The 54261-nt window shown below is 61.4% G+C and carries 38 protein-coding genes; 2 read left to right on the top strand and 36 right to left on the bottom strand.

What is annotated here, in order from left to right:
* The 8 genes from SFHG_RS10775 to loaP all read right to left on the bottom strand — a co-directional run.
* Positions 1 to 460: hypothetical protein (locus SFHG_RS10775; protein ID WP_162096561.1), on the bottom strand; the 460-nt coding region annotated here is incomplete at its 3' end.
* Entirely contained in the window at positions 450 to 1742 is a 1293-nt protein-coding gene (locus SFHG_RS06490) for a hypothetical protein (protein WP_042435455.1), read from the bottom strand. The genes SFHG_RS10775 and SFHG_RS06490, both read right to left, overlap by 11 nt.
* Positions 1739 to 3259 (bottom strand): sugar nucleotide-binding protein, encoded by a 1521-nt coding sequence (locus SFHG_RS06485; RefSeq protein WP_042435452.1) that lies wholly within the window; start codon positions 3257 to 3259, stop codon positions 1739 to 1741. The genes SFHG_RS06490 and SFHG_RS06485 overlap by 4 nt, the downstream gene beginning before the upstream one ends.
* A gap of 10 nt (positions 3260 to 3269) precedes the next feature.
* The gene (rfbB, locus tag SFHG_RS06480) at positions 3270 to 4289 is read right to left on the bottom strand and encodes a dTDP-glucose 4,6-dehydratase (RefSeq protein WP_042435450.1); all 1020 of its coding nucleotides are present in this window, start codon (positions 4287 to 4289) and stop codon (positions 3270 to 3272) included.
* A 3-nt stretch (positions 4290 to 4292) separates the two neighbouring features.
* Positions 4293 to 5189, bottom strand: a complete 897-nt coding sequence (rfbA, locus tag SFHG_RS06475; protein WP_042435447.1) for a glucose-1-phosphate thymidylyltransferase RfbA — start codon at positions 5187 to 5189, stop codon at positions 4293 to 4295.
* Between the two features lie 6 nt (positions 5190 to 5195).
* Entirely contained in the window at positions 5196 to 6353 is a 1158-nt protein-coding gene (cps2T, locus tag SFHG_RS06470; protein ID WP_238318314.1) for a beta 1-4 rhamnosyltransferase Cps2T, read from the bottom strand.
* 13 nt (positions 6354 to 6366) lie between these two features.
* Complete coding sequence (locus tag SFHG_RS06465; RefSeq protein ID WP_238318313.1) at positions 6367 to 7140, bottom strand: sugar transferase; 774 nt, start codon at positions 7138 to 7140, stop codon at positions 6367 to 6369.
* Positions 7141 to 7312: 172 nt separating this feature from the next.
* On the bottom strand, positions 7313 to 7849 hold the full coding sequence (loaP, locus tag SFHG_RS06460; protein ID WP_042435441.1) for an antiterminator LoaP: 537 nt from the start codon (positions 7847 to 7849) through the stop codon (positions 7313 to 7315).
* Between the two features lie 672 nt (positions 7850 to 8521).
* Between loaP and SFHG_RS06455 the strand changes: the two genes are divergently transcribed.
* Entirely contained in the window at positions 8522 to 11347 is a 2826-nt protein-coding gene (locus tag SFHG_RS06455; protein ID WP_052297831.1) for an ATP-binding protein, read from the top strand.
* Positions 11348 to 11413: 66 nt separating this feature from the next.
* On the opposite strand, the gene SFHG_RS06450 is transcribed toward SFHG_RS06455, so the two are convergent.
* Positions 11414 to 12661: a Fic family protein gene (locus SFHG_RS06450; RefSeq protein ID WP_042435435.1), complete on the bottom strand. Its 1248-nt coding sequence runs from the start codon at positions 12659 to 12661 to the stop codon at positions 11414 to 11416.
* 295 nt (positions 12662 to 12956) lie between these two features.
* On the opposite strand from SFHG_RS06450, the gene SFHG_RS06445 reads away from it, so the two are divergent.
* A complete protein-coding gene (locus SFHG_RS06445) occupies positions 12957 to 14285 on the top strand; it encodes an ATP-binding protein (protein WP_238318312.1) in 1329 nt (442 codons plus the stop codon).
* Between the two features lie 377 nt (positions 14286 to 14662).
* Here SFHG_RS06445 and SFHG_RS06440 read toward each other — a convergent pair whose 3' ends face one another.
* The 27 genes from SFHG_RS06440 to glf all read right to left on the bottom strand — a co-directional run bounded on the left by SFHG_RS06440 (position 14663) and on the right by glf (position 54050).
* Positions 14663 to 17920 (bottom strand): AAA family ATPase, encoded by a 3258-nt coding sequence (locus SFHG_RS06440; protein WP_042435430.1) that lies wholly within the window; start codon positions 17918 to 17920, stop codon positions 14663 to 14665.
* A complete protein-coding gene (locus SFHG_RS06435; protein WP_042435427.1) occupies positions 17917 to 19272 on the bottom strand; it encodes an exonuclease SbcCD subunit D in 1356 nt (451 codons plus the stop codon). The genes SFHG_RS06440 and SFHG_RS06435 overlap by 4 nt, the downstream gene beginning before the upstream one ends.
* Before the next feature lie 289 nt (positions 19273 to 19561).
* Positions 19562 to 19843, bottom strand: coding sequence for a hypothetical protein (locus tag SFHG_RS06430; RefSeq protein ID WP_042435424.1), 282 nt, complete (start codon positions 19841 to 19843; stop codon positions 19562 to 19564).
* On the bottom strand, positions 19827 to 20108 hold the full coding sequence (locus SFHG_RS06425; RefSeq protein ID WP_042435421.1) for a hypothetical protein: 282 nt from the start codon (positions 20106 to 20108) through the stop codon (positions 19827 to 19829). The genes SFHG_RS06430 and SFHG_RS06425 overlap by 17 nt, the downstream gene beginning before the upstream one ends.
* Before the next feature lie 343 nt (positions 20109 to 20451).
* On the bottom strand, positions 20452 to 22695 hold the full coding sequence (locus SFHG_RS06420; RefSeq protein ID WP_042435418.1) for a DNA gyrase subunit A: 2244 nt from the start codon (positions 22693 to 22695) through the stop codon (positions 20452 to 20454).
* Positions 22696 to 22778: 83 nt separating this feature from the next.
* Positions 22779 to 24776: a DNA gyrase/topoisomerase IV subunit B gene (locus tag SFHG_RS06415; protein ID WP_042435416.1), complete on the bottom strand. Its 1998-nt coding sequence runs from the start codon at positions 24774 to 24776 to the stop codon at positions 22779 to 22781.
* A 172-nt stretch (positions 24777 to 24948) separates the two neighbouring features.
* Positions 24949 to 26685: a helix-turn-helix transcriptional regulator gene (locus tag SFHG_RS10960; protein WP_052297830.1), complete on the bottom strand. Its 1737-nt coding sequence runs from the start codon at positions 26683 to 26685 to the stop codon at positions 24949 to 24951.
* Positions 26686 to 26952: 267 nt separating this feature from the next.
* Positions 26953 to 28440, bottom strand: a complete 1488-nt coding sequence (locus SFHG_RS06395) for an FAD-dependent oxidoreductase (protein WP_042435404.1) — start codon at positions 28438 to 28440, stop codon at positions 26953 to 26955.
* 10 nt (positions 28441 to 28450) lie between these two features.
* Positions 28451 to 29023 (bottom strand): cytochrome c3 family protein, encoded by a 573-nt coding sequence (locus tag SFHG_RS06390; RefSeq protein ID WP_052297829.1) that lies wholly within the window; start codon positions 29021 to 29023, stop codon positions 28451 to 28453.
* Positions 29024 to 29383: 360 nt separating this feature from the next.
* On the bottom strand, positions 29384 to 29977 hold the full coding sequence (locus SFHG_RS06385; RefSeq protein ID WP_042435398.1) for an ABC transporter ATP-binding protein: 594 nt from the start codon (positions 29975 to 29977) through the stop codon (positions 29384 to 29386).
* Positions 29971 to 31101 (bottom strand): ATP-binding cassette domain-containing protein, encoded by a 1131-nt coding sequence (locus SFHG_RS11190; RefSeq protein WP_262362178.1) that lies wholly within the window; start codon positions 31099 to 31101, stop codon positions 29971 to 29973. Before SFHG_RS11190 ends, SFHG_RS06385 begins: the two co-directional genes overlap by 7 nt.
* Before the next feature lie 12 nt (positions 31102 to 31113).
* Positions 31114 to 31965, bottom strand: a complete 852-nt coding sequence (locus SFHG_RS06375; protein WP_042435396.1) for an ABC transporter permease — start codon at positions 31963 to 31965, stop codon at positions 31114 to 31116.
* Positions 31965 to 32948, bottom strand: a complete 984-nt coding sequence (locus SFHG_RS06370) for an ABC transporter permease (RefSeq protein WP_042435394.1) — start codon at positions 32946 to 32948, stop codon at positions 31965 to 31967. Before SFHG_RS06370 ends, SFHG_RS06375 begins: the two co-directional genes overlap by 1 nt.
* A gap of 245 nt (positions 32949 to 33193) precedes the next feature.
* Positions 33194 to 34828 carry an ABC transporter substrate-binding protein gene (locus SFHG_RS06365; protein WP_042435393.1) on the bottom strand — a complete coding sequence of 545 codons (1635 nt, stop codon included), beginning with the start codon at positions 34826 to 34828 and terminating at the stop codon, positions 33194 to 33196.
* Between the two features lie 343 nt (positions 34829 to 35171).
* Complete coding sequence (ligA, locus tag SFHG_RS06360; protein WP_238318291.1) at positions 35172 to 37445, bottom strand: NAD-dependent DNA ligase LigA; 2274 nt, start codon at positions 37443 to 37445, stop codon at positions 35172 to 35174.
* 303 nt (positions 37446 to 37748) lie between these two features.
* Complete coding sequence (locus SFHG_RS06355; RefSeq protein ID WP_042435391.1) at positions 37749 to 38273, bottom strand: HdeD family acid-resistance protein; 525 nt, start codon at positions 38271 to 38273, stop codon at positions 37749 to 37751.
* Positions 38274 to 38610: 337 nt separating this feature from the next.
* On the bottom strand, positions 38611 to 39543 hold the full coding sequence (gene cysK, locus SFHG_RS06350; protein ID WP_272941451.1) for a cysteine synthase A: 933 nt from the start codon (positions 39541 to 39543) through the stop codon (positions 38611 to 38613).
* Positions 39544 to 39741: 198 nt separating this feature from the next.
* Positions 39742 to 40179: an RrF2 family transcriptional regulator gene (locus SFHG_RS06345; RefSeq protein ID WP_042435389.1), complete on the bottom strand. Its 438-nt coding sequence runs from the start codon at positions 40177 to 40179 to the stop codon at positions 39742 to 39744.
* A gap of 115 nt (positions 40180 to 40294) precedes the next feature.
* Positions 40295 to 42703: a YgiQ family radical SAM protein gene (locus SFHG_RS06340; protein ID WP_081468977.1), complete on the bottom strand. Its 2409-nt coding sequence runs from the start codon at positions 42701 to 42703 to the stop codon at positions 40295 to 40297.
* A gap of 158 nt (positions 42704 to 42861) precedes the next feature.
* Entirely contained in the window at positions 42862 to 43722 is an 861-nt protein-coding gene (locus SFHG_RS06335) for a DUF4013 domain-containing protein (RefSeq protein ID WP_042435386.1), read from the bottom strand.
* A gap of 190 nt (positions 43723 to 43912) precedes the next feature.
* Positions 43913 to 44287, bottom strand: coding sequence for a 50S ribosomal protein L7/L12 (gene rplL, locus SFHG_RS06330; RefSeq protein ID WP_042435383.1), 375 nt, complete (start codon positions 44285 to 44287; stop codon positions 43913 to 43915).
* A gap of 94 nt (positions 44288 to 44381) precedes the next feature.
* Positions 44382 to 44900, bottom strand: coding sequence for a 50S ribosomal protein L10 (gene rplJ, locus SFHG_RS06325; RefSeq protein ID WP_042435380.1), 519 nt, complete (start codon positions 44898 to 44900; stop codon positions 44382 to 44384).
* Between the two features lie 187 nt (positions 44901 to 45087).
* Positions 45088 to 47091, bottom strand: a complete 2004-nt coding sequence (locus SFHG_RS06320) for a hypothetical protein (protein ID WP_042435377.1) — start codon at positions 47089 to 47091, stop codon at positions 45088 to 45090.
* Positions 47092 to 47277: 186 nt separating this feature from the next.
* Complete coding sequence (gene acnA, locus SFHG_RS06315) at positions 47278 to 49953, bottom strand: aconitate hydratase AcnA (protein ID WP_042435374.1); 2676 nt, start codon at positions 49951 to 49953, stop codon at positions 47278 to 47280.
* A gap of 433 nt (positions 49954 to 50386) precedes the next feature.
* Positions 50387 to 51484 carry an isocitrate/isopropylmalate dehydrogenase family protein gene (locus tag SFHG_RS06310; protein WP_042435372.1) on the bottom strand — a complete coding sequence of 366 codons (1098 nt, stop codon included), beginning with the start codon at positions 51482 to 51484 and terminating at the stop codon, positions 50387 to 50389.
* 87 nt (positions 51485 to 51571) lie between these two features.
* Positions 51572 to 52180: a hypothetical protein gene (locus tag SFHG_RS06305; RefSeq protein ID WP_042435368.1), complete on the bottom strand. Its 609-nt coding sequence runs from the start codon at positions 52178 to 52180 to the stop codon at positions 51572 to 51574.
* A gap of 733 nt (positions 52181 to 52913) precedes the next feature.
* A complete protein-coding gene (gene glf / locus SFHG_RS06300; protein WP_042435365.1) occupies positions 52914 to 54050 on the bottom strand; it encodes a UDP-galactopyranose mutase in 1137 nt (378 codons plus the stop codon).
* Between the last annotated feature and the right edge of the window lie 211 nt (positions 54051 to 54261).

The following is a 54261-nucleotide window of genomic DNA, read 5'->3' as shown; positions in this document are numbered from 1 at the left end:
AGGGCTGTTGATAGCCAAGACGTGTTATATAGTCATGCATTCGGTGAATTAGCAGCGTTGCCAAGCTTTCGTTAACGGGAGCATCCTTGCCAACAAATTTAGCTATGCGAGGTATTGCGCAAACAATTAGATTTACTGCTTGCGCAATACACCAAACAGCGCCCAACTTGATATGCTTCTTTGGCGAACACCTATGCATACATACAAACAATGCATCATCAGCATCAACGATTTCCGCTGTATCTCGCAGATTGCAAACCATGCTTATGTTATTAATCTCATCAACATAGATTGCAGAACCGCAGGTATTGTACTTGCCAATTGAATTGACATAAAGAATCAGCATTTTCAGGAGCAAATCAATGCCGCAACGTCGCATCCATGAAGATTGGCCTTTGGTGATGACGTTTCTCCGATCTTCAATACAGGCGGTGATAACGTACTTCATGTTATTGTTCATCGCCATCTCCATTTATACAGGCCAAAACTGACCCCAACGTCACGGATGAAATTGCCTCAAATAGAACGTGGCCGCCAACACAGCTAAAGACAATCATCCCTAATAAAGCAATAAACTGAAAGCGGTTCTCTTTTCTTACTCGCCAAGAATCAAGTAATTTCACAAGCAAAAAGGTGTACACCAAAACCGTAACAATAGCCCCGTAAGAGAAAAAGAGATCAGCCCAATCGAATTCGACCGGTCTAACACTTGCAATCATTAAATAGCCACTCAAGCTAGCCAAATCATGGTGAAAGCAGTAATAGCCGCCACCAAAGATTAAACTCAACGGATTGCCCTGAGAAGCAAATAAATCAATCGCTTCGGCAAGCATCCAAGTACGTCCACTCGTTAGGTAGTCAATGAGACTCCGATTCTCAAACAAATAGGTTTGCCGAGAAGATACCTTGTACAGCATTTCACTAAGAGCAGAGACGTGACTGAAGACAAAGGCAAGACCAAATAGTATAAGTATTCCTATGACAGCATTTCTTAATCTTGTCTCGGGAGGAATCATCAAATAATAAAACAGAATCGTAAATGCAAATAGATAGCCTGCTTTTGTTCCAAGCATTAAAAGCGATATAAGGTTTAATCCCATGGGAATCACCCAATGGGTTTTCTTCTGAAATAAAAAAGCTTCTGCTGAATAAGCAAATAAAACAATCATTGATACGTTAACGCTATTCAATGAGGAAAACACACTTTTGTAACCCGATCCATCCCAATAGCTGGACCCCCCTAGTCCCAATGCAACAGATCCCAAATAGATAATCGGCGCATATATAGCGGCGATAGCTATCGCCTTCTTAATTTGATCCACCGTCAACGCATTACAGCGGATTAAGCTCTTAGCGGTGAAATAAACTGTGAAGAACATGAGGAACTTTATGCCTATACCCAAATCATAAAACAGAGATGATGCGGTCATGCCTTCTTCTGAAAGCATTTGGGATAGCACAGACTGAATTGCAACGAGCGTCAAAGCGACAAACAACAGACAGAAGCCTTTGCGGTCAAGCCGAAGTTCAACATACAGCATGAAGGCAAAGAAGATTATTCGCGCAAATTGAGAGAGTGAGCTAACACCGAAAAGCCCTGCCACGAAATCAAGTGCGATATTCCCGCAAATGAAAAACAGAAGCAAGTTGGCAAATAGCTTATTAGCTTTTATAGAGCTAGAATCATAAGACGTGGTCGCATCCCCCTTATAATTCCTTGTATTCGCAAATGCCACGCTCATGCGTTCACTTTTCCTTTTGTCAATGATGCACATAGATTAGCGATCAATTTAACGTAATCAGCCAGCCCCTCTTCCCAATCGCACGTCGCGAATCCTGCCACCTCAATCTTCGTAACGTCCAGTGCCGAATACACAGGCCTAGGAGAAACAGGCCCCTTTGCACTGGCGTAATACTCAGCGGTGGCGACGGGCTTCACAGCGTCGGCGTTGCCGTTGCGCAGCTCGAACACCTTCGAAGCGATGTCGGCCCAGGACGCCACGCGGCCGGAGCCGGTCAGGTTGTACGTGCCGGGCTCGCACGGGCTGCTCGGCTCCTTGTCGCCGTCGCGGTAGCCCAGCAGCCAGAAGATGCCCTCCGCCATGTCGCGGGTGAAGGTCAGGCGGCCGAACTGGTCGTTGACCACCGTCACCCGGTTGAGCGCGTCATCGGGGTCGGCGCAGCGGTCCGAGAGCGCCGCCATGGTGCGCACGAAGTTCTTGCCCTCGCCGATGACCCAGCTGGAGCGCACGATGTAGTGCCTGGGGCAGTTGGCCACGGCTATGTCGCCGGCCGCCTTGGTCTGGCCGTAGACGCCCAGCGGGCTGAAGGGCTCGTCCTCGCCGTGCTCCTCGACGGTGCCGTCGAACACGTAGTCGCTGGAGACGTGCACGAGCGCGATGCCGTGCTCGGCGCACGTCTTGGCCAGCAGCGCCGGGCCCTGGGCGTTGGCGGCCCAGGCGGCCTTCCTGCCCTCGGGGGTCTCGGCGGCGTCGACGGCGGTGTAGGCGCCGCAGTTGATGACCGTGCCGTAGAGCGTCCAGTCGATCTTGGAGTAGTCGGCGGGGTCCGAGAAGTCGAACTCGTCGCGGTCGCCGAAGTCGAAGGAACCGGCGACCCCCCGCTCCTCGGCGAGCTTGCGCACCGCGCGGCCGAGCTGGCCGTTGGCGCCGGTGACGAGCGTGCGGCGCGGCGCCATGGGGATCGCGTCCTTCAGCATCGGGTGGTGCTTGTCGGCCTCGGAGAGCTCGCACTCGTCGAGAGGGATGGGCCACTCGATGCCGAGCTCGGGGTCGGCGAGGTTGACGAAGGTGTAGGTCTTCTTGAGCTCCGCCGACCAGTGGGCGTTCACGAGATAGGTGTAGGCAGTGCCGTCCTCGAGCGCCTGGAAGGAGTTGCCAACGCCGCGGGGCACGTAGATGGCCTTGGAGGGGTCGATGACGCACGTGTAGACCTCGCCGAAGCTCTCGCCCGGGCGCAGGTCAACCCATGCGCCGAAGACGCTGCCCGTGGCCACCGAGATGTACTTGTCCCAGGGCTCGGCGTGGATGCCGCGGGTCACGCCGCGCTCCGCGTTGAAGGAGATGTTGTTCTGCACGGGCCCCAAATCGGGCAGGCCCAGCCCTGTCTGCTTGGCGCGCTGCCAGTTCTCCTTGAACCAGCCGCGGGAGTCGCCGTGGACGGGAAGGTCGAACACCAGCATCCCGGGGATGTTGGTGCGCTCGGCCCTGAGCTCCTTCTCGAATTCGATCTCGGACATGCCTGCCCCCTTACTGGCCCTGCGCCTTGTAGCGCGCCTCCGTGGCAGCCTTGGCCGGGCGCCACCAGGACTCGTTTTCGCGGTACCACTCGATGGTTGTCTTCAGGCCCTCGGCGAAGTCGTTGTGCGCCGGGCGCCAGCCGAGCTCGGTCTGCAGCTTCGTGGAGTCGATGGCGTAGCGGCGGTCGTGGCCGGGGCGGTCGCGCACCCAGTCGAAGCCGTCGGGGTCCTTGCCCATCATCTCCAGGATCATGCGCAGGACCGTGATGTTGTTGCGCTCGCCGTCGGCGCCGATGAGGTAGGTCTCGCCCATGCGGCCCTTGGTGAGGATGGTCCACACGGCGCTCGAGTGGTCCTCGGTGTGGATCCAGTCGCGCACGTTCTCGCCCTTGCCGTAGAGCTTGGGGCGCACGCCGTCGATGATGTTGGTGATCTGGCGCGGGATGAACTTCTCCACGTGCTGGTAGGGGCCGTAGTTGTTCGAGCAGTTCGAGATAGTGGTGCGAAGCCCGTAGGTGCGGGTCCAGGCGCGCACCAGCATGTCGGAGGCCGCCTTGGTGGAGCTGTAGGGGCTCGAAGGCTTGTAGGGCGTGGACTCGGTGAAGCGCGCCGGGTCGTCGAGGGCCAGGTCGCCGTAGACCTCGTCGGTGGAGACGTGGTGGTAGCGGATCCCGTGCTCGCGCACCGCCTCGAGCAGCCGGAACGTGCCCTCGACGTTGGTGCGCAGGAAGGGCTCGGGGTCGGCGATGGAGTTGTCGTTGTGGGACTCGGCGGCGTAGTGGACGATGGCATCGTGGCCGGGGACGATGCGCTCCAGCAGCTCCGCATCGCAGATGTCGCCGACCACGAGCTCAACGCGGTCGGCGGGCAGGCCCGCGATGTTCTCGCGGTTGCCAGCGTAGGTCAGCTTGTCCAGCACGGTCACGTGCACATCGGGGTGCTCCCGCACCACATGGTGCACGAAGTTGCTGCCGATGAAGCCGCAGCCGCCCGTGACGATGATGTTCTTGGGCTTGAAAGTCTCAGCCATAGCCTAGTCCTCCTTAGAAGAAACAAGGCCCGAGGCCACCGCCTTGAGATGCTGGCCATAGACGCTTTTGCCGTAGCGCTCTGCGGCGGCAGCCAAAGTATCCTTGTCGATCCAGCCGTTCTCGTAAGCGATTTCTTCCGGGACCGACACAGGCAAATCCTGCGCGCGCTCAACCGAGCGCACGAACTCACCAGCCTCGTAGAGGCTCTCCATTGTGCCAGTATCGAGCCACGCGTAACCGCGACCCAAGGTGACGACACTAAGAGTACCGTCTTCTAGATACATCTGATTCAAAGTCGTAATCTCCAGCTCGCCGCGAGCGGAGGGCTTCACTTGCTTTGCCATCTCACACACACGAGAGTCATAAAAATAGAGCCCCGTCACAGCATAGGAGCTCTTCGGGTGCTCGGGCTTCTCTTCGATGGACACAGCATTAAAGTCATTATCAAACTCAACCACGCCAAAACGCTCCGGGTCGTCCACGTGGTAACCGAATACGGTTGCGCCGCCCTCAGCCTCTGCTTTTTCGACCGCGCGGCGCAGGTGGCGACTAAGACCGTTCCCATAAAAGATATTATCGCCCAGTACCAGCGCACAAGGGTCGCCTGCAATAAACTCTTCACCGATGACAAATGCTTGCGCAAGGCCATCAGGAAAAGGCTGTACGGCATAAGACAGCTTCACGCCGAATTGACTACCGTCACCCAGAAGGCGCTCAAAGTTCGGCAAGTCGGTTGGGGTGGAAATAATTAAGATTTCGCGAATACCTGCCAGCATCAGAGTGCTCAGCGGATAGTAAATCATCGGCTTATCGTAAACGGGCAGCAATTGCTTACTCGTAACGGATGTTAGCGGATATAGACGCGTTCCGCTGCCACCCGCAAGGATAATTCCCTTCATATTCGCCTATTTCTTTCCGAGGAACAGGTCCTCATATGTGTCGGTTATATATCGCCATGAATAGCGATTGCGAATAACACTCGCGGAAGCTTCGTCCAAGACATCGATTTCGTTCTCACCCATAACATCAGCATGCTCAATAAGTGAAGCGAGATCGCCACTCTCTTTTGTCCAGTACAGCGAGGAGCTCTCTGCAACCTCGCGATTAAAGCCCACATCCAAAAGCAGATTCAGACGAGTGGATGCCAGCGCTTCTAGAAGGCTCGGATTGGTACCACCCACTTCGTGGCCATGAAAATATCCGTATGCCTGCTCTCGAATCTTTTTTAATAACTCCTGGTCGTAGACCGTCCCAACAAACTTGATACGCGGGTCGCCCTTGAAGTGCGTCTTCTGTTCAAGATCGGCTAAGAACGCCTCGTCAACGCCGGTAACGAGCGCAAAATCTCGCTTGGAGCCGGATGCCATAAACTCGCGAATCATGGTCTCGTAGTTATTCTCGGGAACGAAGCGTCCCACCACTAGGTAGTAGTCGAAGGGTTTGAGACCCTTCTCAGTAAGCCAGCCCGTAAACTTCGGATCGTTGTCGGCGAGCGATGAGCGCTTGACGTCGGCACCATAGGCGATGAATGTCGTCTTAGGAATCAGGTCGGCGTACTCTTTACGGATGTACTTCTCGATGTTCTTAGAATCGCACACCATGAGGTCTGCGCGCTTAACCATCCCGCGCTCGGAGACCTTCCAATACTTGCGCACCGGTGCGCTCCACTTGGCACGCTTCCACTCGTGGCCATCGGGGTTCACGAAGACCTCGCCACCTAAGGCATGAATCTTCTTGACGTACTTACCGAAGAACGGGCCGATGCGGCACGCCAACACATAGACAATAGGGTGTTCGACATGATTCTTCTCGATATAGGCGATGCACCACTTCAGCGCATCAATATCATAGAAAATCGCCCTCGCCGCGCCCACAGGCCTGCGCAGCACATTGAAGCAATGCGCTCCATTATGTTCAAACTCACCTACTTCATCGAGAGAATCTACGGCGCACGCAACGTGGTACTTGATATCGGGAGAAACCTGGTTTTCAGTGAGTTTCTCCACGAACGTCTCGTACCCACCATAATTAGCGGGTATTCCTTTCGATCCAACGATAAACACGTGCTGCACGCAATCAGCTCCCTTGCGCCGTCAAAACGACGCCAACGGTTTGAACAATCAACTTAATGTCGCTCCAGGCGGAGCATTTCTTAATGTAGAGCAAATCCAAATCGACCCACTCGTCGAAGGTGATCGAATCGCGGTTGCGACGGGTTTGCCAGTAGCAGGTCATGCCGGGCTTCACCAGCAGCCTTTGGCGCTGGTAGTCGTTGTAGGTTGCTACCTCGTTCGGCAGCGCGGGGCGCGGGCCCACGACGCTCATGTCCGAAAGGAGCACGTTGATGAACTGCGGCAGCTCGTCCAGGCTCAGCTTGCGCAGCCACTTGCCTACGCGGGTGATGCGCGGATCCTCAGCAATCTTGAACACCGGTCCGGTCTTCTCGTTGAGCTCTTTGAGGTCTGCCAGCTTCTCCTCGGCGTCCACGCACATGCTGCGGAACTTCAGCATCTCGAACTCGCGGCCGTTTTTGCCCACGCGAGTTTGCTTAAAGAACACGGGGCCCTTGGGGTCGTCGACCTTCACCAAGATGGCGATGATAACGAACAGCCAGCTCAGCAGCACCAGAACCGCCGCACTGAACGCGAAGTCGAAAACTCGCTTCACAAAGCGGTAGGCGATTCGGTCATCGGTCCCCGTTATGGGTTCGTCCCCAAGTTCCGCCTTCAATTTCTCGGCGCGCTCAAGACTTTCGCGACGACGTTCCTGCATGTCGAAATCGTAGATAGTGCCGCTACGCACGGTCTTGTGGCAGGTCGAGGTTTTGCTGGCCGGCGAGGTTTCCGGCATGGCCACGATGTTGCATTGTTCCCTGCGTCCCCCCGTCGATTCCTTAACAGCTGTAGCTTCCCCGGTCATTACGAATGCGCCATCCCGTCTACGGGCGCCTCCAACGGCGCCATTGCGCCCGCCTTCAGCATTTGCATCGTCGTTCCGAATTCCCTTTTCACGCTGCTGTCGTTCACTTTTCCCTATCCAAAAGCTTGCCTTGGGCTTTGCTGACCATTTGCAGGCCTGCTTGGGCTCGCACGGTGCGACCGCCCATCGGCATTTCCAGATACGCTAGGCGCTTGCGATGGCTCACCTTGCGCACCCAGTCTTCCCTGCCCTTTAGCGGGCCCTCCACGATCACCAGCTTGCCGTCTTCCATGTAGCCCACGGACTCCCCGACGGTTCGCTGGTCTTTTTGGGTGACCTTTTGCACCCACGCTCGTTCATCTTCGGTCAGGGGGATGAATGCGTTGTCGTTTCCCAAGATCTTGGTGAGGCTTCTCACGCGGCGCAGCTTGTCGGCCAGCTCATCTACCTGCGACGTCACGCAGATCAGGTAGCCGGGGAACAAGCGCTCCTTCGACGGAATCCAGGTGCCATCGGGTCGCCTTTTGCCGGTCAGGTACTGCGGGACGAAGCATTCGTCCAGCACGTCTTCGGCTGCCTGCTTAATGTCGTCGCATGCCGTCTTCTCGCGGCCGGTTTCAACTTGCACGACGTACCACATGGCCCGCCCCTTTCCGCTTGGCTTCCTGAATTTTGGGATGGCTGCGCCAGCCCGCCATGGTGCGGCAGGTGGCTGTTGGAAAACGCATTCATTCCCCTGGCGCCAACGAACACCGAACGCGATGCTGTTCAGGGCACCCTGGTATGGTGCAGGCCGCCGCGCCCAGGGCGTGCCGGCCTACGAAAAACGCGCTGATGGGGCTTCGCCGCAGTGTCGGTGGCACGACATTTTCAGCGATGCGGTGGCCCCGACACGATGCGGAAAACGTGCCATCGGCTTGTTTTCCATCTCGCAATAATACACGAGAATAATTGCTGCGTTGTAAAAATGCTGTTATGCCCCCTACATCTTCGTATGCAATGTCCCGAGAGCACATGTTTCTGCAATAAGCGCGGTTTTATGTGGGTCTTTGTGAAAGCTGTTTCATATCGGGCGAAGGGATGCTCCCGAGCGCGACCCGCGGGCGGCGTTTCCGCTTACCCCCGCCGACGTTTACCGCGTTTCGCCTGATGGCGCGAGCGCGCATTCCCCCGCAGCCCGCATGAGGCGGCCCCCACACCTGCCTTGCCATTTCCGCAGCCTTTGCTGGGGCCGCTCTCCCCGCGTTCCCCGGTTCATCTGCTAGAATCGCTTCTGCATTGCTTCTGCGCTTGTCATTTGGGGGAGACCGCCTTGAAATACTCGTACACGCTCCGCGCCGTTGGCCGACGCGCCGCCGCGCTTGCGTTGAGCGCGGTACTGGCCGCCACCTGCATCTCGCTGGCGCCGCTTTGCCCGGCTTCCGCCCAGGAGGAGTCCCCTGGCACCGCTTCGCAATCCGACACCCCCGAGATCAAGACCGTGCGCGTGGGCTGGCTGCTCAACAATCAGGGCTTCCAAAACGGCATGCCCGGCGAGTATATGTCCGGCTGGGGCTACGAGTACCTGCAAACGCTATCCTACTACACGCCCGGCTGGAAATACGAGTACGTCCCCGGCACCTTCCCCGAGCTTATACAGAAGCTCAAGGACGGCGAGATCGACCTGATGCCCAACATCTCCTACACGCCCGAGCGCGCCGAGAAGCTGCTGTACTCGTCGAATCCTCAGGGCGTGGAGCACTATTACATCTTCGCGAAACCCACCAACGATGCGCTGGGGGCGGGCAACCCGGCCGCACTCGACGGCATGACCATCGGCGTCAACCCCGACGTCATGCAAACCGAGGTGGGCAAGCAGTGGATCGAGAGCCAGGGCATCAGCTGCGAATACCGCTATTACAGCAGCGGCAATGCGCTGTTCGACGCGCTTTCCTCGGGCGAAGTGGACGCCATCATCATGAACGACACCATCTCGTCGGCCGACGCCATGCCCGTGTTCTCCGTGGGCGAGAGCAACTACTTCTTCGCCGTGCCCAAATCGCGCCAGGACCTTATGGACGACATCAACACGTCCATGGCCATGCTCAGAAGCACCAACCCGCGCTACAACGACGAGGTCAAAACCCGCTATTCCGCGCGCAACAGCAGATCGTCGGCGCTGAACGGCCCCGAGAGCGCTTGGCTTGCCGACCACGGCAACACTATCACCTTCGGGTACTTGGACAACCTGCTGCCGTTCTCCAACCAGGGGGAGGACGGGCAGATCGAGGGCTCGCTTTCCGCCCTGGTCGACAAGCTGAAAAAACAATACGGCATCACGGTGAACGCCGTGCCGTTCGAGTCGAACAAGGAGCTCACCAACGCGCTGCGCGACAGCAGCATCGACGTGGCCATGCCCATCAACATGGACTACTGGCTTGCCGAGCAGGCGGGGTTCATCCAGTCGTCGGCAGTAACCACCACCTCGCTTGTGGCCATCTACACGGGCGGCAACCTTGACGACGCGCTGAAGAACATCGCATTCCACGACCGTTCGCTGCTGGACAGCAGCGACCTGCACGTACGCTACCCCGAAGCCACCATCACGCAATACCCCGACGCCCATGCATGCATCGACGCCATCAAGGCAGGCAAGGCAACATGCATGATCATGACCGTTACCGGGCTTGACACGCTGCGCGACGAGGTCGATCTGAGCAACCTGGTCACCGCTGAGATGCCCAAGAGCATCGGGCTTGCCTGCTGGCTGCGGCAAGGCGATGCCCAGCTGCTCAGCATCGTGAACAAGGGCATCGTCAGCGCCGCCGACGACATCGCGGCAAGCGCGTATTCGCATTATTCCTATTCCGACGGGCAATCAGAGTTCGCCCAGTTCGTCGAGCACAACCGTGTTGCCATCCTCACGGGCATCGGCGCGTTGCTTGTGGGCATCATCGCCATCCTGGCGTGGGCGCTGCACAGTGCGCGCGAGGCGCAACGCAGGGCGCAGGAGGCCAGCGCCGCCAAGACCGCGTTCCTCTCCCGCATGAGCCACGATATCCGCACACCGCTCAACGGCATCTTGGGGCTTTTGGAGCTCAACGGGCAGCACCCCGACGACGCGGAGGCGAACAGCCATAACCGCGAGAAAGCCAAGGTGGCGGCCAACCATCTGCTCACGCTGATCAACGACATCCTGGAGATGAGCAAGATCGAGGACCACGCCGTTGAGCTTGAGAACCTGCCGTTCAACCTGACGGACCTGTGCCGCGACATCTTCGTGCTGGGGCAGATCCGCGCCAGCAGCCGCGACGTCACGCTGACCACCAGCGGCCCGGATACCTTCGCCTACCCCAACGTATACGGAAGCCCCTTGCACGTGCGCCGCGTGTTCCTGAACCTGGTGGAGAACTGCATCAAATACAACAAGCCCGGCGGCTCCGTGCACTGCTCGGCCGAGCAGATAGACCTGGTCGGGGACAGGGTCGTCTACCGCTTCATCATCAGCGACACGGGCATCGGCATGTCGCCGGAGTTCCTCAAGCACCTGTTCGAGCCGTTCGCGCAGGCCAACGACGATGCGCGCAGCAACTACCAGGGCACGGGCATGGGCATGCCCATCGTGAAGGCCCTCCTAAAGAACATGGGCGGCACCATTTCCGTGAAAAGCGAGCTGGGCCGGGGCACCACGTTCACCGTGGACCTGCCTTTTGTAATCAACCGTACGCCGGAAAAGGCCGTGGAAGCGTCGGCTGATGCTGAGGAATGCGACATTTGCGGCATGAGCATCCTGCTGGTTGAGGACAACGAGCTGAACACCGAGATCGCTCAGACGCTGCTGGAACATGACGGCGCGCTGGTCACCACCGCCGCCAACGGCAAGGAAGCGCTCGAGCTGTTCCAAGCCAAGCCCGCGGGCGCGTTCGACGCCATCCTCATGGACGTCATGATGCCCGAGATGAACGGCTACGAGGCCACGCGCGCCATCCGCCTGTGCGATAAACCCGACGCCGCCGAGGTGCCCATTATCGCCATGACCGCCAACGCCTTCATCGAGGACGTGGCGCGCGCCAAGGAATCCGGCATGAACGACCACCTATCCAAACCGATCGAGATCGAAAAGCTGAAGGAAACACTGGCGAAGTATCGGGTGAGGTAGCGCGGGCCGGCGACTCGCGGGCGCGTCCCCGCGGTCGGCAGTCGGCACCTCAGCGGCTTTCGCCAACTACCCCTGCTTCCCCGCCAGAATGCGGCGGATTCCCTGCATGGATGACACGTCCTCAAGCACGGCTATAAGCTCGTCGCATTGGTAAAACACTCCGCGGCGACGGTTTCCCATGGGGCTGAGCATCCCCATTTCGCATGCTCTTTCTATGATCGTTGCGGCTGTGCGCATGGAGACTCCCAGCTCTTCGGCCACGAACGAACCGTTCACCACCGGCTGCTTCGCCAGCAGGTTGGGCAAGCGAAGCAAGGCGGACCCTTTGCGCTCGTGCATGCACTCCGCCCATTCCGCGAACACCCCGTCGATGTCCCGAGCGACCATGTTCCCGACGGCCACCGCAAGCTCAAGTGCGTCGACCAGCTGCTCGACGATTGCAAGCGGATTGCCGGCCTGGAACTGAACGATGGCGTCCATGTACGCGTCGATGTTGTGCAAAAGCCCGGCCGAAATGGGCAAACTTGCGTGCCGCAGCACGTCGGAGCTGCGCAGGATAGCATGCAGGAGGACCCTGCCTGTGCGGCCGTTTCCGTCGATGAACGGGTGAATCGTCTCGAATTGCGCGTGCACGACAGCAGCTTTCGCGATAGAGGGCATATTGCTGCCGTTCACGAAAGCAACCAGATCATCAAGGCAGCCGAGCACGCGGTCGGCGCACGGCGGCACGAACAGCGCGCCGTGCGGGCTATACGCGGTGCCGCCAACCCAAACCTGCTCGTCACGCAAGCAGCCGCCGAACGACAAACCCGCGTCTTGCCCATCCTGTCCGCCGCGTGTGATCAGGGCTTCGTGCACCTCGCGGATGCGCTGGACCGAAAGCTGTCCCGAAAAGCCGAGCGCGGCACGCATGGCTGCAACGTTTCCGGCGATAATGCGGGCGTTTTGCGCCACGTCGTTCGATAGCTCAGCTAGAGCAACGTTGCGCACGCTCGACGTCATGTTCTCAATCTGCGAACTTGCTGCCGACTCGCTGCGCAGCAGCAAAGCTGGCAAATCGTAGCCGCGGGCTTCCTGCTGCGCATCGAAGCGAACAAGCAGGAAGGCAACTTCCTCCATGCGGCTTTGCAATTCGGCAGGAATGAGGACGTCCTTGTCACGCAGCTCAAACGGAACCGCCGCACGATACGTTCCGGTGATTTTCCGACGACGTGACTTCGGCACGCCCTCCATTGCATCGGAATCAACCTGCCACGCAAGCTCTTCATAGCCCACGGGCTCCCATTGATAGTCCAGCTCGCCGTTGCCGCCCATGCGCCCCTCCGTTTCGACTCCATGATGGTTTTGAATAGGGAAACTGATGTAGTTTCGTTTCTCTTGTGGCTAGTATAACGGAAGCGAATTGCGTTTTGCTTCCGTTAGGTAAGGATTTATGGAAGTGAAATAGATTTCGCTTCCGTTAGATGCGCATTAGTGGAAGTGAATTACATTTCACTTCCGTTGTCGATGCATCATTTGAAGCGAAACTGCGCCTCGGGCGCTCTCGCGCATCGACGAAACTTGTTGGATTTACAAGTTTCGTCGATGGAATAGTCAAAACTTGCAGCAGATGCAAGTTTTGACTATCGTGTCCATAACGCAAGGAATCGACTGGGAGGTGGGCCGTATGATCGTTCGGCAAAAATACCTGGACAAGCTTATCGCGTTCCAAGACACCGACCTGGTGAAAGTGGTCACGGGCATTCGCCGTTGCGGGAAATCGACCCTGCTTGACATGATGCGAGAGCACCTTGCCGCGCAAGGCGTTCCCGAGAATCGCCTGCTCACGTTCAAAATGGAGTCGATGGAGCTTGCAAGCATCGCCGATTATCGCGAGCTTTACGATCTTGTGGTCGGTCGCATCGCAGGTCAGCCGCATACCTATCTGTTCTTCGATGAGCTGCAAAACGTCGAAGGATGGGAAAAGGCGATCAACGCGCTGCGTGTAGACGCCGATTGCGACATCTATGTCACCGGGTCGAACGCGTTTTTGCTATCCAGCGAGCTTGCGACGCTCATCTCCGGTCGTTACGTCGAAATCGCCATGCAGCCGCTCACGTTCGCCGAATACCTGGATTTTCGTGGCGCATCGTGGCAACCCGCCGGTAAAACCGGCTCCGACATAGCCCTGTTCGCGGACGGTTCCTTCGCCACCCTTTCCAGCTTGTTCGACCAGTACCGCATGTTCGGCGGCTTCCCCTACCTTGCGCTTCAAGAACCTAACGAGGCGAAACATCGCGAATACTTGCGCAGCATCTACCAGACGATCATCGTTCGCGATATCATGACGCGCGCCCAGCGAAAAGGCTTGCGGGCTGTGAGCAATCGTTCCGTGCTTGAGCGGATTTGCGCGTTTTTAGCCGACAATATCGGAAACGAAACCTCTTCGAACAAGATTGCGGGCACTTTGAAGGCGGACGGCGAGTCGACCAACAGGGCCACTACGGATTTTTATATTTCCACGCTTGTGGAAGCCTATCTGTTCAACCGCGTGCAGCGTTACGACATTAAAGGACGCGAGCTGCTGAAAACGGGCGGCAAGTACTACATTGCAGACGCAGGCATGCGCAGCTACCTGGACAGTTACCGAAACACCAACACCGGGCGTGTGCTCGAAAACCTGGTGTACAACCAGCTTGTCTTCGATGATTACGACGTGCTAGTGGGACATTTGCGGGGCGGAGAAGTCGATTTCGTTGCCACAAAGCCTCGCCAGAAAATGTACGTCCAGGTCACCGAAGACATGCGCGACGAGGAAACCATGCGGCGCGAGCTTGCGCCCCTCAAACGCATCGGGGACGAATACCGCAAAATCGTAGTGGTCGCGGAAGGAACCTATCCCGCGGACATCGATGGCATCGAGATCGTGAACGTCATCGATTTCCTGCTGCATAGGTAGAGCCGGGAAAGCCGCCCAGCGCCTTTCGGTCTGACGCTTGCCGCCCGGTCTGACATTTAGGGGACGTAGCACTAACTGTCAGACCCTAAACGTCCGGCACACTGCGCGCCGTCGGTGCCTACTGCGCACATCGACGAAACTTGTCGGATTTGCAAGTTTCGTCGATGGCATAGTCAAAACTTGCAGCTGATGCAAGTTTTGACTATCGAGGGGTGCGGCAGAAGACACTAGCGAACCTGAATCAGGCGACCTTTGCAGCAGGTGTTGCCCGACCTGATCTCGACGGCTTTTGCGACGGGTGTTGCCCGGCCTAAACGTGACGGCTTTTGCGCCAGGCATCGCCTAGCGCAAAAGCCGTCGATTCATTTGCAATGCCCTTAGGCTTCCACTTTTGCGGTGGAACCGGATTGTGTTTTGGTCACAGTTATTCGCTTGGGGATGTTCGCCTTCAGGTCCTCCACGTGGCTGATAATGCCCACCAGCTTGTTACCGCCCGACAGATCAGACAGCAGGCTGATGGCGTTGCCCAGCGCGCCTTGGTCGAGCGAGCCGAAGCCCTCGTCCACGAACATGGTGTCGAACTCGATGCCGCCGGCGTGCGCCTGCACGATGTCGGAAAGACCCAGCGCCAGGCACAACGATGCCTGGAACGATTCGCCGCCCGAAAGCGACGACGCATCTCTAGCGCGCCCCGTGAAGCTGTCGATGACGTACAACCCCAGGCCCGCCTTCGAATTGCCCGTGGACTCCGACCAGCGCACCAGCTCGAATTGGCCCGCCGTCAGCACGCGCAGGCGCTGATTTGCCGCCGCGATCACCTTGTCGAAGTACATGCCCTGCACGTACGCTTCGAAGCGGACTTTTGCCCGCCCGGTCAGGTTACCGTTCGCAGCGTCGGCCATCAGCTTGATCCGGCCGTAGCGCTCCTCGATGTCGCCCGTACGCTTGAGCGTTTTGCGCAGCTGCTCAAGGCACTCCCCGTTCGCGGAGACGCGCAGGTTCACGGCGCCAAGGCGCTCACTTGCCTGTTTGCCCTGCTCCTCGTAGTCGTTGCGCTCCTTGGCTGCTGCGACGGCGTCGCCGGCGGGCAGCTCGGCCAGCTGCTTGTCCTTCGCCGCCAGCAGTTCGCGCTTAGTAGCAAGTTGCTGCGCGTTCTGCTCGACCGCCTGCTGAGCTGCGTCGCGCTTGCGCTTGAGAACGTTCGCCTGCTGGCGCAGCCGCGCGGCCTCGGTTTGCGCTGTCTCGAGCGAGGAGAAATCCAGATCGGCGCGCAGGTGCTTCGCCTCCTGCTCGGCAAGCTGCTGCGCCTGCATTTGGCTCTGCAGCGCCTCTTCGGCCTTGCGCTCCTGCTCGGCCGCCTGCTTCGCGGCTTCTTCCGCGGCTTGCTGGCCGCGCTGCGCGGCAGCGAATGCGGAGACAGCGCGCTCGGCGTTATTCAGCTCGGTTTGCGCAACGCTCGCGTCATGTTGCGCGTTCTCAAGCGCACGCTGGGCTTCGTCAACGGAAACAACCGCCAGGCGCTCCCTAAGGGCGCGTGCTTCGGCGTTGGCCGACGCGTGATCACGTTCTGCGGCCTGACGAGCGTCTTTGACCTGCGACAACGCGGTCACGGAACGCTCGTGCGCCGACTCGGCGTCGGCAAGCGCTTTCGCCGCGTGCGCCGCCTCATTGCAGCGCAGCTGCGCATCGGCCTTCGCGCGTTTTGCGGCCGCAACGCCATCGCGCGCTTGCGCAAGGGCCTGCGTGATGCTTTGCTCGCCGCCATGCTCCTGGTCGAACTCATCGAGCGCAAGCTGCGCGGTCTCGCAACGAGTCTTGGCGCCCTCGGCTTCGCGCGCCGCCTGATCGGCAGCCTTCTTCGACTCAGCCTCAACAACCGTCGCTTTGTCTATTTGATCATCGCTCGGGATACTGCCCGCCGCCTGCGCCGGCGACGGATGATGCACCGAGCCGCACACCGGACAGGGCGAGCCGTCCCGCAAATCCGCCGCAAGCAGGCCCGCGCGACCCGCACGCTGGGCCTTTTGCAGCTGCTGCACCTGCGCCAGGTCCTTGTCGTGAACGGTCTCTGCGGCTTCGAGCCGCTCGAGCGCTCGTTGGTACGGCTCCGCGGCAGCCTGAGCAGCCTGCTGCAATTCGCCGCGACGTTGCACTGCCTGGGAGGCATCCTGCTCAACACGCATAGCGCGCTCGAGCGCGGCACCCGCTTCGCTGAGCGCAACATCAGCACCTGCGAAGGACTCGCTTGCCGTTTTCGCCTGCGCCACCGCATCCTGCGCTTTGCGCTCGGCGGCAACCAACGATTCTTCCTGCTCCAGCAAGGTTTGCACCTGCTTTTGAGCCTTTTGCGCCGTTGCGACCTTGGCCGCAAGGTCTTTTGCTCCCGCAAGCGCCTCGCCTGCGGTGTTCACGCGCAGCTGCGCCGCATCGTGAGCAGCCTTCGCCTGCGCCTGGCGAACGTCCGAGCCCGCAAGCTTCTCCACGGCCTGCGCCGCCTGCACCCGCTGTTCTTCCGCCTTGCCGGCGGCTGCCTGCGCTGCCTTGGAAGCCTGCTCGGCACGCAGCAATGCTTCTTTCGCGGCAGAAACCGCCTGGTCAGCGCGCTGCAGCGCCTGGTATTTCGCGAACGTCCCCTCGATCACGGCCGCGCGCTCGGTTGCCTCCAGGCGATCGGCGTCATGCACACATTCCTGCTGCAGCGCAGCCTGCAAACCTTCCGTCCGCCCCTCGTGCTGAGCGACTTCCTCGGCAAGCGCCGCGCGTTCCTGCTCGTAGCGCGGGCGGTTCTCCACCTGCTTCACCAGCGCGTTAGCGTCCGCCCATTTACGGCGCAGCTCCTCAACCTGCTTGCCCAGCTGCTCGGACTCCGTCTTATCGTCCGCCACAAGCCCCTCAAGCAGCTCGACCAGCCACGCACCCATAAGCGCCCCGCTGCGACAACGCTCGTCAAGCTCCTCCTCGCGCGCATCCTCAGGCGCAAAGCGGACGGTTTGCGCGCAACGCAAAACGTCGCTTTTCAGCTTCTCGTTCTCGCGCTCGAGTTTGCGACACTCCTCGCCCAACCGATCTTGAAGCATCTCGTACTTTTGCGTGGCGAACAGCTTGCGGAAAATGCCCTCGCGCGTTGCCGTGTCGGCCGTGAGCAGCTTACGAAACTCGCCCTGCGCCAGCATGACGATCTGCTTGAACTGGTTCGCATCGATGCCCAGCAGCTCTTCCACCTGCATGTTCACCTTGCGCACGCCGCTGATGCAACGCCCGTCAGGGAGCTCGATCTCCGCGTTCGCAGGCTCTTTCGTGGTGCCTTCGCCGCGCTTCTTAGCACGCTCGTAATCGGGATTGCGCTTTACGCGATAGGTCTGCCCGCGATAGGAGAACTCCAGCTCAACGAACGTTTTGCTTGCCGGATCGGCGAAATCGCTGCGCAAACTTGCGGAAGACCGGGCACCGTTTCGGCTGTCGCCGCTAGCCTCGCCGAACAGCGCAAAGCAAATGGCGTCGAAAATCATGGTTTTGCCCGCGCCCGTGTCGCCGCACACCAGGTACACACCCGAGCAGCCAAGCGTCCGAAAGTCGATCTCCGTCTCGCCGGAATACGGTCCGAACGCGGACATGGTCAGCTTCAGCGGCTTCATTGCGCACCCTCTTCCTGCCCATCGGGGCCTTTTGCGGCCGAGTCCTCAACCTTCGCGATCAGCTTGCGCGCGAAATCTTGCTGCTCATCATCCAGGGGATTGCCCACCTGGCTTTCATAGAAGGCGCCGAACATCTCCAACGTGTCCATGCTGTCGGGGTCCGCCGTAAGCTGAGTTTGCGGGCGGTCGACAAGCACCGTCACATTGTCATAGTCCAGCATCATGGCGTTGGGGAACACTTCGTGGATCTTCGCCATAGCATCCAACTGCGGATGCTCATCGGAAAGCGTGATGTGTAGGTAGTCCTGTGAGGCATCGCGCACTGCGGCGGCCGGCGCGGACACATCGTCAGCCTGCACAGCCGCATCACCGGCGCCATCGGCCAGCGCCGCCTCGTCGTTGGCGTCATCCGCCGCCTTCCCATCGTTGGCGCCGCCAGCCGAAACTCCGGCATCCACCAGCGAACCGCCCGCTGCGGCACCCATCGCCAGCACATCCGCCAGCGTGCCGCGAACCTCGCGCACGTCATGCAGCGGCACGAGCGGAATCAGCTCGAACGATACGCATTCGCCCACGTCATCGCCCGGTTTCTTCTCCCCTAGCTCAACCAGCGCCACGCTCTTGCCATACCGCGCTTCGCTAAACGAATACTTCAGCGGCGAGCCCGAATAACGCACGGTGTCGCGCCCCACGCGCTGCGAGCGGTGCACATGCCCGAGCGCCACGTAGTCGAACGCGTTGTACACCGACACGTCCACGTTATCCATGCCGCCCAGCTTGATCTCGTCGTCGGCGCGATCGGGCGCCGTGCCGTACGCCGTCACCAGCTGGTGCGACAGCACAACGTTGCGTTTCCCCTGGTCGATATCGCACGCGCTCAGCACCGCACGCAACGCGGCCGAATAGTCGTCGCCGATTTCCTCATCGGGGAAGAACCTGCGCACGTCGCCGGGCTTCAAAAACGGCAGCAGCCAGAACTCCACCGGCCCGTGCTCATCCTCAAGCTCAACCCGCTCGACTTCGCCCGCATACACCGGAGGCAGGCAAACGCCCTGCTTCTCCAGCAGCCCCTGCGCATAGGCGATGCGCTCGGCGGAATCATGGTTGCCGGGGATGGCCAGCACGCGCAAACCCGCCGCCACCGCATCGGTCAAAAACGCGTCGAACACGGTGACCGCCTCGGCGCTCGGCGATGCCTTGTCGTAGATGTCGCCGGCAATCAGCAGCACGCTGACCTGGTGCTTCTCCGCAGTATCCAGTATCTGCCGCAAAATATAGCGCTGATCGTCCAGCATCGACATGCCGTTAACGCGCTTCCCGATATGCAAATCGGAAACATGCAGCACCTTCATCACGCAACCCCTTTCGTTGAAAGCCGCATCACAGGGCCTGCTCCGCGCACAGCTCAGACCATGTACCATCGTCCCACAAGGATTTCCAATAGCTGTACTATGCACGGGACAGCAACGGCATTTTCGCGGTCGCGTCAACAACTAATCGCGCACAGCGATTATCGCATCGCCATTAACCTGGCGAATGTGCGCATCTGCGAACATCTCATCAACGGGCATCCAGCGACACTGCTTGCCTGGAGCCATTGCCGGCATCTACAACAAGAAAACAACGATCCCGCAAGCAGAATCAACCTTCTAAGTCTTTGCGCACTAGATAGCGCAAGTAGTCGGAACGGCTCATGGACAGGCTTTTCGCACGCTCGTCCATGCGGCGAACCTCCGCTTCGGTGTCGCGATACGTTATGGACTTCATACGTTCGCCGTACACGCACGGCCTACCGATAAGCACGGTCTCGCCCTCCGGCCATTCGCCGCTTTCGTACTTTTCAGCGTCTGCATGCAACTGCGCTATCTCGTTTTCCGAAAACGAGAATCGAGAGCGCAGATCCTTATCAGTGACCACAGCCATGATCGCCCCCTCCCAACCCCAATTCCTTGAGTGCACGCGTCGTCGGCGGCGTGTTTGCATGGAATATCAGCACACCGAACGATTTTATCCGTCCCGTCATCTCAATGGCCCTGCCATGCTGATCGAATCCAATGGCCACGAAATCGACCTCGCCGCTTTCACAACCGCGTCGAGCAACCGATACGGCATTTCGCCACGCGTGCAGCACCTGCTCCTCGGACAGCCCGTGCATGAGCGCATGCTCGTGCACGAATACCTCGTTCATAAGGCACTACTTTTGTCTTGCATTATAGAACCGCCTCGCTCAGGTCTCAAGTATCGAATCACCTTGAGTATGAGGCACCCGCCTTACATAGACCTTGCAAGCATGCCCGCTCTCAGTACGCCAAACCTTACGAAAGCGCCCCGCAAGCCTCCTAACCGATTCGGCAGCAGTGCCCGAATCGGCCCTCGAGACATCTGCACCGACCCATTAGCTCGCAGCTAACAACAGCGCTGACCGCAAACCGAGGCGCGACAAAACGGCAACGGATAAAACAGAACGGCAGTCAAATCAAACGGCCGGCGTGAAGCGTATCGCCCCGCGCCGGCCGTCTCATGCCTGCACGCTACTCCAAGTCGAACAGGCTCTTCATGTCCGTTTCCTTCATGGGCGAGCCGGAGGAGGGCAGGCTTGCCGCGCGGAATTTCTCCACGCTGGCGGTACCGCCCAGGAACTCCTCGGCCGTGCCCACCATGGTCACAATGCGGCCGTTCTTCGCAGTGAATGCCAGAACACCTTGCGTGCTGTTGGTGGTCTTGGTTTTCAGCAGCGAGGTGTTGAAGTTGATCAAACGCTGGTCGCTTGACACCAAGGCCAGGTCGCGGTCCTCTTTCAGCACAGTTGCGAACAACAGCTTGCTGCCGCCGTAGATGGCGTTCTTCAAGCGCTTGCGGTTGGTCTTCGTTACGTAGCCCGCCAAGGCCACGCGCGCCACGCGGCCGTTCTCGAATACGAACAACACGTCGGCCTTGTAGTCCTCGGGGTCGATTACCCAGATCACGCTCTCGTCGGGATCCATCCCCAGGTCGGTGGGCAGGTACGAGCCCAGCTGCGCCGACTTGGTGTCTTCGAACTGCGCCACCTTGCACTTGTACACCTGGCGCTGATCGGTGAACACCAGCAGCTCGTGGGTGTTCGACGACGGGAACTCGATGAAGGGCTCGTCGCCGTCCTTGTACTTCAGCGTGGTGGCCTTGCGCAGCACGCGCTCGGTCATCTTCTTCAGGTAGCCGTCGCGCGAGAGCATCATGGTGACGGGATATTCCTCCACCTCGGGCTCCAGGCTGACTTCCACGATGTCGCCCGGCTCGACCAGGCCCGTTTTGCGCGGCGCCACGTGCTTCTTATTCACCGCGGCAAGCTCGTCGCTGATGACCTGCTTGATCTTCTGCTCGCTGGCCAGGACCTCCTTCAGCTCGGCGATATCGCCTTCCAGCTTCGCGATGTCCTTCGTGCGGTTGAGGATGTACTCCTCGTTGATGTTGCGCAGCTTCAACTCGGCCACGAACTCAGCCTGCACCTCGTCGATGCCGAAGCCCTTCATCAGGTTCGGCACGACCTCGGCTTCCAGCTTGGTGTTGCGGATGATGGCGATGGCCTTGTCGATGTCCAGCAAAATAGCCTCAAGGCCGTGCAGCAGGTGCAGTCGGTCGCTCTTCTTCCCCAGGTCGAAATTCATGCGACGCCGCGTGGAATCCACGCGCCACGCAACCCACTCCTGCAGGATCTGACGCACGCCCATAACGCGCGGATACCCGTCCACCAACACGTTGAAGTTGCACGAGAACGAATCCTGCAGCGTGGTGGAGCGGAACAGCTTCGCCATGAGCAGCTCGGGGTCGACGCCGCGCTTCAGGTCGATGGCGATGCGCAGGCCGGAAAGGTCGGTCTCATCGCGGATGTCGGCGATCTCGCGCACCTTCCCCTCTTTCGCCAGCTTGACGATGCGCTCGATGATGATGTCGGTTTTCGTGGTGTAGGGAATCTCATACACCTCGATGATGCGCTCGTCGGGCAGGTAGCGCCAACGCGAGCGAATCTGGAAGCTGCCCAGGCCCGTGTTGTAGATGCGATCCATCTCCTCGCGGCGGTAGATGATCTCGCCGCCGGTAGAGAAGTCGGGCGCAGGCATGTATTTCTGCAGGTCGCAGTCAGGGTCCTCAAGGAAGTGCATGGTGGCTTCGCACACTTCGTTCAAGTTGAAGCCGCAAATGTCGGAGGCCATGGCAACGCCGATGCCCTTGTTCGCCGACACCAAGATGTTGGGGAACGTGGTGGGCAGCAGGCGCGGCTCCTTCATGGCGCCGTCGTAGCTGTCCATGAAGTCGACCGGGTCCTTGTCGATGTCCTTGAAGATCTCGGCGCAAATGGGGGAAAGCTTCGCCTCAGTGTAACGCGAGGCGGCGTAGCTCAGGTCACCGGAGTAGTACTTACCGAAGTTGCCCTTGGATTCCACGAAGGGCGTGAGCAAAGCTTCGTTGCCCGTGGCAAGGCGCACCATGGTTTCGTAGATGGCCGAATCGCCGTGGGGGTTGAGCTTCATGGTCTGGCCGACGATGTTGGCGCTCTTCTGGCGCGCGCCGTTGAGCAAGCCCATCTTGTACATGGTGTACAGAAGCTTGCGGTGCGACGGCTTGAACCCGTCGATCTCCGGGAACGCGCGGGACACGTTGGTGCTCATGGCGTAGGGCATGTAGTTCACTTCGAGGGTTTGCGTGATGGGCTGCTCCAAAACCTCGGAGTGCAGGCCGATCACGTTGGGGTTGTCCACATGCTTCTTCTTCGGTTGTGCTTTGGTCTTTCTTGCCACGGTCTCCCCTTGATGCGAATGGGCGGGCGCCGTCTTGCGGGCGGCCGCCGGTTTAGATCTTCAACAGCCTTGCGAAAGGCACCTTATTGCAGGTCAAGCTGGTCGAGGTATTCCCTGCCATGCTCGGCGATGTGGCGTTTACGGCCCTCGTCGTCGTTGCCCAGCAGCAGGTTGAACATGGTTTCCATGCGCTCGATGTCCTCGGGCTCCACCTTGATCAGGCGGCGCGTCTCGGGGTTCATGGTGGTGAGCCACATCATGTCGGGATCGTTCTCACCAAGACCCTTAGAGCGGTTGATGGAGCACTTCTGCCCGTCGATTTCCTTCAGGATGTTGTTCTTCTCAAGATCGGTGTAGGCGAAGTAGGTCTTCTCCTTGCAGTTGATCTCGTACAGCGGCGATTCGGCGATGTAGACGAATCCCTCGCGGATGAGCGTGGGCACCAGGCGATAGAGCATGGCCAGGATGAGCGTGCGGATATGGTAGCCGTCGACGTCGGCATCGGTGCAGATGATGACCTTGCTCCAGTTCAGGTTATCCAGGTCGAAGGTGCCAAGGTTCTTCATGCGGCGGTCGTTAACCTCCACGCCGCAGCCAAGCACGCGCAGCAGGTCCATGATGATCTCGGACTTGAAGATGCGCGGGTAATCCTCCTTCAGGCAGTTGAGGATCTTGCCGCGCACCGGCATGACGCCCTGGAACTCGGCATCGCGCGACGTGCGGATGGCGCCTGCTGCCGAGTCGCCCTCTACGATGTAGACCTCGCGGCGGCCCTTGTCCTTGGAGCGGCAGTCGATGAACTTCTGCACGCGGTTGGCCATGTCGGTCTTCTGCTGCAGGTTGGTCTTGATGCTCTGGCGCGTCTTCTCCGCGTTCTCGCGGGAGCGCTTGTTGATGAGCACCTGCTCCATGATCTTGTCGGCGGACTCTTTGTTCTCGATCAGGTACGTACCCAAGCGCTCTTTGAAGAACGCCGTCATAGCCTGCTGGATGAAGCGGTTGTTGATGGCCTTCTTCGTCTGATTCTCGTAGGACGTCTGCGTGGAGAAGCAGTTGGTCACGAGCACCAGGCAGTCCTGAACATCCTGCCATTTAATGGCGCTTTCATTCTTGTTGTATTTGCCCTGCTGCTTGATATAGGCATCGATTGCGCTGGTCAGGGCGCTGCGCGCGGCCTTCTCCGGCGAGCCGCCGTTTTCCAGCCACGACGAGTTGTGGTAGTACTCCTGCATCTGGAACGTGCGCGAGAAGCACAGGCACGCGGTGATCTTCACGTTGTAGTCGGGCAGGTCATCGCGGTCGCGGCCGCGGCGGTCTGCCTGGATGAAGAAGGGCTCGGTCAGGTAGTCGTGGCCCACCTTCTCCATCACGTAGTCCTCGATGCCCTTGGGGTAGCAGAACTCCTCTTCGGAGAAGACGCCGTCCTGCCCCTCGATGCGAAGGCGGAACGTGACGTTGGCGTTGACCACCGCCTGGCGGCGCATGGTTTCGCGATACCAGTCGTCGGGGATATCGATGGCGGTGAAGACCTCCAGGTCGGGACGCCATTTGATGGTGGTGCCGGTGCGCGTCTCGTCGGTGGGCTCGACCTGCAGGGCCTTCTTCTTGGCGCCGACGACCTTGCCCTTCTTGAAGTGCAGCTGATACTTGTTGCCGTCACGCCATACGGTGACGTCCATGTACTCGGAGGCGTACTGCGTGGCGCACGAGCCCAAGCCGTTGGTGCCCAGCGAGAAGTCGTAGTCGCCGCCTTGGTTGTTGTCGTATTTGCCGCCCGCGTACAGCTCGCAGAACACCAGCTCCCAGTTGAAGCGCTTCTCGGTGGGGTTCCAGTCAAGCGGGCAACCGCGGCCGTTGTCCTCCACCTGAATGGAGCCGTCGGCGAAGGCGGTGAGGGTGATCAGATTGCCGTAGCCCTGACGCGCCTCGTCGACCGAGTTCGACAGGATCTCGAACGCGGCATGAGCGCAGCCATCCAGGCCGTCGGAGCCGAATATGACCGCCGGGCGAAGACGTACGCGTTCCTCGTCCTTCAACTGGCGGATGCTGTCGTTGCCGTAATTGACCGTGCTTTTTGCCATACCGTTCTTTCGCTTCTCGTATTCCCCTTGTGGTGTGTCTACCGCAAGTTACCACAAGGGTTGCCCGCCCCACAGCAACATCACGGCAAAAACATCGTACACCTGTTCGCTGATTGAAGCAAGTAGCGGTGAGGAAAGTGAAAAAAGCACTCTGTGTCGCGCCCGCGCTATGCTAGCGCATTTCGCGAATGGTTTGCTGAAGCTCCCGTTTGCTGTGCACGTCCATTTTCATGTAAGCGTTTTTCGCATAGCTGCGCACGGTGTTCTCGGAAAGCACCAGCAGCTCCGCAATCGCGACTTTGCTTTTGCCCTCTGCAAGCATAAGAGCCACCTCGGCCTCACGGCGCGTCAGCCCAAATCCCGCAATCAACCGCACGACGCTCCCGTCGTCTGCCGCATGCAAGACCGCCTCGCGATTCCGCTCCGACTCAGCACCATCGCCCACAAGGCCCGACCTGCCATCGCCTTCCGCCCGCGCTTCGCAACGCTCGGCAATCGGCAGCTCGATGGCATCGCCTTCGCCGCCGGCAGCCGCAACGCCCGTGCGACCAGCGGCGCTACCCGTCGCGGCACAACCCGCAGGCCTCGCCTCGCCTTCGCTAGCTGCCCCGCCTTCGCCTGCTTCCTCGCCGGGAAAGCCCGTCAGCAACGCTCGAGAGCGCGGAACGTTGTCACCGAGCAGCACCGCGATGGAAATGGACAGCACGCACACCATCAATGCGGCCAACAGCGTCATCACCGAGCTTTGCGGCGCGAAAACCAGGATGCCCCAGCGCCCGACTTCACGCGCGAGCAGAAACACCGCCCAGCACACACCGAGCACCGCATACGGGTTCCACGGAGAATGGCGCGCGATGTCATAGCAGATGACCCACAAAATGCCGAGCGTCATGGTGTTGGCGATGGACACGAGCGCCGCACCGCCGGCAAGCCCCCACCATTCCAGCGTGGCCATCAACACCACGCCCGCCGATGCCGCAACCACTTCGAAGCGCCACAGCGTCGCCGACGAAACAGCACGGCCGCGGCACAGCGCAGCCCACGCCCACACCCCGCACAGCACGACCACGCCACCTTGGTGCAACAACTGCATCCCCAGCGGCAATGCGATCGATTCACCAAACGGAAAACCTCGCGACACGCCCATGACCAGCATGAACAATGCCAATCCGGCCAACAAACGCAAGAAATCGACGCGCGATTCCGCCCCATACGCCTTCGAGACGATCGCAAACTCGGGACACTCGCGCGACGACGAGACGCCGCCCGGAGCCTGCGACCATCCGCGCTCGTCGGCCACGCGCATCGACCGCCCGAAGCACACATACGAAACGGTCGGAAGGAACACGCCTACCAGATAGCACGTCGAGCGCGGCAAAGCGCCCATGACGAAACCGCCCAACGACCCCAGCGCCAGCGACCCCAATGCGCATAGCAATGCCGTTCGCGGACGCAAACGCAGGTAGAACGCCATCCACATACCGCCACCCCACACGATGCCCAGCCCCGCGCACGTGCACGCCGCGTACAGCACCGCATCGGAAGCAAGCGTCCCGTTCAAGAAGAACAGCACGCTGCCCAACGTCATGGCCGTAACGGAGAACCACTCGAGCGCCTTCGCGAATCGACGCCCCAGCAAACCGCGCAGGGCGAACGCCACCAGCAAAACGGTGAACGCGATGCGCACGAAGTTGATGACGACGCTGACCAGCCCGGCATCAGACAGCACGTAATTGCCGTACAGGTTGCACTGAATCCAGATACGCACCACCGCAAGGCCGAAAAACGCAAGCGTGCAGCCGCCGAACGCCTGACGCAGCGCCGCGCACGCTGCCGCCCTTTCGGCTGCGCACGATCCGTCGGCATCGGTCCTGCGAACTTCGCGTATGTTCTCAAACTTGCTTCCCACTGAGCCCTCTCCCGGACTTCTCCCTTATTTCCGGCAGTATACCTTTTCCGTACATCAAAAGACGCAACAAAGGCACCGCGGTCCGCATTTCGAACCGCGGCGCCTTATCGCCTTGCTATTTCGCCAGCTCATCGCAAGCGTGCTTTGCTCGGGGCGCATCGCAACCGCACGGTCACGATGAACGCGCGCGAACGAACCCGCTGCATCCGCGTTTACCCGATCCCGCCCGTTGCCGCCGACGACTCGCCCATGCTCGACACGTCCTCCTTACGCGCTCAACGCCTCGCTCGCCGCGTTCGCGCCCGCGAAGCGGCCGGACGTGTAGGCGAAGTTCAAACCGCAGCCACCCGCCGGATAGTCATCGTAGATGAAGGTACCACAGCACACCTCACCGGCGGAATACAGACCGGGGATGACCTCGCCCTGTTCGTTCTTCACCTGGAAGTCGGTGTTGATGTCGAAACCGCCGAACGAACCGTGGGTGCACACGCCCATCTTGAGCAGGTAATACGGCGCCTGAGTCAACGCCACCAGGTTCGCCGCGCCCTTCTTGAACTGCGTGTCGGCGCCCGATGCGACCATCTCGTTGTACGCCGCCAGCGTCTCGGAGCACGCCGCGCCGTCCACGCCCAGCTGCGCCGCTGCGGCCTCGACGGTGTCGCCCTTGGCGAACATGCCCTGCTCAAGGCCCATAGCAACCTTCTTCTTGAGCTTATCGGTCAAGCCGTCGACCATTGCCTGGTCGTACACGGCGAAGAACTGCTGGTCATCGAAGTGCGCCACCTGATAATAGATATCGTGCGTCTGGCCGCCTTCATTCACGAAACGCTTGCCCTTCGAGTCGACCCACAACGCCTTGGCGCTGATCAACTTGGATTGGCCAGGCTCGACCGGACACGCCAGAATGCCGTTCGTGCCGCCGTGACCCGTGTAAGCCGCACCGATGTCCAACCCCATCTGCAGCCCGGAACCGTCAAGGCCGATACCCACTTCCGTGTAAACGCCAACGTAATCAGGGCAATACTTCGCAATCATCTCGGGATTGCGGCAGAAACCGCCCGACGCGATGATGACGGCCTTGGCGTTGTAGATGATCTCCTTGCCCGCCTTTTCGGCGCGCACGCCCACGACGCGGCCCGTCGACTCGTCCACGATGAGCGCGGTTGCATCGGTATCGAAATGGAAGTCCACGCCCTGCTCCTTGGCCAGCTGCGTCACAGCCTTCAGCGCATCATCGGCGTTGTTCTTGCACATGTGCCCGCGCTTGACCTTGTCCTTGCCGTTGCCCTTGATCTCGTCCTTGAACGGGACCTTCAGATCCTCGCGCAGCCAGTCGATCGTCTCGCCGGAGTGATCGGCCATAAAACGGTTCATAGCCAAGTCGACCTTGTCGGCGTTGCGCGTGAGCAGATAGTTGTAGTAGTCGTCCGGCGTGTCGTCGATACCGAGCTCCTTTTGCTGCACCGTGCCCGAGCCGTAGAACGTGCCGAGTGCCAGCGAGCTGGAACCACCCTGCCAGCCAAGCTTCTCGACGCACACCGTCTTCGCGCCGTTTTTAGCGGCGAAGGCAGCCGACGTGGTTCCCGAACCGCCGGAACCGACGACCACCACATCGTAGACGTACTGCGTAGCGCCCTTCGAGCAGCCGGTCAGATTGCCAAGCGCGATGGTTGCCAGCCCCAGGCCCGCAAGGCCGACGAACTGGCGGCGGCTCAGGCCGCGACGTGCGTCAAGCGTCATATCGTTCGTAGTCATTCCGCTCCCCCTAGCTCTGCTTCGCGCTCATGTAGTCGCTGTACGACATCCAGCCATCGGGCACCTCGGCCTCGGCATGGCACTGCGTGCAGTACATCACGGACTCGGAATGCGCCTTATGGCATTCGCCGCAGTCGATATCGCCATGCTGCTGCACATGCGGGTTGAACGCCATATCGCTGGTGGATTCGGTGAGCTCGTCGCGCGTCATGTTGTGGCACGACTCGTTCAGGCAGAAATTCTCGTTGTATTGGAACGTATTCTCGGCAACGGGGTCGGTGAAGTCGCCGGACACCCACGCGGTGGCCTCGGCGACCTGGTCGTCGAGCTTCGCCTCATGGCAATCCAGGCACACTTTGCCCTGCTTCGCGTGAACCGCCGACAGCATCGACGAGTTGCCGGATTCATACGTTTCCACGTAGCGGTCCATCGGCTTGTGACAGATCGCGTTGCAGAAGCTCGGCTGCTGATGCCATACCCAAAAGCCTGCACCCGCAAGCGCGATCACGACGATCGCGACAACCGTGACGATGAGTCCCTTGCGCCCTTTTTGGGCGTTTCCGGAGACATCCGTTTTGCTCATGGCCCTTCCTCTCCCTCGTGAAACCATGCAAGATCCTCGCGCATCCTTGCGGAGGACATAGCGAAGGATAGGCTGGGGGCAAAGCGACCAGCAGACACGAAGCAGGGTGGTTTACCAGGCAATTTCGAAAACGGGTGGGCAAACGGGTGGGGCAAACGAGCACCATTTCGGGAAAAGAACGTCCCGAGCGCTTCCCGACATCTTGGAACCGGGCATATCGGGGGGAGCGGGTTAAGCGCCAAGAAACGCCGCGAGAGAACGCGGCATCCCTCGAGTTGCAACCCGCACGGACGCCACGCACCCGACGCGAACCCGGACGCTTCGGGGACGTAGCCCTAAGCGTCCGGGTTCGCGTTCGCATTACGCCAGCGCGACTTCTCGAGTTGCGATGCGGGCGGTCAGCGCGGGGGTATGGGAAACCAGCAGCATGCCGGCGTTTTCGCGGGCGGCGTAGTCGAGCAGCACGTGCCAGATGTGCGCCTGGGTGACCGCGTCGAGCATGGTGGACACCTCGTCGCAGATCAGGTAGCGCGGGCGCGTGGCCAGCGCTCGGGCGATGCAGAAGCGCTGCAGCTCGCCGCCGGACAGCTCGTGGGGATAGCGCTGCAGCCATTCGTCGCGGATACCCAGATCGTCAAGTAGCTGCTGCGGCACCTCGCCCGCCTCCGCCAGCGTCTTGCGCATGCGCAGGCGCGGGTCCACCGCCTGCTCGGGATGCTGCTGGATCAACTGTACCGGGCACACGCCGCGACGCGGAAGCGGCTGCCCATCCACCAGCACCTGACCGGTTTGCGGGCGCTCAAACCCGGCAAGCACGCGGCACAGCGTGGTTTTGCCGAACCCCGAGGGCGCCTGCAACGCCACGCGCTCGCCGGGTTCCACCTGCAGGCTGAACCCGCTGTATAAAGGTTTTGCGCCGGGATACCCGAACGTGATGTCTCTAGCCTCTAGCACGCCCCACCTTCCTTCCCATCGAAACCGCCCGCACCCGCGCTCGCTGGCGTCGGCGTCTCCTCACCTTCGCGCACCTGCGCCGGCACCGGCGACGACGCCTTCTCGTGCTCGCGCACCTGCTCCGACGCCGATTCCTTTTCGCCTTCGCACGCCTGCTCCTGCCCCTTCCCGCCAGCACCTTCGCCGGCGGCGAAATCGTGCTCGGGGAGGGCGTGCCACAGCTCGCGGGTGAACGGATGACGCAAAAGGCCGGGATCGGCGAAACTCGCCGTCGCGGTCTCCTCCACCACGGTTCCGTCCTTAAACACGGCCACGCGGTCTGCCACGCGCAGCGCCAGCTCGATATCGTGCGTGATCAGCAGCACGCCGTTGCCCTCGTTGGCGAAGGCGCGGAAGTCGTCGAGCGCGCGAACCGCCAGGTCAAGGTCAAGACCGGGCGTGGGCTCGTCGGCCACGATCACGCGCGGCGAATCCATGAGCGCACAGCACAAAAGCACGCGGCGCGCCATGCCGCCCGACAGCTCGTGCGGGTACAGGCGCGCAACCTCGGGGCCCAGCCCGTAGCGCTCGAACAGCTGTGCGCGACGCGTTTTGCGCTCGGCTTTCGACAAATCGTTCGCAAAACCCTCTACCTGCTTGCCCACGCGCATCATGGGGTCCAGGTGGCTCACGCTTTGCGGCACGAGCGACAGCCCGTGCCCGCGCAGCGCGCGCAAACCCGCCGCATCCATGCGCTCGCCATCGAACCAGATGCGCCCCGTCACCGTGGCGTTGGGCTCGAACAGGCCCAAAACCGCATCGGCCAGAAGCGTCTTGCCCGAGCCCGATGCGCCCACCACGGCCACGATCTCGCCCGCATGCACGGCGATGCTCAGCTCGTGAAGCACCTGCACATCGTGCTGCTTCGCCTTGAAGTACGGCGCGCCCTCGTCGTACATGCGGAAGCTCACGCTCAGGTCCTCCACCTGCAGCAGGTGATGCCCACCGCCGTGGCTCGACGTGGCCGCATGCGTATGATGATGGTGCAGCTGCGCACCCTCGTGCGCGGTGCGCTCATGCGCCAGCTCGGCTGCCCTACCCGCCGACGACGCCTCCATAGGCGCACCGCCGTTCGTCTTCGTCATCATCTTCCCTACCTACTTCTGCGCGGTGTGAGGGTCGACCAGCTTGCGCAGGTTCTGCCCGGCCACGTCGAACAACAGCACCGTCGCCATGAGCGCCAGGCCGGGGAACACCGCCAGCCACCAGGCGCCCGTGGACAGATAGCTCATCGATTCGCTCAAGATCACGCCGATGGCCGGCTGCTCGGGCGGCAGGCCGAAGCCCAAAAACGTGATGGACGCCTCATGCAGGATGGCGTGCGGGAACAGCAGGATCAAACCCACCACGAACTGCGGCAGCACATACGGCACCATATGGCGAAGCGCGATGCGCGCCGGGCTCTGCCCCAGCTTGCGCGCAACCTCCACGAACTTCGATTGGCGGCATTGCAGCACCTCGGCGCGCACCACGCGGGCAAGGCTGGCCCAGTGCGTCACGGCAACGCCGATGGTCACGCCCCAAAAGCCCTTCCCCAGCGCGAACGAGATGAGCACCAAAAGCACGATGTGCGGAACGCCCATCATCAGGTCGATCATCCAGCTGACCACGGCGTCCACGCGCTTGCCGCCGAGCGCGGCGGCGCAGCCGAAGATCAACGCGACCACCGACGACACGGTGGCCGCCAGCAAGCCCACCAGCACGCTGGTCGAAAGGCCGGCCAGCGTGCGCGCCAGCATGTCGCGGCCCATCCAGTCGGTGCCGAAGGGGTGCTCGAGCGAAGGCGCCAGGTTCTTCGCGGTGAAATCGGTGACCGTTGCCTGGCCATACAGCGCGATGCCCGCCGCAACCACGGCCAGCAGCGCAAAAGCCGCCAAAACGCACGCCGCCAGCGTGGCCGTGCGGTTGCCTGCCCTGCGCTGCGCAGGGGCATGGAGCACGTTTTCCATTACGCCCCCCCTTCGTTCACGCGCATACGCGGGTCCAAAACGCCGTACAAGATGTTCGCCAGCAGGTTGCCGCCGAACACCAACGCAGCGCTGACCAGGGCGATCCCGGCCAGAAGCGCCACGTCGCCGCCCAGGCCGGCGGTGACGGCCGCCTGCCCCAGGCCCGGATACGAGAACACCTGCTCGACCAGCACCGACCCGCCGAAGATCTCGGAGATGAACGCACACTGCAGCGTGACCGCCGGCAGCGCCACGTTGCGCAGGCAATGGTGCAAAACCACGCTCAGATCGGATTCGCCGCGGGCGCGCGCGAAGCGCACATAATCGCTTTCCAGCACGTCCACCACCTTCTCGCGCGTATGAAGCGCGATGTTAGCCACGCCCGTCACCGAAAGCGTGAGCGCGGGAAGCACCAGATGGTGCGCCGCGTCGGCAAGCGTCACGTCGGCCGCCGACACGCCGATGGGCACGGAGAACCCGATGGGGAACCACCCCAGCTGCACGGCGAAGATCATCAGGATGAGCAAACCCAGCCAAAACGTGGGCGTGGACGCCAGCAGGAAGCAGTAGCCGCGCACCACGCGATCGACCGCACCGCCGCGGCGTGCGCCGGCAACGACTCCCAGCGCGAAGCCCAGCACGCCGCTGATCAGCCACGCGATACCCATGAGCGCCAGCGAGTTGGCCGCGCGGTGCGCAATCACCTCCGACACGGGCGCGTTGAACCTGAGCGACGTTCCCATGTCGCCGTGCAAAAGCGCGCCCGCCCAGTTGGCGAACCGCTCCCAAAACGGCACGTCGCCGCCCCAATAGCTGGCCAGCTGCGCGCGCTTTGCCTCCGACATGTTCACATATGCGGCCTGCCCCACGTTGGCCTGAACAGGGTCGATGGGTGAAACGCTCACCAGCGCGAACACCACCAGCCCCACCGCCAACATGAGCAGCGCGAACCGCACGATATGTCGGGCAAGATACTTCGTCATACCTACTTATGTCCCAAATCTCGAAATCCACCCAGGAAGCTCTTCGACTTCCAAGCTCAAAAACCCCTTCGGCCGCCAAGGGGATCTGCACACAGCCCGCCTTCGAGCAGGCGAACGCGCCGCCCCAAGCCAAGCCGCTAGAACCGCAAAAGCGGGGCAAGCCCTACGGCAAGCCCCGCCACTACCGGCGAACAGGGGACGGAGGCGCGTTCGCAAGCCCCGCCCCCGCGGCGGTCAGCCGGTTGCTACCAGCTCCACTTATCGACGTTGTTCACGATCGACCAGCCGTGACCATGCGGATGCGGCTTCTGCTCGGCAACCTTCAGGCCCTCGGCCACGAAGTACAGGTGATCGACGTTGGCGAACCACACCCACGTGGCATCGCCCTGCGGCGCCGGGCCGTTTTCGCCGTCCCACATGGCCAGTTTCCATTCGTCATACGAATCGGCGACCACGGGATTGGCCAGTGCGGCGTTCAGGTGCGCATCGACCGCGGCGTTCTCGTAGCAGGAGTAGTTGCCGTTGCCCGTGGAGTAATTCAGGTTGTATACCTCGATCGGGCTGTTGGAACCCCAACCCCACACGACCGGGTCGCTGAACTGATGCTGGTAGATGTCGTCCCAGCTTGCGCCCTTCGGCGTCACCTTGATGCCCAGCTCGTTCATCTGGTTGGCGAACTCCATGGCGATGGCCTGGCGCACCGAATCGGAGGAGGCATAGTACAGGTCGAACGCGGCCGTCACGCCGTCCTTGGCGCGCACGCCGTCGGCGCCGGCTACCCAGCCCGCCTCGTCGAGCAGGGCCTTTGCGCGAGCAAGATTCTCTTCGCACTTCATGGCCTCGGACGACCAGGGCATATTGTCGCCCACGCTGTAGGCGATCTGGCCGTAGCCGTTCAGCACGTTGTCGATGAGCGTCTGACGCTTCACACCGTAGTTGATGGCGCGGCGCAGCGCCAGGTCCTGCGTGACCGCGTTGCCAGCGGGATACTCCTCGCCCGTCTGCTTCTTGGTGGCGCCCGGCGCGATGGTGGGCAGGGAGATGCCGCGAGAATCGACGGAAGCGCAGTTCAGCAGGTCGTAACCCTTCGGCTGCTGGTCGGCGAAGGTGGCCGTCGTGAACGCGACGTCCACCTGGCCGGAACGGGCGGCCGCCAGGCTGGCGTCCTCCTCCATGAACACCACCACAACGCGCTCGATCTTCGGCGCCTCGCCATAGTAGTCGGGGTTGGCCTTCAGGATGACCTGCTGGCCGCGATCCCACTGCTCGAGCATGTAACGGCCGCTGCCCACCGGGTTGCTGCCATAATCGGCATCATGGCCTCCATCAGGCACGATGCCGATAACCGCCAGCGTGTACAGCAGCGCGTTGAACGGCTTGTTCAGATGAACCTCGCAGGTCTCGTCGTCGACGGCGACGGCCTTGTCGACCATGGTCAGGTCGCACTCGCTGGCCTCGTTGCTGGCAACGCCGTTGATGGTATACGCCACATCATGGGCGGTAACCGGCTTGCCGTTGGTGAACTTGGCATCGGTGCGGATGGTGAACGTCCAGATCAGGCCGTCGTCGCTGCACGAATAGGCCGTTGCCAGGTCGTTCTCGAAGCCCATGTCGGCCTTCGTGGTCAGAAGCGTGGACTGGATGAGCGGCTCGTGCACATGCTCGCCGCAACCCCAGGAGACGAACGGGTCGAAGCCGGCGTCGGGCTCGCTGCTCACCGGCATGGAAACGGTAACCTGAGAGGCGTGCTCCCCGCTAGCGGCGGAGCCGGAACCCGCATTGGAGCCGCCAGCGCAGGCGCTCAACACGCCGCCGAAGCCCACTGCAGCGGCGCTTACGCCCGCCACCTGCAAAAACGTACGCCTGGAGAAGCTCTTCATCAAGCAATCCTTTCATCGACCAGGCGAAGGCGCGCGACGTCTGCGATTTCATTGCGCGCCTGCCTGGTGTTACGAGGTGAAAATCCGTAACACACTATAGCAGGCGCGCTCGCCGATTCGATGTTACGAATGCCAAATTCGTAACTCCTTCACGCGAGCGGCTCCGGGACGCCGACATCCGGTAGATTTGCGCGGCCGCCCCACCCGGCGGGACGTCCCACGGGGGGCCACCACAGGCAAAGCACGCGCCCCGGTCGCTTCGTCAGCTGGCGAATATCGCGAATGCGCGCCGGGGTGTTCGCAGCCAACGCTTGCGAAGCGGCCCAAACGGAGCCGCCGCGCGCTATTCCCCGTCCGCCGTCGGCGCTTCGCCAGTCTCGATGATGTGCAGCAGCGCAGCCTCGTCCAGCACGGGGACGCCCAGCGCCACGGCCTTGTCGTACTTGCTGCCCGCCGCCTCGCCGGCAACCACGAAGCTGGTCTTCTTCGACACGCTGCCCGACACCTTCGCGCCGCGAGCCTTCAGAGCCGCACCGGCCTCGTCGCGCTTCATGCCGCTTTGCGTCAGGCTGCCGGTCAGCACGAACGTCAGCCCCTCGAGCGTTTGCGGCAGCGCGTCGGCGGCTTGCGCCTCCACGTCGTCGGCCAGGCGCACGCCGTGCTTCGCCAATCGCTCGATAACCTGTACGTTGTCGGGCGTGCGCAGGAACAGGTACGTGGAGTGCGCGATCTTCGGGCCCACGCCGTCCACCGCCGCCAGCTGCTCCTCGGTAGCCGCCATCAGCGCGTCCATGTTCGGGAACGCGCGCGCCAGCGTTTCGGCCATGGTTTTGCCCACGTGACGCATGCCCAGGCCGAACAGCGGGCGGGCGAACAGACGCGTGCGCGACTCGTCGATAGCCGCCACCAGCTTCTTCGCGATGGTCTGCCCCAGGCAGATCGGCTCGCCCTCCTTGTTCGTGCGGCCCGTTTGCAGCTGCGCCAGCTCCACCTCGTCGAGCGTGTAGTAATCCGCCACGTCGCTGACGCGGCCGGATTCCACCAGACGGCGCACGATCTCCTCGCCCATGCCGTCGATATCCATGGCCCCGCGGCTAGCCCAATGCAGCAACCGCTCAAGCGCCTGAGCAGGACAATCAATGGAAATGCAGCGATAATCGGCCTCGCCGTCCTCGCGGACCACGGGGCTACCGCAGCTCGGGCACTCCTTGGGCATGCTCCAAGGCCGCGCATCGTCCGGACGCAGGCTGAGCACGGGGCCCAGCACCTCGGGGATCACGTCGCCGGCCTTGCGCACGATGACCGTGTCGCCCACGCGCACATCCTTGCGCAGCACCTCGTCCTCGTTGTGCAGCGTGGCGCGGGCAACGGTCGATCCCGCCACCAGCACCGGGTCCATCTCAGCCACCGGCGTCAGCTTGCCCGTGCGCCCCACCTGCACGGTGATGTCGCGCAAAAGCGTGGTCTTCTCCTCGGGCGGGAACTTGAACGCGATAGCCCAGCGCGGCGCGCGGGCCGTGTAGCCCATGGCCTCCTGCTGCGCGAACGAGTTCACCTTCACCACCACGCCGTCGATGTCGTAAGGCAGCGCGTCGCGGCGCTCCAGGCTTTTGCGGCAGAACTCGTGCACCTCTTCCGCGCTGGTGACCAGCGCGATGTCGGGATTAACGTGGAATCCCGCTTCGCCCAGCCACTTGAGCAGGTCCCACTGCGTTTCCGCCACCAGTTTGCGCTCGTCGCCCACGGCGTACACGAACGTGGACAGGTCGCGGTGCGCCGTGATCTGCGGGTCCTTCTGGCGAAGGCTGCCGGCGGCGGCATTGCGCGGGTTGGCGAACGGCTGCTTGCCGTTGGACTCGGCGGCGGCGTTGAGCACCTCGAAGCTGGTCTTGGGCATGTAGCATTCGCCGCGCAGCTCGATGGAGGCATCGGCGTCGCGGATGCCGGACAGGGCGCCGTCGCGAAGGCGCAGCGGCACGTCCTTCACCGTGCGCACGTTCACCGTGATGTCCTCGCCCGTGGTGCCGTCGCCGCGGGTGGCCGCGCGGATAAGGCGGCCGCCTTCGTAGGTGAACGCCACCGACGAGCCGTCGATCTTCAGCTCGCACACCAGTTCGGGGATGGTGCCGAAGAACTCCTTGACGCGCGCCAGCCATTCGTCAAGCTCCTCGGCGCCCATGGCGTCGTCGAGCGAATACATGCGGCGCTCGTGCTGGATGGGCGCAAACTGCTCGCCCACGTAGCCGCCCACGCGCTGCGTGGGGCTGGACGGGTCGATGAGCTCGGGATGCGCCGCCTCGAGCGCGCGCAGCTCGTGCATCAGCGAGTCGAACGCGGCGTCGCTGATAGCGGGCGCGTCCTTGGCGTAGTACAGATAGCTGTTGTGCTCGATTTCGCGGCGCAGCGCCTCGATGCGCGCCGCCGGATCGCCGGTCACCTCCGCCAGCGCCTCCCCGCTTAGCAGGGACTGCTGCTCGACGACCTGGTCGTTCGCCTGGCTGGTTGCGGAGTTGCCCACCTGGCCGCCCGCCTGCTCGCTCGCCAGGTCGCCCGCCTCGTCGATCGGTCGCCCGTTCGTCCGATCGTTCATCTGACCGTCCACCTGCTCATTCGCCATCTCAAGCCCTTTCGCTCGCCGCTTCGTTCGACACAACACCGCGCAACCGCACAATGCCCGCCGACAAGAAAGCCTCGGGCACATGCCCGAGGCCCATTTTTCCGTTGCGATTTTATCACGCGCGCACAGCGCCGGCCGAAACCCGACGCAGCGTACACGCCTTTGCCCAACCATCAGTCAAAGCGTTACCGAACGAACGCGTCCTCGCCCGACGCGCCGGCCGATCCGCTTACCTACTTACCTATCGGCAAGCCCGCCAAACAGCTATCGGGCGATACGCCCAAATCCGGTAAACCCGCAGCGCTACATCGTGATATAGCGTCCCGCGTTCCAGCCGTACACCATCAGACTTGCAGCGCGCACCAGCAGGATGATGGCCAAAAACACGCTGAGCATCTGAGGCGTCACGAAGAACGCGATGCCGCACAGCACGTTCAGCACGCCGCTGAACAGGGCCCATCCCCACATCGGCACACCCCAGCCGTGCGCCTTCACCGAAGCGATGACCTCGAACACGCCGAACGCCACAAAGCACACGCCCACCAGCCACGGCACCACCGCCGAGAACGCAAGCGGATGCAGCAAGAAGATCAGGCCCAGCAGCACGTCGATGATGGCGTAGGCAAGCTCCCAGCCGCTACGCGGCAAGATGTTGCGCAGCCTGATGTAGCTGATGATGTCGAACACGCCCGCCACCAGGAAGAACGCGCCCACCACGGCCGCAATGGTCACGATGGTCAGCCCCGGTGCCAACATGCAGAAGAACCCGGCCACCGCCAAGGCGACGCCTGCGAAGATCAATCCCCAATCGTGCTTGCTCGCGCTCATGATGCGCCCCTTTCCCCGATAACCTTTCACGCAAGACGGGCTCTCCCGTCGTTATCGCACTAGGCGGGCTCTCCCGCCTCTTTCGCAATAAATGGACATCCCGCCCCTATCGCGTTGGGCGGGCTCCCCCGTCCCCACGCTATTTTCTTATTGTACCCAAGGTCGCGCAGACGCGGCAATCGGCGAACGAACCGTAACGGGACCGTAGCCCATAACCGCCGCAAAAGGCCGCTTAACACGCAAAGCGCCCCGTTCCAGTTGGAGCGGGGCGCTTTCGCTGAGTTCTCATATTCGCCGACCTACGGCTTTTCGCCGCAAAGCAGACGGTTTGCGTTCCCTAGAAGTTGAACATTGCCGTGGACAGGTAACGCTCGCCGGTGTCGGGGAGCACCGCCACGATCAGCTTGCCCTTGTTCTCGGGACGCTGCGCCAGCTTCGTTGCGGCGGCAACCGCGGCACCGGAGGAGATGCCCACCAGCAGGCCGTCCTTGCCTGCCAGCTCACGACCGGCCTGGAACGCCTCTTCATCGGTGATGGGCATTACCTCGTCATAGACCGACTGGTCCAGTGTGTCGGGCACGAATCCTGCGCCGATGCCCTGAATCTTATGCGCGCCGCCATGGCCCTCGCTCAGCACCGGGGATCCGGCGGGCTCCACAGCAACCACCTTGATGTCGGGGTTCTGCGACTTCAGGTACTTGCCCGTGCCGGAAAGCGTGCCGCCGGTGCCCACGCCGGCGACAAGGATGTCCACCTTGCCGTCGGTATCCGCCCAGATCTCGGGGCCGGTGGTGCGCTCATGGACGGCGGGGTTCGCCGGGTTGGTGAACTGGCTGGGGATGAACGAGTTCGGGATCTCCTCGGCCAGCTCGGACGCGCGGGCGATGGCGCCCTTCATGCCCTTGCTGCCGTCGGTGAGCACCAGCTCGGCGCCATAGGCCTTCATCAGGTTGCGACGTTCGACCGACATGGTTTCCGGCATGGTGATGATGATGCGGTTGCCGCGAGCGGCCGCCAGCGAGCACAGGCCGATGCCGGTGTTGCCGGAGGTCGGCTCGATGATGACGGTGTCGGCATCCAGCTTGCCCTCGGCCTCGGCCTGGTCGAGCATCGCCTTCGCGATACGGTCTTTCACCGATCCGGCAGGATTGAACAGCTCCACCTTACCCACAATGGTGGCCTCAAGGTTATGGTTCTTCTCGTAGTTGGACAGCTCCACCAACGGGGTGCCGCCGATTAACTCGGACACGCTCTTGTGGATGGTCATGATGTTCCTCTCTCGCTTGTCCGCCGTTGATTGCCACGTGCGGAACGCCGTTTTCATGCCTGTTATCCTACTATGTCTCTAGGCAATGTCAATATCTATTTCAAAACAATATACCGTATTCCCGGCGGCTTGGTGGGTTATAAATCGTTTCACCAGATAAATAGCGAAAAAGGCGTAAGCTCGAACGCTCACGCCCTTCCGTTAGATCGAATAACTGTCCGCCGCCACCGCTGAATGCTCGTCGATGATGCTTTGCAGTGTAATGCCGCCCAGGTACTCGTTGATCACCTTATACAGCCCACGCCATACGCCCAGCTCCATACAGGGAACCGGCATATTGCAGTCGAAGGTGTCATCTTCCAAGCACGACGCCGGCGCAAGCGAGCCCTCGGTGACCCGAAGCACGTCCAACACGGTGATCACGCTAGCCGGCTTCGCCAGCTGATAACCGCCGGCAGCACCGCGCACCGAACGCACCAGCTTCGCCGTGACCACGTTCGACACGATCTGCTCCAGGTACTTCTTCGAGATGCCCAGCGATTCGGACACTTCCTTCAGCGACACGGGGCCACCGCCGTCGTGTTCCGCCAGATACAGCATCAAACGAACCGCGTACAGGCCCTTCGTTGAGATTTTCATGCGCGCTGCCGCCTTTCTTCCACAGAGGCAAGGCGTCAGCGGCTCAAACGCCGACGCCGTTGATTGCAACCCTTATAGTATACCCTCTCCACCTAGGGAATATGCTGTGATTCAGCTAGCGTCGGGGCGCTTTCCCACGGGCTCCATCGCCTTTGCCGCCGCGCACGCCGTTCGGGGAGCCGCCGCGCTTGCCCGCGTTCGCACCGCCTCCCGCGCCTTGGCGGCGCATGCCGGCACCAGCCGTAGCGCGACCGCTTCCGCCGGAGCCTCCCGCGCCTTGGCCACGCTTGCCGGCACCAGCCGCGCCATGGCCGCCGGAAGCGCCCCTGCCGCCCGAACCCTGACCGCCTTCGCGGCCCTTCGGCCCGCGCATCGCGTTTTTCGCGCCCGCCACGCCCTTCTTCGCGCCAGCGCCGTGCCCGCCTTCGCCCTTATAGGGCCTGATCAGGCACTTCGGCCCGAACCCGATCAAGTCGGCGCGACCCGCCTTGCGCAGCGCCTCCATCACCAGGTCGTGGTTCTTCGGGTCGCGATACTGGATGAGCGCGCGCTGCAGCGCCTTCTCATGCGGACTTTTCGGCACGAACACGCGCTCCATGGTGCGCGGGTCCACGCCCGTGAAGTACATGGCCGTGGACATGGTGGACGGCGTGGGGTAGAAATCCTGCACCTGCTCGGGGTTGAATCCCATGTCGCGCACGTATTCCGCCAGCTCGATGGCCTCATCGAGCGTGCTGCCGGGGTGCGAGGACATCAGATACGGCACCACGAACTGTTTCAATCCGCAAGCGTCGTTGGCCTGCTGGAACAGCTTCACGAACTTCTCGTACACCTGATGTTGCGGCTTGCCCATCACGCCGAGCACGGCGTTGGAAACATGCTCGGGCGCCACGCGCAGCTGCCCGCTCACATGGTGCTCGCACAGCTCGCGCACGAACGCCTCGCCCTTGGCACGGTCGGCTAACACGTAGTCGAAGCGGATACCCGAGCGCACGAATACCTTCTTCACCCCCGGCAGTTCGCGCAGCTCGCGCAATAACTGCAGGTAATCCGTATGGTCGGCGTTCAACTTGCGGCACGGCTGCGGCGTCAGGCAATGCTTGTTGCGGCAGGCGCCGCGGTGCAGCTGCGCATCGCACGCAGGCTGGCGGTAGTCCGCCGTGGGGCCGCCCACGTCGTGGATGTAGCCCTTGAACTCCGGGTCGGCGATCATCTGCTTCGCCTCTTCCACGATGGACTCATGGCTTCGCACCTGCACGATGCGCCCCTGATGGAACGTCAGCGCGCAAAACGCGCACTCGCCGAAGCAGCCGCGATTGCTGGTCAGGCTGAACTTCACCTCGCGGATGGCCGGGATGCCGCCGGCTTCTTCGTACATGGGGTGATACGCGCGCGCATATGGCAAGCGGTACACCGCGTCCATCTCCGAGGTGGTCAGCGGTTTGCTCGGCGGGTTCTGCACCACGAACTCATGATCGGAATAGGGCTCAACCAGGCGTTTTCCCGTGAAGGGGTCGCTGTTGCCGTACTGCACGTTGAAGCTGCGGGCATACTCGAGGTTATCCTTTTGCATGCTGTCGAACGAGGGCAGCAGCTCGTAATCGTACACGTGCTCAAGCGTTTTCGCGCGATACACCGTGCCGTCGATGAACGTGATGTCGGACACATCGAGCCCAGCCGCCAGCGCATCGGCGATCTCCACGATGGAATGCTCGCCCATACCGTAGCTGACCAGGTCGGCGCCGGAGTCAAGCAGGATCGAACGCTTCAGCTTGTCCGACCAGTAATCATAATGAGCCAAACGGCGAAGCGATGCCTCGATGCCGCCCAGCACGATGGGAACGTCCTTGTACGTACGGCGAATCAAGTTTCCGTAGACCACCGCCGCGCGATCGGGACGAAGCCCCATCTCGCCGCCGGGCGAGAACGCATCGGTGCTGCGATGCTTCTTGGCAACCGTGTAGTGATTCACCATCGAGTCCATGTTGCCAGCGGAAACCAGGAATCCCAGCCGAGGCCTTCCCAGCACCGTGACGCTTTCCGGGTCGCGCCAATCGGGTTGGCAAATCACGCCCACCTTATAGTGGTTCGCCTCAAGCAGGCGCGTGATGATGGCCATGCCGAACGAGGGATGGTCGACATATGCATCGCCGCACACGAACACGAAGTCGCAACAGTCCCAACCGCGCTCCTCCATATCGGCACGGCTAACCGGCAAGAACGCACTGCGCGGAGGCAAAGATGTTTGCGGCTTGAATCGCTTGACCTCGGACGTTGCTGCGGAAACACTGCGCGAACCCTGCGCTTTGCCCTGTCCACGCGATGCGCGCGCTTTACCCGAACCATGCGAGCTTTGCGGCTTGCCTGAGCCTCGAGAGCATTGCGGCGCGTTCGACTTGAACGCACCCTGCGGCCTGCCCGAGCCGTGCGTCTTCTTCGAGCCACGACGGCCCGCGTCAGCGTTAACGCCCTCGCACGGGCGCCCGTCCTCGCGCAACGCACGCTGGGAGCCCTGCTTCCCCAACTCGTTTCGCTTGCCCTGTTTCCCTGGGCTGCGACGAGCTGCGCTCACGCTATCCTGCGCGCCTCCGCGGCGCGACGGCTTGCCGCTTCGGCCGCCGGCTTGCCCATCGGATACGCCACGCGATCCCTGGCTTCTATTCCCTTGTTTCACGGAACCGCCTATCTTGGCGCCCCGCAGGACGCCATCTCGAACGGCATGAGGTCATCCTGACCGCGCCATGCCGGAACGTCGAATTGCCTTGTCCAGTATCCCACGGCACGCGCCTGCATCACCACCGCGAACGCCGATGCCGCCGAAACCACCACAGCCAAGGCAAGGCAGACGACGACTAAACACATACCTGCAGTGACGACGAACATCATGTCAGGCGCGGTACCGCTGGAGAACAGCCCATACGCCCCCACGCTGATAACGCCCCCGACCAAAAGCGATCCGACGATCCCGGTAACCACCGCCGGAACGATCGCGAGCACAATGGAAAGCCCCAGCACGCGCAGCAGGCCCTTCATATCATGGCGCATCATAGCCCACAGGCGAGGAACCTGGAAACCAGGCCCCAGCCTGCCATAGATACTCGCACGCATGGAGGCCACCAGGAAGAACATGACGGATGCCAAGGAAACCGCAAGGCTGAACAGGGAATACACCGGGCTAACTATCGCAGCGCTGCCAGCACCGCCCCAAACGGCATGCGAAACGTTGCTCAAGCCGCGTCCCGCAAGCGCATCCCAACAACCCTCGAGCGCGCCCGGGATCACCACGCAACAGACAACGCAAATGGCAAGCACGATCAGCCCGCGGCGATACAGCAAGCCGTCCTCGTTCCCGAAGATTCGCGCAGGCATGGGCATATGCACGCCCCATGCGATGTCGCGAGCCCAGCCGAACGCATAGCCCAACAGCACCACCGGGCCGAACACCGGGATGAACGCGATAAGGCCTAACAGGAACATCTTCCCAAGCCAGCCCTGTGAACTTTTCACATCGTTCCATGCGGCGCTGAAATACCCTGTCTGCATGGCGCTTCCTTCCCGTCGTGTCTCTTTGCGCGATATACCGCAATCGTCTTCCCGGAACGTTACACGCCCTACGCGGGCAACGCCGCATCCGTAACCATTCTGTTGCGTTCCGAAGCAGGAACGCAAGCCCAAACACAAAAAGGACCCGCTGCAAGCAGCGGGTCCTGTAAAAGCAGTCGGAAGACTGAATTTACTTCAGGGTCACAGCAGCGCCGGCCTCTTCCAGCGTCTTCTTGATCTCCTCAGCCTTGTCCTTGGCCACACCCTCCTGGATGGTGGAAGGAGCACCCTCGACGGTCTCCTTAGCTTCCTTCAGGCCCTGGCCGGTGATCTCACGGACAGCCTTGATGACAGCGATCTTGTTGTCGCCGAAGCCCTCGAGCACGACGTCGAACTCGGACTTCTCCTCAGCGGCAGCAGCGCCAGCAGCCGGAGCAGCGGCAACGGCAACCGGAGCAGCGGCGGACACGCCAAAGGTCTCCTCGATGTCCTTGACCAGCTCAGAAGCCTCGAGCAGGGACATTTCCTTCAGAGCCTCGATGATCTCTTCGCGAGAAACAGCCATGTTAGTTTCCTTTCAAAGGGGCTGGGTCATCCTAATGTTCCAGCCGAAATTTCAAATGCATTACGCGGCACGTCTTATGCCGCAAGAAGCTTGCTTACGCAACCTTCTGATCGGCAACGGCCTTTGCGACCTGAGCCAGGCCACGCGGCACACCGTTGATAGCGGTTGCCAGACCCTGAGCCACACCGTTGATGGCAGCGGCGATGTGAGCGTACAGCTCCTCGCGAGAGGGCAGGGAAGCGATGGCCTCCACCTCTGCGGCGCTGACTGCAGCACCCTCCATCAAGCCACCCTTGATCTGCAGGTTCTCGTTGGACTTGGCGAATTCCTTGACGGCCTTCGCGGCAGCAGCCACATCGGAACCGGCGAACACGAATGCGCTCGGGCCATGCAGCATGTCGTCCAGCGTAGGCAGCTCGGCCTCGGACAGAGCGATGCGCATAACGGTGTTCTTGTACACCTTCATGCATGCACCGGACTCGCGGACTGCGTTGCGCAGAGCCTCGACCTCCTTAACGGTCAGACCGCAGGCATCGACGACCCACACAGCACCCGCACCCTCCAGATCTTCCTTGATCGCGGACAGCATGGATTGGTTCTTTGCGTTCGGCATTGTTACACCTCCTTCTTCTCAAACTCGGGTTCCGCCCCATGCGGGTGGAGTCGCGCTTGAGAAAAAGAACGACCCCTGCCGTCCTAAGACACAGGGGTCGTTGAAGTGCGATACTTAACAACCACCTCGGCGGGCCGCAATTGCTTGCGATTGAACCTTTCGGTGCCTGCTGTCTCGGGCAGCGGAACTATTGTTGTTGCTCCGTCTTCTGCTGGTCGGCCGTTTCCGCGGTTTGTTCAACCGTCTTTGCGGCCTGCTCAAAAGATGACTTATCTATAGTATCAGATTTATTCTGCGTGTCAACAAGTTCTTGGACGGAATTTGTGGTATCGCCGGCGATGTACTTGAAGGTGATGGTATCGCCTTCCCTATAGCCCACGATGCCGAGCTGCGCAGGCAAGGCGAAGTCGTAGATGCCCTCAACGCCTTCCAGCGTCACATAGAAGTGGGAGTTGCCGTCCAGGACCGCCTGCGTCATGCTGCGGATCGCACCCGTCTGCTCCTGCGTGTTGGCCTCCGCGGCATCGCCGGAAAGCGTCCCGCTGGTTGCCAGCATCGCCTGGTAGGACTTCTGCGTCTCCGCGACCGTATCACCCGTTGCCACATTCTGGTAATGCTGGATGTCCACCATCGCAAACTTCTTCACGGTGCCTGCATTATCCTTCAGTGCCATGAAGTACGTCGGCTGCTCAGACACGTTGATCAGGATGGGGAACGTGGCGGAGTAACGCAGGTTCTGCACCGCGCCCTCGGCCGACTGCATGGCCGATTCCTCGGTAGCGCCCGCCACCGGGTAGTAATGGGATTCCGCCGTGCGCTGGTTCACCAGTACGAAGCCCACGATCGAGTTGTCCGCCGTGGCAGACGTCACGCCCGTGTACACCCACACGTCATCGTCCTTGGCAATGTAGTTGTAGCCCACGTTGCCATCGGTGCCCGGCGTGGTCTGCACCACGTTCTTCTGGCCCAGCCAGCTGTTCAGCCAGCCGTCCTGGTACTTGCCCGACCAGTTGTACTGCTGGATAAGCAGCTCGGCCGGATAGGCGCGGTCGACCCATTGGGGCACATCATCGATGGCCAGGTCCGTGCATTCGCCCGTGGTGGCGTTCACCATGACTACGCGCTCGATGGTGGTGCCGCCGAACAGGCCGATGGTGCGCGTCTGCACCGGGCAGATCCACCAGGGCTGGCCGTCCTCGTCGATCTCGAACGACTTCTCATCGAACATGTAGAAGGGATACTTCAGCTGCACGTAACGGTCGATGTTGCGGGCCAAAGGCTCGGACCGCGAATAGAAGATGGCGCGATCTCCCAGCTTCACGATCTGCGCATCCTGCGTGGTCATGTCCACCAGCGCGTACGCCGGGATGCCCTCGGCGCGGTTCGTCAGCCACTTGAACAGGTCGGCATAGCCCAGCGGGCTCACGCGCACGGGCGTGCCCTGGTAGTTGATCTGGCTATACGTGCCCGCGATCTCGAACTGGCTGACATACTCGGGGATGTTGCCCATGGCGCGATTACCCAGCAGCGCCGCGGAATCGCGGTCGATGATGGGGATCTCGGAGTAGTCGACCTGCTGGATGTCCTGTGCGAAGTCAGCGTCCTGCGTTTCAAGCACGCTGGCATACTTGGCCGCGTTGCCGGGGAACACCGACAGAGACGCCAAAGCGCCCACCACGCCGACCAGCGCGATGGCCACGGGAATCCAGGACGCCACCTTGAACGCCTTCGCCTTCGTGCGATTGGGATCCACCTTGCTGTTTCCCGTTTCGTACGTGCGCGACTTCACGTTCCACAGCAGGAACAACGGCAACAGGATGAACACGACCACGAACATCCAGGTGTCCACGCTGTGGATGTTGATCGGCGGATGGAACCACCAGTAGGCCGCCGCCACGATGAGCAGCACCAGCACCGCGGTGATGATGAGCGCCTTCTTGCCCATCTGGCCCATTTTGTCGCCGAACGAGAACTCGGGTGCGCCCCCGCCGTTGCCGCCCTTGTTGCCACGACCGCCGCTGAACGCGGTGAACGGGTTTTCGGAACCTTGGCCGCCGGAGCCGTTGCCCGACGAGCTGCTGGCGCCCCCTTCGCCGGAAGCGCCAGCGGGCCCTCCGAAGCCTGCGCCCATATCGAAGCCCGATTGCTTCAGGGCATCGATGAGCGACTCAAAACCGGATGTCTGTTTCACGGCATCCCTTTCTCCATTGATGGATGAACAATGTTCCACATTGTAGCGGAACGCGTCCAGCTTCCCTTGAAACCGAACGCGTTCCGTTACCTTTTATATTCGCTGCGATGACAGCCGGTCAACGCCGCGCCCCCTCCGGGAAGCACTGCACTCCCCTTAGCGAAGCGCCGCGTTCGGCCTCCGCCCCTATTTCGCCAGCTGGCGAAGGACGTACTGCAGAATGCCGCCATGCTCGAAGTACTTGCCCTCGGTAGGTGTGTCCACGCGAACCGTCGCCTTGAAGGCAACCTCGGTCCCGTCGGCCTTCTTCGCCGTCACGTCCACCACGCGCGGCTCGGGCAGGCCCTTCGAGAAGTCCACAGCGCCGACCGTGTACTGCTCGGAGCCGTCCAGACCCAGGCTTTCGGCGCTTTCGCCCTCTTCGAACTGCAGCGGCATCACGCCCATGCCGATAAGGTTCGAGCGATGGATGCGCTCGAAGCTTTCCGCGAACGCCGCGCGGATGCCCAGCAGCATGGGGCCCTTTGCCGCCCAGTCGCGCGAGCTGCCGCTGCCGTACATCTTGCCGGCTACCACGACCAGCGGCACGCCGGCCTGCTCGTAGCCCATGGCCGCATCGAACAGCGGGACGATCTCGTCCTTGATGAAGTCACGGGTCCAGCCGCCCTTCTTGCCTTCCGCAAGCTTGTTGGACAGCTTCACGTTGGCGAACGTTCCGCGCATCATGACCTCATGGTTGCCGCGACGGGCACCGTAGGTGTTGAAGTCCGCCGGAACGACGCCGCGTTCTTCCAGGTACTTCGCCGCCGGGGAGTCCAGCGCGATGCTGCCCGCAGGCGAGATGTGGTCGGTGGTGATGAAGTCGCCCAGGAACGCCAGCGCACGCGCGTCCTTGATGGGCTCGGCCGGCGCAGGCTGCGCGCCCATGCCATCGAAGTACGGCGCACGGCGCACGTACGTGGAGGCTTCGTCCCACGCAAACGTGTCGGACGGCTCGCTGCCAAGCTGCTGCCAGGCGGCGTCGCCGTCGTACAGGCCGCGCGAACCCTCCTCGAACAGCTCCTTCGTGGCGAAACGCTCCAGCAGGTCGGCGACCTCGGCGTCGGTTGGCCAGATGTCGGCCAGCTTCACCGGCGTGCCGTCGGCGCGCTCGCCCAGCACGGCGTTGGGCAGATCCACGTCCATGGTGCCAGCCAGCGAGTAAGCGATCACCGTTGCCGGCGCGCCCAGGTAGTTCTGCGACACGTCGGGCGAGATGCGGCCCTCGAAGTTGCGGTTGCCCGAAAGCACGCTGGCAAGCTCCAGGTCGTCGGCGATGTCGTGCAGGGCCGGCAGAATGGGGCCGGAATTGCCGATGCAGCTCATGCAACCGAAACCGCACGTGTAAAAGCCCAGGTCGCGCAAGCCATCCATCAAGCCGGCACGCTCAAGCAGCAGCTCGGTGGCATGGCTGCCCGGAGCCAGGATGCACTTCACCCACGGCTTGGGCTTCAGTCCCGCTTCGGCAGCCTTCTTCGCCACCAAGCCAGCGGTTAGCATCATGGACGGATCGGTGGCAGTGGTGCAGCTGGTCACCGCGGCGATGGCAAGCGCGCCGTGACCCAGCTCGCATGCCTGGCCGTTCACGTCGACCGTTTCCTTCTTGCCCAGGTCAAGGCCGCGATCGGCGCAAATCTCATGGAAGCGCTCCTGCGCCTGCTCAAGGAAGATGCGATCATGCGGGCGCGACGGGCCGGCGATGCTGCGCTTCACGCTGCTCAGGTCCAACTCGACCACGTCGGCGTACACGCGCTCGGGCGCCTGCGGGTCGTTCCAGAAGCCCTGCGCCTTCGCATACTGCTCCACCAGCGCCACCTGCTGCTCGCTGCGGCCGGTCAGGCGCAGGTACGCCAGCGTCTGGTCGTCAACGGGGAACAGCGTGCAGGTGCTGCCGTATTCCGGCGTCATATTGGAGATGCACGTGCGCTGAGTGGCGTTCAGGCTGTCAAGACCGGGGCCGAAGCACTCGACGAAGCAGCCGACCACGCCCTTCTCGCGCAGCATCTTCGCGAATGTCAGCGCCACGTCCATAGCCGCGACGCCCTCTGGCAACTCACCCGTCAAACGCACGCCCACGACCTTGGGAACCAGCGTGGTGATCGGCTGGCCCAACGCCGCAGCTTCGGCCTCGATGCCACCGACGCCCCAACCCAGCACGCCGATGCCGTTGGCGGTAGGCGTGTGGCTGTCCGTGCCCACCAGGGTGTCGAAGTACACCGTGGGATTCTCGCCCTCCGGCGTTTCCACACCTGCGGCCGTGGAGGTCATGGCGACCTGCGCGAACTGCTCGATGTTCAGCTGATGGCAGATGCCCGCTCCAGGAGGGACGATGCGCACGTTCTGGAACGACTCCTGCGCCCACTTCAGGAAGTTATAGCGCTCGCCGTTGCGCTGGAACTCCAGCTCCATGTTCTTCCCCATGGCGCAAGAGCAGCCCGCCACATCGGCGATGACCGAGTGGTCGATGACAAGGTCACATGGAATCTGCGGGTTGATCTTCGCCGGGTCGCCGCCCAGGTTCGCGCAGGCCTCGCGCATCACGGCGAAGTCCACGAACACCGGCACGCCCGTGAAGTCCTGGAACAACACGCGTGCGGGGCTGAACTCGACCTCGCTGCCCACCTCGCCCGCACAGCCGGCCTCGACCACGCGCTTAGCCAAGTCGGCAGCCGCCTCCGGGCTCTCAGCGTTGCGCAGCACATTTTCCAGCAGCACCTTCAGCGCATACGGAAGCTTCTCGGAACCCTCGACCTGCTCAACGGGATAGTAGGTATAAGCCGCATCGCCCACGGACAGGGTAGCGGCGAACTTCTCGTTCTTCATATCGTCCCCTCTTGGTGCGTGTCGCACCCTGATATCGATCTTGCTGAACACGATTCAGCCGGCGATCTCGCTCACCGGCGAAAGCCCTATCGGGAATCGGTTTCCGCCAGCACGTCGGCGAAACCCGTTTGGCTATCAGGCCTTAACCTTCAGTCGCACTCGCCGACGGAAACCCTATTGGAAATCGGCGCCCACCGGCAACTGCACACGCCGGTTGAAACCTACCCGAAAATCGCCGGCAACCGATAGTCATACACGTCGGCAGGAGCAAACCCGACAATCAACGTTAGCCGGCTGCCGTGCACGCAGGATGAAACCTACCTGCAACCGACTTCAACCGGCAGCAGCAGCACCCAGCTCAAACCCGGTGTGGGAATAAGCACGGGCCGGCACCCCGCTTCGCGCAGCGCACCGGCCAACGCCTACCGCACGATTACGCCTGAGCCTTGATGGCGGCGATGAGCGCCTCGGTGAACTCGGTGCAGCTTGCCGCAGGGGCGCTGCTGCCAGTGGCCTTGCGGATATCGCCCGTCAGCACGGAACCGTCGGCGTACACGGCGCGGACGCCGCGGCGGATACGCTCGGCGATCTCCAACTCCCCAAGATGATCGAGCATCATGGCCGCGGACATGATCTCCGCGGTGGGGTTTGCCTTGTTCTGACCCGCAATGTCGGGAGCGGAGCCGTGCACGGCCTCGAACACGGCGTATTCCTTGCCGATGTTCGCACCCGGGGCGATGCCCAGGCCGCCGACCAGGCCAGCAGCCAGGTCGCTGGCGATGTCGCCATACAGGTTGGGGAACACCACCACGTCGAACTGCGCCGGGTCGATGACCATATTCATGCAGAAAGCGTCGATGATGCGGTCATCGAACTCCACGCGGCCCTCGTATTCCTTAGCCACCTCGCGCGCCGTGCGCAGGAACAGGCCGTCGGAATACTTCATGATGTTGGCTTTATGAGCTGCGGTGACCTTTTTGCGACCATGCTTCAGCGCATACTCGAAGGCGTAGCGCACAATGTTTTGGGTTGCCGTGATGGAAATGGGCTTGATGGAGATGCCGGAATCGGGACGGATAACGCCCGCTCCCTCGTCCTCGCAGAACTTGATGAGCTTCGAAGCTGCCTCAGAACCCTCTTCGAATTCCACGCCTGCATACAGGTCCTCAGAGTTTTCACGGACGATGACCAGGTCGACGTCATCGTAACGGCCACCGGCGCCGGGCATGGACAGCACCGGACGCAGGCACACATACAGGTCGAGCGTTTTGCGAAGCGCAACGTTGACGCTGCGGAAACCGGTTCCAACGGGAGTGGTGCACGGGCCTTTGATGGCAACCTTGTTGCGCTTCACCGCCTCGATGGTCTCATCAGGCAGCGGAGTGCCCGTTTTCTCGGCGCATGCCGCACCGGCCTCGGCGACTTCCCAAACGATGTCCGCACCTGCAGCTTCCACGACCTGCTGCATTGCAGCAGACGTTTCCAAGCCGATGCCGTCACCCGGAATCAAGGTTACAGTATGCTGTGCCATTGCCACTCCTTCTGTCCTGCGCCGCGGCGCATACGGGTTGAAAGAAACAGGCTGCACCGCAACGCGGCACAGCCCGAGGTTCCAAGCTTATTGTCCTTGAACGTTGTCAATGATGGTTTGCGCCTTGCGCTTCAAGGCACCCCTGCCATTATGCGCATCAAACGACATACGTTCAACAAGCGCTTCCTTAACGTGCTCCGAAAGCTTGCCAGTGGCGAACTCCGCAACAGCATTCAGCATATCGTTGAACTCGACATCGCCGTGATAGCACTGGATGGCTTCATCAATAAGCGGCCAGACGTTCTCGCTGCGCTTTTCGGTAGTGGCACCATATGCGCAGAAGAAGCGCATGGCAGCCAGGCGAACAAATCCGTTCTCCTCATCAAACAGCGCGTTCTCGGCACCGGCAAGCGCCTTGTCAGTGCAGCGCGACTCAACGGGAACGAGCGCGGTCAGCGCATCCAGGCTTTCCCAGCGAGTTTGGGCCTCGGGACGATTCAAAGCATCGACCAAATCGGATGCGTGGGGAACGAGCAACTCGGGGCTAACCTTCGCGATAAATGCCAGCGATCCCGCGGCATTCTGCCGATTGCGACGCGAAGAGTCCCCTAATTGCGCGACCAATCGCTTGAACTTGTCCTCATTCGTAAGCGCCTCACGCGCCACGAACTCGATGACATCCATGCTTCCAGCCATGTGGTAATCCTCCATACCGCCTAGTATTTTCCAAGGTCATTATACCTTTTTGCAATTACCAGCCCCGCATTCAGCGCAGAATTAACACGGCGGTAAACTGGGTTTTACGGGGTTTTGCGGCAAAGCCCTCGAGCCAAACAAGACCCGTGAATTCGAAGAGAAACTTGAGCGCATGCCGCCAGAATGGACTTGCACGTTAAAACCAGATCAAGGAGGAAAGCAGGACGCCTCGCTTTGCGGCTCTCAAGCAAAGCAAGGCGTCCTGCTTCGCCCTCAAGCAAGCAACAAATCGCAATCTTCGAAACAAGCGAAACTCAATACAGCAACTTCAATCAACGCTAAAAGGCAGCGGGCATTCCGAGCGAGTTTTCATCCCAATCAACCATCCCATGTACTCACGTTTGCAAGAAAGCTGACCGACACCCGAATCGCAGCGCGGATCGCGTTTGCATTCAAAAGAATGCGACCTTCACCGGAATCCATCGAACTTGTTTGCGAGTTCATTGTTCCAGCAACACATAGCGAGCGTCGCATTGGGTGCTTTCAGACATCTCTCACCAAAAACGCTCGGACCCTATGAAACAAATCAACGGCCAGGACCGAAGCCCTAACCGTTGATTCAAATTATCATGGGCGCTTTTCCAAAATCATCGTGAAAGCCGCCAACGATTAATCAGAGGTAAATGTTCGAAGCAACGATGCTACCCAAAAGCAGCCATCGCCCCAAATAGCGCTACGCGCGCAGGTCAACGCCCAGCTCGGCATTCACCAGGTCGAACGCCGCATCGATGGCCTTGTCCATGTCGTAGTACTTGTACCCGCCCAGGCGGCCGGCGAACACCACGTCGCCCTCTTGCTTGGCGAGCTCCTCATACTGCGCGTACAGCGCGGAGTTGCGCTCGTCGTTGATCGGGTAGTACGGCTCGTCGCCGGGCTTCCAGTCGGCCGGGTACTCGCGCGTGATCACGCTGACCGGCGAGGACTGCGACTCGAAGTGCTTGTGCTCGATGATGCGCGTCCACGGCACCTCGCGCTCGGTGTAGTTGACCACCGCGTTGCCCTGCCAGTTCTCGCACTCGACGGTCTCGGACTCGAAGCGCAGGCTGCGGTACTCGAGCGTGCCCAGCTTGAAGTCGAAGTATTCGTCGATGGGGCCGCAGTAGATGGTGCGATCGGCGATGCCGGGTTTCTGCTCGCGGAACTCGCGGTATTCGGTGGACAGCAGAATCTCCACGTCGCCGAACATGCGCTCGACCATGGCGGTGTAGCCACCCATGGGGATGCCCTGCCAGCGATCGTTGAAGTAGTTATTGTCGTAGGTCAGGCGCACGGGAAGGCGCTTGATGATGCTCGGCGGCAGCTCCGTGCAGCTGCGGCCCCACTGCTTCTCGGTGTAGCCCTTGATGAGCTTCTCGAACACGTCGCGGCCGATGAGCGACAACGCCTGCTCCTCGAGGTTCTTCGGCTCGCCCTCGCCGATGAGGTCTGCGGCCTCGGCCTTCTGGCGCTCGATGATCTCGACGGCCTCGGCCGGGGTGCGGATGCCCCACATCTTCGAGAACGTGTTCATGTTGAAAGGCAGGTTGTACAGCTCGTCCTTGTAGACGGCCACGGGGCTGTTCACGTAGTTGTTGAACTCCGCGAAGCGGTTGACGTAGTCCCAGACCGGGCGCAGGGAGGTGTGGAAGATGTGCGCGCCGTAGCGGTGTACGTTGATACCTTGCACGTCCTCGGTGTAGATGTTGCCAGCGATATGGTCGCGGCGGTCGATGACAAGGCAGGTCTTGCCGAGCTTGGCGGCCTCATGGCAGAACACCGCCGAGGAGATGCCGGCGCCGACAACCAGATAATCATAATGGGACAGCTTCATGCGTTTCCCCTTTGAGTCAAAGTTACTAAATTATGTGACTTCATGGTACCAAATTCAAGATAAGCCCCGGTCAGGCCAACGACGATTTCACGGAGCGCATACAGCGAGAATCGCAGCATCTTGCGGCATCCGAACGCAAAGAGGCCCGCAGGGGCGATCCCCCCTGCGGGCCTTCTCGGCGCGTGCGGCGCATGCGGCGCGCACGTGCATG

The sequence above is a fragment of the Senegalimassilia anaerobia JC110 genome, from assembly GCF_000236865.1.
GTDB lineage: Bacteria > Actinomycetota > Coriobacteriia > Coriobacteriales > Eggerthellaceae > Senegalimassilia > Senegalimassilia anaerobia.
Note: the sequence above shows the minus strand (reverse complement) of the source record. Positions and strands in the feature narration are given on the sequence as shown.

Excerpts from the sequence above, each read along its gene's own strand:
- SFHG_RS06450 (WP_042435435.1), bottom strand. The coding sequence starts at position 12,661 with ATGGGCGGCAACGGCGAGCTGGACTATCAATGGGAGCCCGTGGGCTAT.
- SFHG_RS06370 (WP_042435394.1), bottom strand. The coding sequence starts at position 32,948 with ATGACGAAGTATCTTGCCCGACATATCGTGCGGTTCGCGCTGCTCATG.
- rfbA (WP_042435447.1), bottom strand. The coding sequence starts at position 5,189 with ATGAAGGGAATTATCCTTGCGGGTGGCAGCGGAACGCGTCTATATCCG.
- SFHG_RS06310 (WP_042435372.1), bottom strand. The coding sequence starts at position 51,484 with ATGGCACAGCATACTGTAACCTTGATTCCGGGTGACGGCATCGGCTTG.
- SFHG_RS06425 (WP_042435421.1), bottom strand. The coding sequence starts at position 20,108 with ATGAACGAGGTATTCGTGCACGAGCATGCGCTCATGCACGGGCTGTCC.
- rfbB (WP_042435450.1), bottom strand. The coding sequence starts at position 4,289 with ATGGCTGAGACTTTCAAGCCCAAGAACATCATCGTCACGGGCGGCTGC.
- SFHG_RS06465 (WP_238318313.1), bottom strand. The coding sequence starts at position 7,140 with ATGCCGGAAACCTCGCCGGCCAGCAAAACCTCGACCTGCCACAAGACC.
- loaP (WP_042435441.1), bottom strand. The coding sequence starts at position 7,849 with ATGTGGTACGTCGTGCAAGTTGAAACCGGCCGCGAGAAGACGGCATGC.
- SFHG_RS06335 (WP_042435386.1), bottom strand. The coding sequence starts at position 43,722 with ATGCAGACAGGGTATTTCAGCGCCGCATGGAACGATGTGAAAAGTTCA.
- SFHG_RS06305 (WP_042435368.1), bottom strand. The coding sequence starts at position 52,180 with ATGGCTGGAAGCATGGATGTCATCGAGTTCGTGGCGCGTGAGGCGCTT.
- SFHG_RS06440 (WP_042435430.1), bottom strand. The coding sequence starts at position 17,920 with ATGAAGCCGCTGAAGCTGACCATGTCCGCGTTCGGACCGTATTCCGGC.
- SFHG_RS11190 (WP_262362178.1), bottom strand. The coding sequence starts at position 31,101 with ATGACGAAGACGAACGGCGGTGCGCCTATGGAGGCGTCGTCGGCGGGT.
- rplJ (WP_042435380.1), bottom strand. The coding sequence starts at position 44,900 with ATGCCGAACGCAAAGAACCAATCCATGCTGTCCGCGATCAAGGAAGAT.
- SFHG_RS06375 (WP_042435396.1), bottom strand. The coding sequence starts at position 31,965 with ATGGAAAACGTGCTCCATGCCCCTGCGCAGCGCAGGGCAGGCAACCGC.
- SFHG_RS06355 (WP_042435391.1), bottom strand. The coding sequence starts at position 38,273 with ATGAGCGCGAGCAAGCACGATTGGGGATTGATCTTCGCAGGCGTCGCC.
- SFHG_RS06445 (WP_238318312.1), top strand. The coding sequence starts at position 12,957 with ATGCAAGTTTTGACTATCGTGTCCATAACGCAAGGAATCGACTGGGAG.
- SFHG_RS06415 (WP_042435416.1), bottom strand. The coding sequence starts at position 24,776 with ATGGCAAAAAGCACGGTCAATTACGGCAACGACAGCATCCGCCAGTTG.
- glf (WP_042435365.1), bottom strand. The coding sequence starts at position 54,050 with ATGAAGCTGTCCCATTATGATTATCTGGTTGTCGGCGCCGGCATCTCC.
- SFHG_RS06485 (WP_042435452.1), bottom strand. The coding sequence starts at position 3,259 with ATGTCCGAGATCGAATTCGAGAAGGAGCTCAGGGCCGAGCGCACCAAC.
- SFHG_RS06430 (WP_042435424.1), bottom strand. The coding sequence starts at position 19,843 with ATGGCTGTGGTCACTGATAAGGATCTGCGCTCTCGATTCTCGTTTTCG.
- SFHG_RS06390 (WP_052297829.1), bottom strand. The coding sequence starts at position 29,023 with ATGAGCAAAACGGATGTCTCCGGAAACGCCCAAAAAGGGCGCAAGGGA.
- SFHG_RS06490 (WP_042435455.1), bottom strand. The coding sequence starts at position 1,742 with ATGAGCGTGGCATTTGCGAATACAAGGAATTATAAGGGGGATGCGACC.
- ligA (WP_238318291.1), bottom strand. The coding sequence starts at position 37,445 with ATGGCGAATGAGCAGGTGGACGGTCAGATGAACGATCGGACGAACGGG.
- SFHG_RS06395 (WP_042435404.1), bottom strand. The coding sequence starts at position 28,440 with ATGACTACGAACGATATGACGCTTGACGCACGTCGCGGCCTGAGCCGC.
- SFHG_RS06435 (WP_042435427.1), bottom strand. The coding sequence starts at position 19,272 with ATGAAGGTGCTGCATGTTTCCGATTTGCATATCGGGAAGCGCGTTAAC.
- acnA (WP_042435374.1), bottom strand. The coding sequence starts at position 49,953 with ATGAAGAACGAGAAGTTCGCCGCTACCCTGTCCGTGGGCGATGCGGCT.
- SFHG_RS06345 (WP_042435389.1), bottom strand. The coding sequence starts at position 40,179 with ATGAAAATCTCAACGAAGGGCCTGTACGCGGTTCGTTTGATGCTGTAT.
- SFHG_RS06365 (WP_042435393.1), bottom strand. The coding sequence starts at position 34,828 with ATGAAGAGCTTCTCCAGGCGTACGTTTTTGCAGGTGGCGGGCGTAAGC.
- rplL (WP_042435383.1), bottom strand. The coding sequence starts at position 44,287 with ATGGCTGTTTCTCGCGAAGAGATCATCGAGGCTCTGAAGGAAATGTCC.